The following is a 42,386-nucleotide window of genomic DNA, read 5'->3' as shown; positions in this document are numbered from 1 at the left end:
TGAGTTGTTCTCGTAGGCTCCCTCATAACAACTCGCTTCGGATTTTTCCTTATGAATGGTTCTCGTAAGCTTTCCCTATAACATGTCGATGTGCGTTTTTTACCCTTTTGAATTGATTTCATAAGTAATACACTAGTTCAATATTGCTTACAGTGCAGTCTGCTAAGCCTCTGGAGAATAAAGTTGTAAAGATTTTCTTGCATCAAGTATAATGATTTTAATTGGTCACGGTCGGCCCATATCACATTGGAGGAGCGTAAATTTGAATACGAATAAAAATGAGAATATTAAAATCATCGCACTTGGTGGCGTGGGGGAAATCGGCAAAAACATGTATGTCACCGAAGTGGATGAAGACATATTTGTAGTAGATGCTGGTCTGATGGTCCCTGAGGATGAAATGCTTGGAATTGATATTGTCATTCCCGATTTTACCTATTTAACAGCAAACAATGAAAGAGTTAAAGCAATTTTCCTTACTCATGGACACGAAGATCATATGGGGGCATTGACTTATGTCCTTCGGAAGATGAATGTACCTGTGTTTGGCACCAAACTTACACTTGCACTTGCGAGAGAAAAGATGAAAGAACAGGAGTATTCAGGGGCAGTTGACTTCAGGGAAATTAACTCTGAAACGATACTCGACTTTGGAAAGGTAACGGTATCTTTCTTCAAAACAAATCATAGTATCCCTGATTCGGTCGGTGTAAGCATTAATACATCAGAAGGGTCAATCGTACATACTGGTGATTTTAAATTCGACCAGGCAGCTACTGCTTTATATAAGTCCGAAATTGGTAAAATGGCCACTATCGGGGAGAAAGGTGTATTATGCCTTTTATCAGATAGTACAGATGCTGAAAAGCCTGGTTATACCCCATCGGAAGCAACTGTGGTCGAGGAATTAAAAACTGTTTTCTACAACGCACAGGGAAGGATTATTGCGGCATGCTTTGCCTCTGATATCAACAGGATCCAGCATCTTTTTGACAGTGCCCAGCATGATGGCCGAAAAGTGGCGGTTGTCGGCAAAAGTCTGAAAAGAGTTTATGATATAACGCTTGAACTAGGTTATTTAAGGGTTGCGGATGATTTGATCATCCCCATTACAGAAATAGAAAAATATCCCGATAATGAAATCGTCATCTTAACTACCGGCAGCCAGGGCGAGCCCATTGAGGCTCTGCAAAAAATGGCTAAACAGGGCCATCCTCAGGTAAATATCCAGGAAGGGGATACTGTCTTGATCGCAGCTTCACCATTAAAGGGAAGCGAGGTATTCATATATAAAACCATTGATATGCTTTACCGTGCAGGGGCCTCAGTAGTGTCAGGCAAAAGAAGTGTTCAGGTTTCCAGCCATGGAAGCCAGGAAGAATTAAAATTTATGATCAACCTGATGAACCCGAAATTTTTCATTCCTGTCCACGGTGAATATAATATGCTGAAGGCTCACAAAAAAGTCGCGATGGCCTGTGGTATTGATGAAGCAAATATCTATATTCCTGAGCGTGGAGATGTGATCGAAATAGCTGGCGGCAAAATCCATTCAACAGAACGTGTACCTGCAGGAAACACCCTGATTGATGGAATTGGGGTTGGGGATGTTGGCAATATCGTTCTCCGTGACCGAAGGCTTCTGTCACAGGATGGAGTGTTAATCGTTGTGGTTACACTTAACAAGGCTAACAGAAAAATTGCTGCCGGACCAGAGATCATCTCAAGAGGGTTTGTGTATGTGCGTGAATCAGAAAAACTAATGACCGATTCCTCTACACTTGTTAGGGAAATCGTTGAAAAGAATCTTTCCAAGGAATCATTTGATTGGACAAGTATGAAACAAGATATCCGTGATTCTTTAAACCACTATTTATTCGATAAAACAAAACGAAGACCGATGATCATGCCGATCATTATGGAAGTGAGATAGCAGAAGAGCAAGCACTGGTTTTCACCAGTGCTTTTTATTTTGGTTAGGCTCTGTTAACCTTAACTGTTGATTTCCACTCCAGGAACTCGCTTTCCGCGTGGCGTCATGTGAGCCTGCTCGCCGCTGTGCACCTGCAGGGTCTCACCTTGGCCGCTGCTCCCGCAGGACTTTGAACAGCTTCCTCGAATCTGCCCACGCACGATGGAAATGCGTTAGCATTTTCGGAGGAGTCGAGTGCCCTCCGCTCCAATCAACAGGTGATAAAATCAACATTGTGCTTTAAAAATGCCTTTGGTTATGTAACATGCAGGGAAAATCTGCGAAATGAATGTGTTTAACTTGTGAATTCGAGAGTAAGGATAAACAGTAATAGTTGAATAAATAAAATCTGCGATTGATTCCTGCCATACTATGCCGAATGAAAATGTGGATGATGTTCATACTAACATTATCATGCCTGAAGGGAGCATTTATGGATGGAAAAGGAAATTAATATCGAAAATTCAGATAACCAGGAAAGCCAAGATACCCAGAAGGAAGATAAATCCTCTGGTCTGCTTGAAAAAATCCAGCAGCTCGGTCAAACAAATGTGCCTCAGCTTTCGCAGGATTCAAAAATTCATTGTCTGACGATAGTTGGTCAAATTGAGGGGCATATGCAGCTGCCACCCCATAATAAAACAACAAAGTATGAACACTTGATTCCTCAGATTGTTGCAATCGAGCAAAATCCTAATATTGAAGGTTTGCTAGTTATTTTAAATACAGTTGGCGGTGATGTTGAAGCAGGCTTGGCTATATCTGAGATGCTAGCTTCACTTTCAAAACCGACTGTTTCATTGGTTCTAGGAGGCGGGCATTCAATTGGTGTGCCCATTGCGGTATCATGTAATTATTCCTTTATCGCGGAAACCGCGACAATGACTATTCATCCGATACGCCTGACTGGACTGGTCATTGGCGTTCCGCAGACCTTTGAATATCTGGACAAAATGCAAGAGCGAGTGGTAAACTTTGTTACAAAACATTCCAATATTACTGAGGAAACATTTAAAGATTTAATGTTTGCTAAGGGGAATTTGACAAGGGACATTGGGACAAATGTCATCGGCAATGATGCTGTCCAATCAGGTTTAATCCATGCAGTAGGCGGCATCGGGCAGGCAATGAAGAAACTCAATGAACTAATAGACTTAAACAAACAAAAGAACGAAGTGATTGTGCAATGATCCTTTATACAATGATGCCTCATGAACAGGTATTTCCGCCATCCGCAGAGGAACCGGTAAACCAGGTCATGATAACGTATAATGGCATACCGGTTATGGCAGAATGGACAGAAAACCATGAATATCGAGTGATACGAGTGATGAGCACGGATCCGAACCATTTTATGGAGCCAGGATGCATGCCAGGATCGAAAATTTCACTTTCTTAGTCCAAAGGATTGTCCCAGTTAAACTGGCAAATATGATATAATATGGATACACTCAGCATTAGCAGCCGAATATGGCTGCTTTTCTTCTTATTGAAGTTTGAGAAAAGGTATGAATGATTATGCTGTTAGTGAAGTTATAAATATAAGGTGATAAAATGGCCAAAAAGAAAAGACGGCAATCCAAAAAGAAAAATAATACTTTAAAAACTACCGTTCAATATGAACTTGCCGGATTAGCACTGCTTGCATTGTCCATCATTGCGATGGCTGATCTTGGTGCTGTTGGAAGAGCGACCGTAATGTTTTTCCGCTTTTTTTCAGGGGAATGGTTTATGCTCAACCTGATTGGGCTCGTTGTCTTCAGCATTTATATTATGTGGAAACGAAGTCTTCCATTTATCTTTCATACGAAGTTAATTGGTACATATTTGATTGTAAGTGCAATATTGTTGTTAAGTCATGTCACGTTGTTTGAGCTATTGTCAAATGGCGGAAAATTCGAGAATCCAAGTGTCATAAAAAATACCTTTGATTTATTTGTCATGGAAGCGAAAGGTGAAACAAGCACAACGGATCTTGGCGGCGGGATGATTGGCGCGATCATGTTTGCGCTATTTTATTATTTGTTCGATGCAGCTGGATCCCAGCTTGTTGCTTTTGTGTTAATTATCATTGGTACTATACTTGTTACTGGCAAAACATTCGGCGAGGCAGCAGGGAAAATCCTTGTGCCAATAGGCGGTTTTGTTAAGGACCAATGGAACTCATTTATTGAGGACCTTAAGCAATGGAAAGAGAATCAACAGCAGAAGAGCTCGGCTAGGCGAGAAGCACGCCAAACGGAAAGAACAAGCAGTCAGGTGCCTGTCACAGAAGAACCTGTGCACCGTACTGTTGAATTGGCAGATGAACCATCAGCACCAGAACCAATCATTTCAAGTTTTGCCGAACGTGCATATTCAAGTCCGGAGGCCAACCAGCCGTCTTCTAAACCTGAAAAGCCTAAAAAGGATAATCAGGATGAAGGTGAAGAGCTGCAGCAGCCAATTACTTTTACCGAAGTTGAAAATACTGCATATGAGCTGCCGCCATTAAGTATCTTAAAGCTTCCAAATAAAACAGACCAAAGTGGAGAGTACGAATTAATCCATGCAAATGCAGCTAAGCTTGAAAGGACTTTTCAGAGCTTTGGTGTAAAAGCAAGGGTTACACAGGTACATCTTGGGCCTGCTGTTACTAAGTATGAGGTACATCCAGATGTAGGGGTAAAAGTCAGCAGAATAGTGAGCTTGAATGATGACCTGGCACTTGCACTTGCAGCCAAGGATATCCGGATCGAAGCGCCGATTCCCGGGAAATCGGCTATAGGTATTGAAGTCCCAAATTCTGAAGTAGCAATGGTTTCATTAAGAGAAGTAATCGATTCGAAGCAGCATAATAAGCCAGGATCGAAGCTGCAGATTGGATTAGGCAGAGATATCACGGGCGAAGCGGTACTGGCTGAGTTAAATAAAATGCCCCACTTACTCGTAGCCGGCGCAACGGGCAGCGGTAAAAGTGTTTGTATCAATGGCATTATCACAAGCATTCTCATGAGGGCAAAACCTCACGAGGTTAAGCTGATGATGATTGACCCAAAAATGGTTGAATTGAATGTCTACAATGGTGTTCCACATTTATTGGCTCCTGTCGTTACGGATGCGAAGAAAGCCTCCCAGGCTCTTAAGAAAGTGGTCAACGAAATGGAAAGGCGCTATGAACTCTTCTCGCATACGGGTACTAGAAATATAGAAGGCTATAACGAATATATTAAAAGATACAACAGTGAAGAAGAGGCGAAACAGCCATTGCTTCCTTTTATTGTCGTCATCGTGGATGAGCTTGCTGATTTAATGATGGTAGCATCTTCTGATGTAGAAGATTCAATCACACGTCTGGCGCAAATGGCACGTGCAGCAGGAATCCATTTGATCATCGCTACCCAGCGTCCGTCTGTCGATGTCATAACTGGTGTAATTAAGGCCAATATTCCTTCGAGGATTGCTTTTGCTGTATCTTCCATGACCGATTCCCGCACCATTCTTGATATGGGCGGCGCAGAAAAGCTTTTAGGCAGAGGGGATATGCTGTTCCTGCCTGTTGGGGCTTCCAAGCCTGTAAGGGTGCAAGGAGCGTTCCTGTCAGATGAAGAGGTAGAAGAAGTCGTCAACTATGTAATAGGACAGCAGAAGGCGCAGTATCAGGAAGAAATGATTCCTGAGGATATCCCTGAAAACACATCAGAAGTAGATGATGATTTATATGGTGATGCAGTGGACCTTGTTGTCGAGATGCAAACCGCGTCTGTTTCCATGCTGCAGAGAAGGTTTAGGATTGGGTATTCCAGAGCGGCAAGGCTGATAGATGAAATGGAGTTGCGAGGAGTAGTGGGTCCTTACGAGGGAAGCAAGCCAAGGAATGTGCTGGTTGCAAAGTCAGAGGAAGCATAAGTTGAAAACTAAACACAAGTGGAAAAAGCCGGACAAGCTAGTCCGGCTTTTTATATTTTTGTAGTTCCTTCATATCAGATGAAAATAATAATGTCATACTATTAAAAACGCTTTCAAAATATAATTATACCAAAAATATAGTCTTTTGGTACCGGAAAAAATGGCAAATCTGTATATCTTAGCTTTTTTCGACAAAATGTTGAAACGCTATTTATTTATGTTAAAAAAAGTGTTATAGTATTTTCGATTAGTAGGAATGCTATACATCAGATGTCTGATGTCTTTGAGCAAAAAGGTTGGAGGAAGCCTCATGTCGATCAAGTCAGATAACCGGCACCTGTATTTACAAGTAATTGATCACCTGAAGCAAGATATTCAAAAGGGTGTTTATAAAGAAAGAGAAAAACTCCCCTCTGAATTTGATCTTGCCAAACAGCTTGGAGTTAGCAGGGCAACACTCCGCGAAGCTTTGCGTATTCTTGAAGAAGAAAACGTCATTATCCGCAGGCATGGAGTTGGAACCTTTGTGAATCCCAAACCGCTGTTTTCATCAGGTATCGAACAGCTTAACAGTGTGACGGCGATGATTGAGCAGGCAGGGATGACGCCTGGAACAATCTTCTTAAATTCAACGACTACCGGGCCTACCGAAGAGGATATCCGCCGTTTCTCATGTTCGATGGATGACGAAATCACTCTGATTGAAAGGGTAAGGACTGCCAATGGGGAACCGGTTGTCTATTGTTTAGACAAAATTCCCGAGAAAATCCTGCCAGGCGATTTCTCTCATGAAGATGAATCATTGCTTCATCTGCTCGAGATTAAATCGAACAGGAAAATTACATACGCAGTTGCCCAGATTGAGCCAATTGGCTATCATGAGAAGATTTCTCCCATTCTTGAATGTGATCCTGAAACTGCCCTGCTAGTTTTAAAGCAGATGCATTTCGATGAAAACGACGTGCCGATCCTTTATTCGGTCAACTATTTTAAAGCCGATAAGTTCAGTTTTCATGTCCTTAGAAAAAGAGTTTAATTTTTTTAAGGAAATGAAAACGCTAACTGAATGGTTTTTCAGAACATTCCTGCGAAATCCACAAACATTCTCTGGGGGGTACAAACCTTGAAAAAGCGTAAATTTGGTTTGGTAATGTCATTGCTTTTGGCAGCAGGCACAATGTTAGCTGGTTGCGGCGGCGATGATAAAGGCGGCGACAATGACAAGAAGTCCGATTTAAAAGTTGGTATGGTTACTGATGCAGGTACAATTGATGACAAGTCGTTCAACCAGGGTACTTGGGAAGGAATCCTAAAGGCAGAAGATGAGTTTGGAGTAAACACAAAGTATCTTAAGCCAGCAGGTACTACTGAAGCTGAATACTTAAAAGAGATTGGTAACTTATATGATGCAGAATACAAGTTTATCGTTACACCGGGCTTTAAGTTCGAAACGGCTGTTTTCCAAGCCCAGGATAAATATAAAGATGCTAAATTCGTCATCCTTGACGGAAACCCTCACAACGGAGACTATAACCCTGTAGTTAAAGAAAACACAGTTGCTGTTTTCTTTGCAGAGCATGAGTCAGGTTTCCTTGCGGGTGTTGCAGCTGCTCTTGAATTAAAAGAGGGCGAAGCAGGCTTCATCGGCGGTATGGAAATCCCTGCTGTACAAAAGTTCAACTGGGGCTTCCAGCAAGGTCTTAAATATGCAAACGAAAACCTTGGAACAAACGTAACAATCAAAGCAGAAAACGTAATCTACCAGGGGTCATTTGATAACGCTGCTGCTGGCGGACAAATTGCCGCTCAATATTATGACCGTGGCGTAGATGTAATCTTCACAGCTGCTGGCGGTGTTGGTGTAGGTGCGATCAATGAAGCTAAGAACCGCGCTAAAGCTGGAGAAAAAGTTTGGATCGTTGGTGTAGACGTTGACCAGTACGAAGATGGTAAGTACGAAGGCGACAAGTCAGTTATCTTGACTTCTGCTATGAAGAAACTTGACCAGGTTTCTTACGACATGGTTAAGGCTGAGCTGGATGGAAAATTCCCTGGCGGACAAACTTTGACTTTCGATGCTAAGAACGATGGTATCGGTCTTCCTGAAAAGAACCCTAACTTGAGCGAAGAAACAACAAGCAAAGTTAAGGAAGTTTTCGAAAAGATTAAATCTGGTGATGTTAAGGTCTCTGCTGAACAAGGAGATTTGTTTAAGTAAAATAGAGCGAAAGAGACGGTGTCTTCCGTCTCTTTTGTCTATAAAAGTCTGAACGGTAAATATTTGAAATTAAGGGCCGGAATTTTTTCAATCTTTCAAGTCTTTAAATGTTTTTACCTGAAGTACTGTTCCAGTATAGGGGACTCCCTATTTTAAAAAGGTATAGAGTCTATTACAAAGGTGAGTGCTACTATGAGTTATGTTGTAGAAATGTTAAATATCCGGAAAGAGTTTCCGGGTATCGTAGCCAACGATAATGTCACCCTTACACTTAAAAAAGGGGAAATACATGCACTATTAGGGGAAAACGGTGCAGGGAAATCAACCTTGATGGGTGTTTTATTCGGAATGTATCAGCCTGAAAGAGGCGTCGTGAAAGTGAATGGGAAAGAAGTGCGTATTACGAATCCCAATGTTGCTAACCGCTTAGGGATTGGGATGGTGCACCAGCATTTTAAATTGGTTGAAAATTTTACCGTTACAGAAAATATCATATTGGGCAGCGAGCCACTTAAAGGTATGGTACTTGATATCGATAAAGCAGCTAAGAGAATTGAAGAATTGTCAAAGCATTATGGATTGAATGTAGATCCTCACGCTAAAATTGAAGATATTTCAGTAGGTATGCAACAAAGGGTAGAAATTTTAAAAATGCTTTACCGTGAAGCGGATGTCTTGATATTGGATGAACCAACAGCAGTTCTTACTCCATCGGAAATCGATGAATTGATGAAGATTATGCGCAATCTTATTAAAGAAGGAAAGTCTATCATAATTATCACTCATAAACTGAAAGAAATTAAAGCAGTAGCTGATCGCTGTACGGTTATTCGCCGTGGGAAAGGAATCGGCACTGTCAATGTGGCTGAAGCAAGTGAGGCAAGCCTTGCAGAAATGATGGTAGGCCGTCATGTTTCATTCAAAGTGGATAAGAAAGAAAGTACTCCTGGAGAGGTAGTACTAAAAATAGATTCTCTATCTGTGAAAAACAATCGAAAAGTAATGGGTCTTAAAGATTTTTCACTTGAAGTTAGAGCAGGTGAAATTGTAGGGATCGCAGGTGTTGAAGGCAATGGCCAGACAGAACTTGTTGAGGCGATAACAGGATTAAGGAAGGCTGAGTCGGGCACAGTCCTCGTAAGCGGCCAGGAAATCACAAACCTCCCTATTCGCGAGAGACTTGAAAAAGGAATGAGCCATATCCCTGAAGACAGGCATAAACGCGGGCTTGTACTAGACTATACTTTAGAATCAAACATGGTATTGCAAATATACAATAAACAGCCTTTCTCAAAGTATGGAATCTTAAACCCAACAGCAATGAAAACGTATGCGCAAAACATCCTGACGAATTTTGATGTGCGTTCTGGTGAGGGTGCTGCTTCAATTGCAAGGACTCTATCAGGTGGTAACCAGCAGAAAGCCATTATCGGCAGGGAGCTGGAATTGGATCCTAAGCTTTTGATTGCGGTTCAACCAACACGTGGTCTGGACGTAGGGTCAATTGAATACATCCATAAGAGAATCATTGAACATCGAGATAAAGGAAACGCAGTATTATTGATTTCATTAGAGCTCGATGAAGTATTACAGTTATCGGACCGTATTGCCATTGTTAACAATGGAGAACTCGTAGGTACTGTAATCGCTGCTGAAACGAATGAAAATGAAGTTGGTCTAATGATGGCAGGCGTGGCTAAGGAGAGAATCATATGAGAAATACCATCGTATCATTAATTTCCATTATTTTAGGACTGGTAGCCGGAGGAATCCTGATGCTTTTCATCAGCAGCAACCCGATTGAAGGATACTCCTATTTGCTGCAAGGTGCTCTGAAAAATCTTGAGCGTATCGGGAATACTCTTGCTACTGCTACTCCTTTGATTTTCACTGGACTTTCCGTTGCTTTTGCTTTTCGTACAGGTCTTTTTAATATCGGTGCATCAGGCCAAATGCTGATCGGCGGATTGCTGGCTTCAGCGGTAGGATTAACGTATGATCTGTCTAGACCAGTTCTGCTCCTTGTCATGGTCATTGTTGGTATGATTGGTGGAGCATTATGGGCATTCATACCTGGATTGCTTAAGGCAAAGTTTAACGTTCACGAGGTAGTTTCAACGATCATGATGAACTGGATTGCCTACTGGACAATCTATTATGTCATTCCTGCTTATTTTAAGGGTGAATTCCTAGAAACTGAATCTAAGAAATTAGCAGATACAGCTACTCTGAGAGCTCCATTCTTAACAGAAATGTTTGATGGATCTTACATTAACCTGGGTTTGTTCCTTGCAGTTATTGTTGTCATCATCATTTCGTTTATCATTAATAAAACAACTTTAGGTTTTGAGCTTAAGGCTGTTGGTTTCAACAGGCATGCTGCTGAATATGCGGGAATGAAGGTGAATCGCAATATCATTTTATCAATGCTGATTTCCGGGGCGCTTGCTGGCCTTGGCGGTGTTGCATTATATACTGGTAATGCATCAAGTATCCAAATCGGGATTCTTCCTGCGCAAGGATATGACGGCATTGCAGTAGCTCTTCTTGGTGCTAATAATCCAATTGGTGTATTCTTTGCCGCTGTCTTATTCGGAATTCTTTACTCAGGTACAGGCTTTATGAATGCCATGACTGAAATCCCGCCTGAATTGGCGAATACGATCATCGCGATCATTATTTATTTTGCTGCAACAAGTGTAATGATTGAGCGTTTGATGAACAAATTCATGAAGAATAGATCACATAAAAAAGAAAAAAGTGGTCCTGTAGTCGAGAAGGGAGATTCCTAAGATGTGGTCAATTATAGAACAAATATTTCCTTACGCGATTATCTTTACAATTCCTCTTCTTATTACTGCCTTAGGCGGACTTTTCAGCGAAAGAAGCGGTATTGTTAATATTGCCCTTGAAGGTTTAATGGTCATTGGTGCTTTTTCTGGCGCTCTTTCGATTCATTATATGAGTGAGGTAATTGATAACAACACATTGGTTCTTTGGCTGGGATTGCTTGCTGCCGTTGTGGCAGGGGTGCTCTTTTCTCTGCTTCATGCTTTTGCAAGTATAAATTTAAATGCAAACCAGATAATAAGTGGTACTGCGATCAACTTGATCGCGACTGCGCTCACGATTTTCCTGGCAAGGAATATCACAGGAAGTGGAAACATCCGAATCACGAGCGGCTTTTCACCGTCAAATATTCCTTTCCTTTCTGATATTCCAATTATCGGTGATTTATTTTTCACAAAGACATATCCGACTACATGGTTTGTCTTGCTGATTTTATTCGTAAGTTCATTCGTTTTATATAAGACAAGATTTGGTCTTCGTTTAAGATCATGTGGTGAATTTCCTCAGGCTGCAGAAGCTGCTGGGATCAACGTTAGAAGAGTCCGATACAGTGGCGTACTAATCTCTGGAGCGTTTGCCGGATTGGGCGGCGCATTGATCATCGTTACCTATGCAGGTGAATTCACTGGAACGGTTTCAGGCCTTGGCTTCCTTGCACTAGCGTCACTGATCTTTGGACAGTGGAAACCTTTTGGTGTGTTGGCTGCCACATTCTTCTTTGGCTTTGCAAGTACAATTGCCAACGTATCACAGGTAATTCCGGAATTGGCTGTCATTCCGCCAATCCTATTGAAGATTTTCCCTTATGTGGTCACATTGATCGCTTTAGTCATTTTCTCAAAATCATCACAGGCACCAAAGGCTGTTGGTGAAACATTTGATAGTGGAAAACGTTAATTTCTATTGCGATATATTCAAAGTGGAAAGAGGTACCTGTATCCCAGGTGCCTCTTTTTTTAAGGAGTGGAAAGATTACTTTAATTAAATGGAATCTACCCAAATAAAGAAGTTTTGAACATATTATTTTTAGAAACTATCAATCTACTATGATAAAATAAAGGGAAAAGTTGGTTAAAAATAACAGCAGTAAGAGGTTATATTAAATGAAACTTTCCTTATATATGGATGACCGTGAAACGGAGAAAATCTTTTCATATTTACGCTGGATCTTCCTGGTTGTTGGTCTGCTTGTTTTTTATTTCCCACCGCTTGCAGACAGACTTAATTTTACCAAAGAAACTTTTCCATTACTGCTGCTGGTTGGCTTTGTATACATGGCAGCAGCTCAGATTGCTCTAATAAAAATTGGACCCGAAAACCAGTACCTCAACGTGCTCGCAAAAGCAGGAATCTTATTCGATTATGTTGCACTTATGTGGCTGTTAGTCCTGACTAATGGAGTCATGTCCCCGCTTTTTCCAATCGCCTATTTGCTTGTAATGCATGCGACGATTTACTGGAGGACAAAGGGAGCAATCATCTCATCGGCTGCCTTGACAGTTGGTTATTCTTTCTTATACATGGCCCAGTCCCAACATTAGTTTTTCACGACCTTTGTATTTATCCTTAATTTATTTTTTATATGGGTAGTTGGAGTTTTCGGGTCACTGATTGTAATAAGGGAAAGAATGCACCTTAGGCAAAAGGAAATTTTTCATGAACTGATGTTCACTGATTATTTAACAGGATTGTACAATCATCGTCATTTTCAGGAACAATTAAGACTCCTTACCTCATCGCGACAAAAATTCATGCTTGTAATGGGGGATATTGATCATTTTAAACAGGTTAATGACCAATACGGCCATTTAACCGGTGATGAAATTCTGAAGAGAATAGGTGAGTTGTTCGAGGGCATTGCCGAAAAGCATGATGCACAGGCCTTTCGATATGGAGGAGAAGAATTCGCTTTTCTGTTGCCGGAATTGAGTGAAACACAGCGAATTAGCTTTTTTGATGACATTTATTCTACTCTTGATACAACTAATTTCAGTGACGAATGCATATCTGTCACAATGAGTTTCGGCATCGCATCTTCAAAAGATCAGGAATTACCCGATAAGCTTCTCGGATACGCTGATCAGCTATTGTACAGTGCAAAGGCGGCTGGCAAGAATCAAGTGAAGTTTGAGACAGGATACACATATTTTTATTCAGAAACAAATGTTGAAATCGCAGCCGCAACGCAATAATAAGCTTCCCACAGGGGAGCTTTTTCTGTATTTGACAAGCACGTATCATAGCCTCTTTGGCTATTGCTTGAATTAGACAAAACGTGAAAGGTATAGTTAGAGTATATTTATAGGAATATTAATTATAGGCATCACAACGTATACATAAATAAGATAAATGTTTTGTTTGCTCGAAAAAGTAAAGAAGAGTAGTTTTAAGGCTTTTAATGGTGTTATAAATAAAGGAGGATTTCTATGGCTGTCATTTCAGAATCAATCAAGGATATGAAAGGCTACAAGCTCCATGTAGTAAAAACAGAAAAGTTCAAGACTAATACAATCGTCTGGAAGATGAAATCACCGCTCACAAGCGAAGACGTTACCAAGCGGGCTTTGTTGCCATATGTGCTGCAAAGCAGCTCTAAAGCATATCCAACAACATCAAAGCTTCGATCTTATTTAGATGAGCTCTATGGCGCAAATTTATATGTAGACGTTTCAAAAAAGGGTGAGTATCAGGTGATTAGCTTCTCACTTGAAATTGCCAATGAAAAATTCTTAAGTGACCCTGAACCTTTGCTGAAAAAGGGTATGGAACTAATAGCTGAGATCCTAGTAAATCCACTCGCGGAAAATGGAGCATTTGAAAAAGAAACCGTCGAAAAGGAAAAGCGGACACTAAAGCAGCGTATCCAGGCAGTTTATGATGATAAAATGAGATACTCCAATTTCAGGCTAGTTCAGGAAATGTGCGCAGGGGAGCCATATGCACTCCATGTTAATGGAGAAATAGCTGATATTGCAGAAATTAATGAGCAAAATCTTTATTCTTACTACAAGAAGGCGTTTGCTGAGGATGAGCTTGACCTGTTTATCATCGGTGATGTTAATGAAGACGAGGTACAATCCATTGCTGAAAACCTGCTGAAGTTTGAACAGCGCATACCGAAGATAGTTGAACCAGTACCGTCAGCAAATGTAGAAGAAAAAACAGTAAAAGAAAAAGAAGATGTAAAACAAGGTAAATTAAATATCGGCTATAGAACCAATATCCTCTATGGTGATCACGATTACTATGCCCTGCAGGTGTTCAATGGAATTTTCGGTGGCTTTTCACATTCCAAGCTGTTTTTAAACGTAAGGGAAAAAAATAGCTTGGCATACTATGTAGCAAGCCGCCTTGAGAGCCACAAAGGACTGATGATGGTGATGTCGGGGATCGAGTTCAATAATTTTGAATTGGCAGTGAAAATCATCCGAGAACAAATGCAGGCTATGCAAGCTGGTGATTTCACCGAACAGGAAATAGAGCAGACAAAAGCCGTCATTGAGAACCAGATGCTTGAAACACTGGATACAGCGAGAGGGATGGTAGAAGTTCTTTATCACAATGTCGTTTCAGAACAAAATGTCAACCTGGATGACTGGCTGACAGGAATGGGCAAAACGACGAAGGAAGAAATCGTTGAAGTAGCCAATAAAGTGAAAATGGATACCATCTACTTCTTAACTGGATTGGAGGCGGATAAATAATGGATAAGATTATTTTTGAACAGCTTCAGGAAGAGATGTATTACGAGAAACTGGATAACGGACTGGATGTATATATACTTCCTAAAAAGGGCTTCAATAAAACGTATGCAACATTCACGACTAAATATGGTTCAATCGATAATCATTTCCAGCCGCCAGAAAAAGACGAGTTCGTCAAGGTACCGGATGGTATTGCGCATTTTTTAGAGCATAAATTATTTGAAAAGGAAGATGGGGACGTATTCCAGCAATTCAGTAAGCAAGGTGCATCTGCAAATGCTTTCACTTCTTTTACAAGAACAGCTTATTTGTTTTCAAGTACCTCAAACGTGGAAAAGAACTTGGAGACTCTGATTGATTTTGTTCAAGAGCCCTATTTTACCGAAAAGACCGTTGAAAAGGAAAAGGGAATTATCGGCCAGGAAATCACGATGTATGACGATAACCCTGACTGGAGACTGTATTTCGGGTTGATTCAGAATATGTATAAAAATCACCCTGTCAGCATCGATATTGCAGGCACGATTGAGTCCATCTCCCATATTACGAAGGATATGCTGTATGAATGCTATGAAACCTTCTACCACCCAAGCAATATGCTGCTGTTTGTTGTCGGTCCGGTAAGCCCTGATGAAACCATGAGCATGATCAAGGATAACCAGAGCAGGAAAGAATACAAAAACAAACCTGAAATTAAACGTAAATTTGATGAAGAGCAGACTGAAGTCGCAGAAAAGAAACAGGTTCTTAAGATGAATGTCCAAACATCGAAGTGCCTTGTTGGAATTAAGGCTGCAAATCCGACCCAGTCTGGGAAAGACATGCTTAAATATGAACTATCAACCAATGTATTGCTCGACATTTTATTTGGCAAGAGCTCGGAAAACTATACTGAATTATATGGTTCAGGACTGATTGATGATACCTTCTCCTTTGACTACTCGCAGGAGTACGGATTCGGCTTTGCGATGGTCGGAGGCGACACGAACGAACCTGACCTGCTTGCTGAAAAGCTTGAAGGAATGCTAATGGAAGCAAAAGCGGGTAATCATTTGACAGCAGATAGTCTCGAAAGGACGAAGAAGAAAAAAATTGGTGCATTTCTACGTGCAGTTAACTCGCCTGAGTATATAGCCAATCAGTTTACCCGCTATGCATTTAATGAGATGGATTTGTTCGATGTTGTTCCCGTGCTAGAAAGTCTTACATTGGACGATATTAAGCAAGCTGCGGATAGCTTGATTGCAGAAGAGCGTTTAACCGTATGCCAGGTCATTCCCAAGGAGAAATAAAAGCTTGTTTCAGAAATAATGGAAGAGCATAATAGTTACTATGTATGCGCCGGTGCTTTCCGGCGCATTTTCCATTAGAGAATTTTGAGAGGAACATGAAAATGAAAAAGTTCGCATTAATCACTGGTGCAAGCGGCGGGCTTGGGCAGGCCATTGCGTTAATCCTTGCAGAAGCTGGTTTTTCGCTTTACCTACATTACAATAAAAATGAAAAAGGCATTCAAACAGTTCTTGAGCAGCTTCGAAAATTTGGAGGTGAATATATCCCTATCCAAGCAGATTTAGCTTCTAAAACTGGATATCTTGATGTAGCAAGAAATGTTTTTTCTTTGGATGCTATTGTACATAATGCAGGGAATGCTGTGTATGGATTGCTTGAGGAACTGGATGAAAAAGAAGCGGAGCAGCTGATTCAAATTCACGTTACATCTCCGCTGCTGCTGACAAAATTGTTAATACCTAAATTGGTTCAGAAAAAAAGTGGGAGCATCGTTATGGTGTCTTCTATTTGGGGACAGACAGGAGCGGCTTGTGAAGTAGCCTATTCAATGGTAAAGGGAGCACAGATTTCTTTTGCAAAAGCATTGAGCAAAGAGCTGGCACCCTCCGGTATTAGAGTGAACGCTGTTGCCCCGGGAGTGATATCAACCCCGATACTGAGTGACTTTACAGCAGATGAGATTGATGCTATAGCGGATGAAATTCCAGCCGGAAGACTTGGAGTACCTCGTGAAGTGGCAGAGAGTGTTGAATTCCTGCTATCAGAAAAGTCTTCCTACATAACAGGCCAAGTACTTGCTGTTAATGGAGGCTGGCACACATAAAAAGATTTTGTGACAAATTTTCAAAAGGTCCAGCTTGATGAATAATAAACGTCTTACGTATGCAAAATAACCTTGTACTATTTTAGACAAGGAGGTTGTCAATATGTCCGTACTGGATAATTGGAATCAATGGAAGGATTTCTTGGGAGATCGTCTTAACCAGGCTGACGACCAAGGAATGAACAAAGAAGTCATGGGCGACCTTGCCTACCAAATAGGGGACTATCTTGCTAAGAATGTGGATCCAAAGAATGAGCAAGAAAGAGTTCTTTCAGACCTTTGGTCAGTAGCAAGCCCTGATGAACAGCATGCTATTGCGACAATGATGGTAAAGCTTGTACAAAACAACGGAACCAAGTAATATAAGCTTGGTATTGAGAGAGGGGAGTATGAATTCCTCTCTTTTTTTATTGTTTAGGAAATTCTAAAATAATAAACTTTTGGATAAGTATATGTATTTATCTTAATCCTGCTCCAGCGCCTAGCCCCTCGGGTCATAAGCCGGCAAAGGAGCATTCTCGATGAAGCATGTGCTCCAATGGCTAACGCCACGTCGCAAGGCTGCAAGGAAGTAATGCAAGCAGCAGCCTCGCTGTGGTGGCTGGGGAACTGCCTCCTCGCGGTTCGTCTTATGCCTGTCGGGGCTGACCAAGGCGCTTGCGCTTTTTGTTATTGGCTCTGAGGAAGTTTATTCAAAGTTCTCTAATGACATTCTGCCTTGCTCAGGAGATGCTGTACTTTAAGGGTGTAACGAGATACGGGGCATTAAGTTGGGAATCCATCAAAAGGCAAATAAGCTTTTAAAATTGGCTTGTTTTTCCTTTCATCTTCAACCAAAATCATATATTATAGAAGCTAGATATTTCATGTCAAAATGTGTCGCAAACAAATATCGGAATAGCAGAGGGGGGCAATGATGGATAAAAAAGAATGGTACTTGGAATATGAGATTGTAATCAACCGTCCAGGACTGCTTGGCGATATTTCTTCTTTGCTTGGGATGCTGTCAATTAACATTGTCACAATCAATGGGGTGGATGAAGGTAGACGGGGCTTGTTGATGCTTGCTAAAGACGATGACCAAATTGAGCGATTAGAGTCAATTTTAAATACAATGGATACAATAAGAGTAATCAAGATACGAGAGCCAAAGCTGCGCGACCGAATGGCCGTCAGGCACGGACGATATATCCAGCGGGATGCAGATGATAAAAAAACATTCCGGTTTGTAAGGAGTGAGCTTGGACTCCTCGTTGATTTTATGGCAGAATTGTTTAAGCAGGACGGACATAAGCTGATAGGAATCCGTGGGATGCCGCGAGTCGGCAAAACAGAATCTGTTGTTGCTTCAAGCGTCTGTGCGAATAAAAGATGGCTTTTTGTTTCTTCTACACTTTTGAAACAGACCATTCGCAATCAATTGATTGAAGATGAATACAACGCTGAGAACTTATTTATCATTGACGGGATTGTTTCCACAAGAAGGGCTAATGAACGTCATTGGCAGCTAGTCAGGGAAATCATGCGGCTTCCAGCGGTAAAAGTAGTGGAACATCCAGATATTTTCGTGCAAAATACTGAATACACATTGGATGATTTTGATTATATTATTGAGCTTCGCAATGATCCGAACGAAGAAATTGTTTACGATATGGTGCAGAAAAACCACATGTTTACTGATTCTGATTTTGGAGGATTTGATTTTTAACAGTATTGGAAGGTGTTATCGTGACTGAGTTAGGAAATATTTTAAAAGAAGCACGTGAAGCAAAAGGCCTCAGCCTGGACGAGTTGCAGTCCATCACGAAAATACAAAAGCGCTACCTTATTGGCATCGAAGACGGGAATTATTCCATGATGCCGGGTAAATTTTATGTCCGCGCCTTTATCAAACAGTATGCTGAAGCGGTAGGGATTGACCCAGACCCGTTGTTCGAGCAGTATAAGAACGAGATTCCCAATACATACCACGAAGAGCTTCCTGAGCAGCTTTCCCGAGTCCAGTCGAGGAAAAGCATCTCACCAGACACCTCTAAAATTTTTGATGTACTTCCAAAAATTTTAATTGGGGTATTCATTATCGGTGCCACCGCATTAATTTGGTATCTGATTGTCCAGAATGCTGGTGATGAAGCGAAGGAGCCTGCAACAACTGATAAAGGGAAGCCTGCGCTCGAGGAATCAGAAAAAATTGCTGATGAGGGCGACGGTACTGATGAAGGCGATCAAGCAGGAGATACTGAGGAAGAGCCTGCAGAAGAGGAAAAAGCACCAGAAGAAACGCCTGCACAACAACTTACTGTGGTTTCAAATAGTGGAAGTAATACAACTTACGAAGTAAAGAATACAGATAAGTTTGTAGTTAAGATTGTTTCATTGGGCCAGACATGGGTCGGGGTTTCAAATGGGACAGGCAAGTCTGTTTTCCAGGAAACATTGGTTAAAGGGAAGAATGAGAGTAAGACAGCTGATCTCACCAATGACACTCAGGCAATTATTAATGTCGGCTACGCACCAGCTACAGAAATTTATGTGAATGACCAAAAGCTGGAGTATGCGGTATCCCCGGAAAAAGACATGACACAGAAGATCACAATCAACTTTGTAAAATAAGCCACTTAGCTGAACCTAAAGTATGTTTAAAAGGCCCGTATGGACTTATGTTTATACGGGCTAAAATTATAATGGATAGTAATCTTTTTTACATATTGCATAATAAAGTGGAAGGCAGTCTTCTGTACTTCGCTATTTTCATCTTGGAGGATAAAGAATATGAACTTGCCTAATAAAATTACGATTTCACGGATTTTTCTTATACCGGTATTTCTAATCGTGATGATGGTACCATTTTCGTGGGGGGAAATTTCTCTGCTTGGTACAACAATGCCGGTTACCCATCTAATTGGTGCACTTATTTATATTTTTGCATCAGTTACTGACTGGGTTGACGGTTATATAGCCAGAAAGCACAATCTTGTCACTAATCTTGGGAAATTTTTGGACCCGCTGGCAGATAAGCTCCTTGTATCTTCTGCTCTTATCGTATTAGTTGAGCTTGGATATGCACCAGCTTGGATTGTTATTGTGATCATCAGCAGGGAATTTGCCGTTACTGGCCTTCGCCTTCTCCTTGCAGGAGGCGGTGAGGTTGTAGCAGCTAAAATGCCTGGAAAAATAAAGATGTGGGCCCAAACTGTCGCCATCTCTGCACTGCTGCTGCACAACATCATATTTGAAGCTTTTTCGATTCCATTTGCGGACATTGCATTATGGGTAGCGATGTTCTTTACAATTTGGTCTGGATGGGACTATTTCGCCAAAAATAAGGATATTTTCACGAACTCAAAATAATGGCAGCCACTGGGGGAGTTTGGAGATGAATGCTGAAATTATTGCGGTAGGATCGGAATTGCTTCTGGGACAAATCGTCAATACAAATGCTAGATTTCTGTCACGGCAACTAGCTGATCTTGGCATAAATGTTTTCTATCATACCGTTGTGGGTGATAACCCCGACAGGCTAGAACAAGCCATGAAAGTTGCTCAGGAACGTGCCGAGTTCATCCTGTTCACTGGAGGACTTGGACCTACCAAGGATGATCTTACAAAAGATACGATTGCTGCACAGCTCGGGAAACAGCTTGTAATGGATGAAGAAGCAATGGTTTCAATCGAGCATTATTTTAAAAAGACAAACAGGGCAATGACAGAAAACAATCGAAGGCAAGCACTAGTGATTGAGGGATCCATTATATTGAAGAATGATAATGGAATGGCTCCAGGAATGTTTCTATCAACTGAGAAGCACAAATACATGCTCCTCCCTGGCCCCCCATCCGAGATGGAACCAATGTTCACAAAATATGGACAGGAAGCGATTGCCGGCATGTATGGCAGGCAGGCAAAAATCGAGTCCAGGGTGCTCCGTTTCTTTGGAATTGGCGAGGCGGCACTTGAAGCTAAGATTGAGGACCTAATAGATGCCCAGAGCAATCCGACGATTGCACCTTTAGCAGGGGACAGCGAAGTGACATTACGGCTCACCGCAAGAGATGGTTCTTCAGAAACAGCTCAAACGCTTATTGATAGAGTTGAAGCTGATATTATGGCACGTGTTGGCGAATTTTTTTATGGCTATGACGAAACTTCACTTATGACTGAACTTTCGAAGCTTCTAAAGGAAAAAGATCTGACTTTAACAGCAGCTGAGAGTTTGACAGGAGGCATGTTTCAGCAGGAGGTTACTTCCATTCCAGGTGTGAGCAGCATATACAAAGGTGGGATCGTTTGCTACTCAAATGAGGCTAAGATTAAATTAGTGAACGTTAATCCTGAAACCATTGAAAAATATGGAGCTGTTAGCGGCGAATGTGCTAAGGAACTGGCAGTTAACACAGCTGTACTCCTAAACGCAGACATTGGAATCAGTTTTACAGGCGTTGCAGGTCCAGATGAATTAGAAGGCCACCCTGCAGGAACTGTATTTATCGGAATATCGATAAAGGGCCAGCCAGTATATGCCGAAAAATTTAATCTGGGCGGATCCAGGAAGGCAATCAGAACGCGTGCCGTAAAGTATGGCTGCTTTTTATTGCTTAATAGATTGGCAGGGACACGGAAGCGATGAGCTCCGTGTTTTTTTTTGCAAGAAATAGACAGATTCCTTTTGAAAATGGCTTTTTCATGGGTTTGACTCTATAGAAATTAGTTAAAACATAGAATAAAAATCACTTTTATCAGATTTTTGTTTATGAAAAAAAACGAATAAATGTTCGACTTTTTAATGGACAAACAGTTGTGAAAAAGGTATAGTAATAGTAGGCATTAAATAAGAGATTTGTGGACAGGCAGAATGCCAGTTCGTTTTTATATAAAAGGAGGAAAATTGAGTGAGTGATCGTCAAGCTGCACTAGATATGGCGTTAAAACAAATTGAGAAGCAATTTGGTAAAGGCTCAGTTATGAAATTGGGAGAGAAGACAGACACTAAGATTTCAACTTCTCCAAGTGGCTCGCTTGCATTGGATGTTGCTCTAGGAATAGGCGGATATCCACGCGGACGTGTTATCGAAATATACGGACCAGAAAGTTCAGGTAAAACAACAGTTGCGCTTCATGCGATTGCAGAAGTACAGGCTAACGGCGGACAAGCTGCGTTTATTGATGCAGAACATGCTCTTGATCCTGTATATGCTCAAAAGCTTGGTGTTAATATCGATGAACTTCTTCTTTCACAGCCAGATACTGGTGAACAGGCTTTAGAAATTGCTGAAGCACTTGTTCGAAGCGGAGCAATTGATATTATCGTTATTGACTCTGTTGCTGCACTTGTACCAAAGGCTGAAATTGAAGGGGAGATGGGTGATTCTCACGTAGGTCTTCAAGCTCGTTTGATGTCTCAGGCTTTGCGTAAGCTGTCTGGTGCTATCAATAAATCTAAGACTCTTGCCATTTTCATTAACCAGATTCGTGAAAAAGTCGGTGTAATGTTCGGTAACCCTGAAACAACGCCTGGTGGACGCGCATTAAAGTTCTATTCAAGTGTACGTCTAGAAGTACGCCGTGCTGAAACATTGAAGCAGGGAAATGAAATGGTAGGTAACAAAACAAAGATTAAGGTTGTTAAGAACAAGGTTGCTCCTCCGTTCCGTACGGCTGAAGTTGATATCATGTACGGTGAAGGAATCTCTAAAGAGGGCGAGATCATCGATATTGGCTCAGAACTCGATATCGTCCAAAAGAGCGGTTCATGGTATTCTTATAATGAAGAACGTCTTGGACAGGGAAGGGAAAACGCAAAGATTTTCCTTAAAGAGAACCCATCCATCCGCCTTGAAATCCAGAAAAAGATCCGGGATCACTACGGACTTGATGGAGAATTTACCGTAACTGAAAGTGATGAAGACCAGGAAGAACTTGAACTGGATTAGAACTCTAGCTTGAAAATTAACACAAGGTCTCCTGTAACCAGGAGGCCTTGTTTGGTTAATTTTTAAATAAAAATTAGAAAAAAAAGAATAATGAATAAAAAGGTTTCAAATCCTTGGGGGACAAACCCTTGACAATAAAATTTAGCAGCTTTACAATTAAAAATGTATATTTTACATTTTCATGGTATTAAAAACGTTTAAAAGCATTAGAGCTGTATGTTGATGCTTGAAACAATGTACATGCCGACACTTTAAAAAACGTAACACAAGTTCATAGCAAGAGGAGGTGAAAATGATGGATCCTATTATTTTGATCATCTCCATTTTGCTTGGCCTATTCGTCGGTGCAGTTGTTGGCTATTTTTATCGTAAATCCGTTGCGGAAGCAAAAGTTGCAGGTGCCAGAAACGCTGCTGAGCAGATTATTGAAGATGCGAAGCGCGAAGCAGAGGCTATGAAAAAAGAAGCCCTGCTAGAGGCTAAGGATGAAAATCACAAGCTGCGCACTGAAGCAGAGCGTGAAATTCGTGAGCGAAGAAATGAACTGCAAAAACAAGAAAATCGTTTATTGCAAAAAGAGGAGAATCTTGACCGTAAAGATGAGACGTTGAATAAACGGGAAAATCTTTTAGAGAAAAAAGATGACGCTCTTTCCAAAAGACAACAGCATATTGAAGAGATGGAAAGCAAAGTGGACGAGATGGTACGAAATCAGCAGGCTGAACTTGAACGCATCTCGGGCTTAACGCGTGATGAGGCTAAATCCATCATTTTGGAACGAACTGAGCAAGAACTTGCTCACGACATTGCACTAATGATTAAGGAAAACGAAAACAGGGCGAAAGAGGAATCCGATAAAAAAGCGAAAGAAGTTCTTTCACTTGCCATCCAAAGATGCGCAGCTGACCATGTTGCTGAAACAACTGTGTCAGTCGTAAACCTTCCGAATGATGAAATGAAGGGACGCATTATCGGCCGTGAGGGACGGAATATCCGTACCCTGGAAACGTTAACGGGAATTGACCTCATAATTGATGACACTCCGGAAGCAGTAATCCTTTCCGGTTTTGATCCAATCAGACGTGAAACAGCCCGTTTAGCTCTTGACAAGTTAGTTCAGGACGGACGTATTCATCCGGCTCGAATTGAGGAAATGGTTGAAAAGGCACGCCGTGAAGTGGATGAGCACATCCGTGAGGTTGGGGAACAAACAACCTTCGAGGTGGGCGTTCACGGACTGCATCCAGACTTAATCAAAATTCTTGGCCGTTTGAAGTATCGAACCAGCTACGGACAGAATGTTCTAAAGCATTCAATGGAAGTAGCACAATTGTCCGGCTTGCTTGCTGCTGAGTTAGGTGAAGATGAGACATTAGCTCGCCGTGCAGGACTCCTGCATGACATTGGAAAGGCGATCGACCATGAAGTAGAAGGAAGCCACGTAGAAATCGGTGTGGAACTTGCTACTAAGTATAAGGAGCATCCTGTTGTCATCAATAGTATTGCTTCTCACCATGGCGATACTGAGCCAACTTCGGTCATTGCAGTACTCGTTGCTGCTGCTGATGCATTGTCAGCTGCAAGGCCTGGTGCCCGCAGCGAAGCGCTTGAAAACTACATTAGACGCCTTGAAAGATTGGAAGAGATTTCTGAATCATATGAGGGAGTCGAAAAGTCGTTTGCAATTCAAGCAGGCAGAGAAATCAGGATTATGGTTAGACCTGATCAAATTGATGATTTGCAGGCTCACCGCCTGGCTCGTGATATCCGTAAGAAAATCGAGGAAGAGCTCGATTATCCAGGTCATATCAAGGTCACAGTCATCCGTGAGACTCGGGCAGTTGAATACGCAAAATAAAGCGGTGCTATTGCACCGCTTTTTTTAATGGATGATGATGTTAGGTTAATATACGCGCACCTATAGATTTTCTTATAGATATGTGAGTATGATACAATTTGATTTATACAGCTAAATTTGAGACAGGAAAGGGAATTTTGATGCGGATTTTATTTGTGGGAGACGTAGTAGGTTCTCCAGGACGAGATATGGTAACCGAATACCTGCCAAAGTTGAAAGAAAAATATCGGCCGACAGTGACGATCATCAATGGTGAAAATGCGGCCAGCGGAAAAGGGATAACTGAAAAGATTTATCGTCAATTTCTTGAACAGGGAGCCCAGGCTGTAACGCTTGGAAACCATGCCTGGGATAACCGTGAAATTTTTGAATTTATTGATAATGCGAAATATCTCGTCAGACCTGCCAATTTCCCTGAAGAAGTACCAGGAAAGGGCATTGTATACTTAAAGATAAATCAGGAAGAGCTTGCGATTATCAATTTACAGGGCAGAACCTTTTTAACTCCGATTGATTGTCCATTTAAAAAGGCAGATGAATTGATTGCAGAAGCAAGGAAAAGAACGCCTCTGATTTTTGTGGATTTCCACGCAGAGGCAACAAGTGAGAAGCAAGCAATGGGCTGGTACCTTGACGGTAAAGTATCAGCGGTCGTAGGAACGCATACTCATGTCCAGACAGCGGACCAAAGGATTCTGCCTAATGGTACAGCGTTTTTATCTGATGTGGGCATGACGGGTCCATATGACGGCATATTAGGCGTTGAGAAAGAAGCCGTCCTCAGAAGGTTTTTGACGAGCCTGCCGACGAGGTTTGAGGTCGCGAAGGACGGTCGGTCTCAACTATCTGCTGTTTTGATTGACCTTGACAAGAAAACAGGCAAGGCAGTGAAGATTCAAACTATCCTTGTCAATGATGACCATCCATTCTATACGTAATCAAAAGATCCTATTTTCAAGGCTTTCTCCGCAGTTTTTTTATTGCGGGTCATATGTAGGCTTCCTCCTGAATATAGTAGCAGTGGAACAAACAAACCTGGATGTCCACTTATGGCATTCAGGATCGGGACAATATAAGGAGGAGCCAGGAATGGAAATATTAAAAGTTTCAGCAAAATCTAATCCTAATTCTGTAGCTGGTGCGCTTGCTGGAGTACTGCGTGAAAGAGGCGGCGCAGAAATCCAGGCGATTGGAGCGGGTGCATTAAATCAGGCCGTAAAGGCAGTAGCGATCGCAAGAGGGTTCGTAGCACCTAGCGGCGTCGATCTAATTTGCATCCCGGCATTTACTGATATCCTGATTGACGGCGAAGAGCGTACTGCAATCAAACTGATCGTAGAACCTAGGTAACTCTGGTGCAAGTCCGCCATAAAGATAGAATGTGGGTTTTAAAGAATCTATATGGTTCAGATCATCTGCCTGTTTGCTTTTGCAAGCAGGTTTTTTTCGTTTTATGCCGTATTATCAATAAGAATAGGAGGAGTCCATATGAAAATATTTGATGCTCACTGTGATGTTTTATATAAGTTATTTATGAATCCAGACCTCGAATTCGGCAGCTCTAAGGAGTTGCAGGTAAATCTGGAGCAGTTGATCACCTCAAAGACCAAAGTTCAGCTCTTTGCCATCTATGTCCCGGAGTCGGTCCATCCTGATTTGAAATTTCAGGCGACACTTAGGATGGTGGACTTATTTTACGAGAAGGTTCTCTCGCCCTATCCGCAGATGAAGCTGGTAAAAAGTAAAGAGGATATACGTGAGCTGGGAGAAAATGAAATAGGGGCGATGCTGACGCTTGAGGGATGCGACGCAATTGGACAGGATTTGTTGAAATTGCGAACACTGCTGAGGCTGGGAGTCAGAGCAGTGGGGTTAACCTGGAATTATGGGAATTATGTTGCTGACGGTGCGCTGGAAGAACGAGGAGCAGGCCTTTCAAGGTTCGGCAAGCAGGTGATAAAGGTGTTGAACGAAACAAATACAGCTTGCGATGTATCCCATCTATCAGAGCGGGGATTCTGGGATGTAATCGAAACCAGCAGGCATATGTTTGCTTCACATTCCAATTGTCATTCTCTTTGTCCCCATCCGCGAAACCTGCGGAGTGACCAGATAAAGGCATTGATAGAACGGGACTCAGTAATGGGCATTACATTTGTGCCGGAATTTTTATCAGGGACTAAGCTGGCCGTATTAGATGATGTACTTCGTCACCTGGAATACGTATGCTCAATAGGAGGAGAGAACCATGTAGGATTTGGCTCTGACTTTGACGGTACTGAATTTTCGGTGAAAAAGCTAGCTGGAAACAATCAATACGAAAACTTATGGAATGAATTGCAAAAATACTATTCTGATATACAAGTAAAGAAGTTTTTATTTTCAAATATGGCAGAGAGACTGCCATGGGGAAATGGCAAAATCCAATAGCAGCAAGGGTTTTGATTGCTTTTAAGCTAAAAGCGGCAGGCAATAAACTTATAATATTTTAATAAATAAAAAAATATTCATATTTTCGTCAATATTTCCTTATAAAGGGTTGCTTTTTTTTTCACATAGGTCTAGAATTGTAAGCGTTTAGTACCATCCTTTTGCTAGATTTCAGATGCGATTTTGTTTGAAAACCGTTAATTCTAGTGAATGACTAGGAAAAGTGCTACACTTAATAACGAAGCGTTTTTACATATTTTTTTACGTATCTAAAGGGGTGTAAGAGATGATCAATCAACTTTCATGGAAAGTTGGCGGACAGCAGGGAGAAGGAATTGAATCTACCGGGGAAATTTTCTCTATTGCATTGAACCGTCTAGGCTACTACTTGTATGGGTACCGTCACTTTTCATCACGTATCAAAGGCGGACATACAAATAATAAGATTCGAGTAAGCACTACAGAGGTTCGATCTATTTCTGACGATTTAGATATTCTTGTAGCTTTCGATCAGGAAACAATCGATGTAAACTACAAAGAATTGCATGAGAATGGCGTAATTATTGCTGATGCTAAGTTTGACCCAAAGAAGCCAGAGGATATTAAAGCTGCGATGTATGCGGTTCCATTTACGGAAATGGCTACTGAACTGGGAACATCTCTTATGAAAAACATGGTTGCCATCGGTGCGACTAGTGCTATTTTAGACTTAGATATCCAAGTTTTTGAAGAAGTCGTCCAGGAAATCTTCGGACGCAAAGGACAACAAGTTGTCGATAAAAATATGGAAGCCATCAAAGCTGGCTACGAATATACGAAACAACAATTAGGCGATTCCGAAACTATGCAGCTTGAAAAAGCGGATGGTCAAAAACGCCTATTTATGATTGGGAACGATGCAATCGCACTTGGTGCTGTGGCAGCAGGCTGCCGTTTCATGGCTGCATACCCAATCACACCTGCATCAGAAATCATGGAATATTTGATCAAGAAACTTCCTGCTCTAGGCGGAACAGTTATCCAGACAGAAGATGAAATTGCGGCTGTTACGATGACAATTGGCGCAAACTATGGCGGTGTACGTGCGCTTACAGCTTCTGCAGGTCCTGGTCTTTCATTGAAGATGGAAGCAATCGGTCTTTCAGGTATCACTGAAACACCGCTTGTCATTGTTGACACTCAGCGTGGTGGCCCATCAACAGGTCTTCCTACTAAACAGGAACAATCAGATCTTATGGCAATGATTTATGGAACTCACGGTGAGATTCCTAAGATTGTTATGGCTCCAAGTACTGTACAGGAAGCTTTCTACGATGCAGCTGAAGCTTTTAACCTTGCAGAAGAATACCAGTGCCCGGTTATTGTGCTGACTGACCTTCAGTTATCATTAGGAAAGCAGACTGTTGAACCGCTTGAATTTGATAAAGTTGAAATCCGCCGTGGTAAATTAGCTACTGAGGCACTTCCTGAAATTGATGACAAGGGTTACTTTAAGCGTTATGAAGTGACTGAAGATGGTGTATCACCACGTGTCGTTCCAGGAATGAAGAACGGCATCCACCATGTAACTGGTGTGGAGCATGACGAAACTGGAAAACCTTCAGAATCTGCTGCGAACCGTATTGCCCAGATGGATAAGCGCTTCCGCAAGATTAGCAATCTGAAGTTCAATACGCCAATCCATACAAACGCTCCTCATGAGGAAGCGGATCTATTGATCGTAGGTTTCAACTCTACACGTGGTGCGATTGAAGAAGCAATGGGAAGACTTGAGAAGGATGGTTTGAAAGTAAACCACGCACATGTGCGCCTAATCCATCCGTTCCCAGCTGATGAAATGATGCAGCTTGTTAAATCTGCAAAGAAGGTTGCAGTTATTGAAAATAATGCAACAGGACAGCTGGCAAACATTATGAAGATGAACGTGGGAAGTCATGAGAAGATCACCAAGATCCTCAAGTATGACGGAAATCCATTCTTGCCGCAGGAAGTCCACACAAAATGCAAGGAGTTGTTCTAGGATGGCGACTTTTAAAGAATTTCGCAATAATGTAAAACCAAACTGGTGCCCAGGCTGTGGCGACTTCTCTGTTCAGGCGGCAATTCAGCGTGCTGCTGCAAATGTTGGATTAGAGCCAGAAGGCTTGGCAGTTATTTCAGGAATCGGATGTTCTGGCCGTATCTCCGGATATATCAACTCTTACGGATTCCACGGAATCCATGGCCGTGCCCTTCCTATCGCACAGGGTGTGAAAATGGCGAACCGTGATTTAACAGTTATCGCTTCAGGTGGAGACGGTGACGGATTTGCGATTGGTATGGGACATACAGTCCATGCGATCCGCCGCAACATCAATATTACTTATATCGTCATGGATAATCAGATTTACGGTTTGACAAAGGGACAAACTTCCCCTCGTTCAGCTGCTGGATTCAAGACAAAATCAACTCCAATGGGCTCAATCGAACAAGCGATTTCTCCAATGGAATTGGCATTGACTGCTGGCGCTACATTCGTGGCACAAAGCTTCTCAACTGACCTTAAGGATTTAACTGCTCTTATCGAAGCAGGAATCAAGCACGAAGGTTTCTCTTTAATCAACGTGTTCAGCCCATGTGTAACTTACAATAAAGTAAACACATATGACTGGTTCAAAGAAAACCTGACAAAGCTTAGCGATATCGAAGGATATGACCCAACAAACCGTGAAGCTGCAATGCAAACTTTGATGCAGCATGATGGACTTGTAACTGGGTTAATCTATCAAAACACCGAGCGCAAATCATACCAGGAACTAGTAAGCGGCTACTCTGAAACTCCGCTTGCACATGCAGATCTTAAGCTTGATCAGGCTCACTTTGATAAGCTAGTTGCAGAATTCATGTAATAAAATAGTCTCTTGATCCTAAAAGGTGCTGGGACTGGACAATATTAGACCCCAATCATTGTTGATTGGGGTTTTTATTATCGTCGATTAGTGACAACCATCACACCTAAAGATGTATTGTTGAGGTAATATTGGGTATTGGACAGGCTTTTTCTCAAGGAATACTGTATTTCCAGCGCCTACTATTGTTTTCATTGATTGAAGAGTTTATACTATTATAATGTGTATATTTAATATTTTCAGGGTTTCAAATTTCATTTGCCCTGATTTAAAAATGCGGTAGCTTTCTGGATTTAGACTCCAGCGCCTGACCGTTTTCATTCGGCATGAGCTGCTATTAAGACCCTTATGCATAGCAGCGGACTAATGCAATTCGTAGCGGCTCAAATCGCTCACGCTTTTCTAACGAAAGGGGATCTACAATGAACGAAAATCAACGCTTGGAAAGCCAACAAGTACAATCTGCTAATCCTTCGGACAAAAAATCCGATAAGGATTACAGCAAGTACTTTGAAACTGTTTATACAGCTCCTTCCTTGAAGGATGCGAAGAAACGCGGCAAGGAAGAAGTGGCGTATCATAAGGACTTTGCCATTCCCGAGCAGTTCCATGGAATGGGCCAGGGGCGTAAGTTCTATATCCGCACGTATGGCTGTCAGATGAATGAACATGACACAGAAGTTATGGCTGGAATCTTCTTAAACCTGGGTTATGAACCGACAGACACGGTGGAAGATGCAAATGTCATTCTTTTAAATACTTGTGCGATCAGAGAAAATGCCGAAAATAAGGTTTTTGGAGAACTTGGACATCTTAAACATTTGAAAAAAGAAAAGCCTGATCTCCTGTTGGGTGTTTGTGGCTGTATGTCACAGGAAGAATCAGTCGTAAACAAGATTTTAAAAACATATAACCAGGTTGATATGATTTTTGGGACACATAATATCCACCGTTTGCCAAACATCCTTCATGAAGCATATATGTCAAAGGAAATGGTTATTGAGGTTTGGTCTAAAGAAGGGGATGTAATCGAAAACCTTCCTAAAGTGCGCAGGGGCAATATTAAGGCATGGGTTAACATTATGTATGGCTGTGATAAGTTCTGCACTTACTGCATCGTTCCTTATACTCGCGGGAAGGAGCGCAGCCGCCGTCCAGAAGATATCATCCAGGAAGTACGCCAGCTTGCTGCACAGGGCTATCAGGAAATTACCCTGCTTGGGCAGAACGTAAACGCGTACGGCAAAGACCTTACTGATATGAAGTATGGTCTAGGTGACCTGATGGATGAAATCCGTAAAATTGATATTCCTAGAATCCGTTTTACTACAAGCCATCCGCGCGACTTTGATGATCATTTAATCGAAGTGCTCGCTAAAGGCGGTAATTTGATGGATCACATCCATCTGCCGGTACAATCTGGTTCCACTGATGTATTGAAGATTATGGCACGTAAATATACACGTGAACAATATCTTGAGCTAGTCAGTAAAATTAAGGCCGCAATCCCTAATGCTACTATGACTACAGATATCATTGTAGGCTATCCAAACGAAACCGAGGAGCAATTTGAAGAAACAATGTCCCTTGTTCGTGAAGTTGGCTTTGAAGCTGCATATACCTTCATTTATTCTCCAAGGGAAGGCACACCTGCTGCTAAGATGCAGGACAATGTCCCGATGGAAGTAAAGAAAGAGCGTTTGCAGCGTTTGAATGCACTGGTTAATGAGCAATCTGCGCAGTCCATGAAAAAATATCAGGATCACATTGTTGAGGTACTGGTAGAAGGCGAAAGCAAGAATAACCCTGATGTCCTTGCGGGCTACACAAGCAAGATGAAGCTTGTAAATTTTGTCGGTCCCAAAACCGCGATTGGCAAAATGGTGAAAGTAAAGATTACAAATGCAAAAACGTGGTCATTAAACGGGGAAATGATCGAAGAATTTGAACCAGTTGAGGTGAAGTAGGATGGCTAAATATAATAAAGATGACATTATCCAGCGTTCAAGAGAAATAGCATTAATGATTGCTGAGACGGAGGAAGTTGATTTTTTCAAGCGTGCAGAAGCGCAAATTCACGAAAATGAAAAAGTAAAAACCATTATTTCTTCTATTAAAGGTTTGCAAAAACAGGCTGTTAACTTCCAGCACTACGGAAAGTCAGAAGCGCTTCAAAAGACTGAAGAAAAAATTGCTTCATTAGAGCAGCAGCTTGACGAAATTCCAGTGGTACAGGAATTCAAGCAATCTCAAATGGAAGTAAATGATCTGCTTCAGTTAATCGCTACAACGATCTCAAATACCGTTACGGATGAGGTGGTCGCTTCAACTGGCGGAGATGTTCTTCGCGGAGAAACAGGCGCATCGATCAAAAATGGCGAAAGCTGTGGCAGCAGCTGCAGCCATTAAACAATAAAAATTTTATTGGAACATGGTATCTATACAAGATAGATACCATGTTTTTTTATGTTCTTGCCTCCACTTTTTCATCAATCGGGAACATTCATCGTGATTGGGCATACAATGAACTATGCCTAAGTTTTTACTAGCTGTTCTAAAATTAATCGCACACTAGTCTAATATCACGCATAGGATGAATTGAAAAAGATTGAGGAGGTTTCGCTCGCAATGGGAGAACACAGAGAGATTATTACGAAAGCCGTCGTAGCGAAGGGACGCAAGTTTACACAGTCCAATCATACGATCACCCCAGCGCATCATCCGAGCAGCATTCTAGGCGCTTGGGTCATAAACCATAAGTATAAAGCAAAAAAGGTCGGCAAAACAGTTGAGGTAAGCGGGTCTTATGACATCAATATCTGGCATTCCTTTGATGATAATACAAGAACAGAAGTAGTAACAGAGAAAGTAACGTACTGTGATGTCATCAAGCTTAAATACCGCGACCCAGATTGCATGGATGACCACGATGTGCTTGTCGAGGTGCTTCAACAGCCTAACTGCATTGAAGCAGTCATCTCGCCAAATGGCAACAAGATCATCGTACATGTAGAGAGGGAGTTCCTGGTTGAAGTCATCGGAGAAACCAAGGTATGCGTTCTTGTCCATCCAGGTGGCTGCGACTGTGACGATGATGAATGGGGCCACGGTGTCGATGACGACGAGTTTGAAGACCTAAACCCAGATTTCCTTTTAGGAACTGAAGAAGAATAACATCGAACTAGGAAGCTCGCACTTCCTAGTTTTTTTTTTAAGGGCAAGTAATTGTTAAATTTTTGCAAGCACATATGTTGAAAGCACCTAGTTTTAGTGCAGCTACTGCTTTAATCCTTGATCGTGGCGGTATTTGAATTTTTTGAAAGAAGAAATAGTCATTTATGACAGAAAAGCGTGAGTTGTTATCTTTATTAGAATACATATTATCACATCTAAGCACTTGCATTCTTTGAATTTAGGGAAATTGCGGAATTGTTATTACTCTCAATAAAAGGAATGTTGTGATTGAAGCCGAATAGTATATGTAGCCGCGATGTAGGGTTGTAAGGCGGACCTGCAAATTACTGTTCCAGGCTTTCGCTATGATGGCGAAGAACGGTATTGTCCCTAATAACTATGAATACGGTTTTCACTGATCAATACTTTAAATTAGGCGAAAATAGTATAATAAAATTTTTTTGATTAATACCTTATTTTTATGCACCAGAATGATTGAGTACCTAAAAATTTTAACTGTTGTCGCTATTATTCATGGAAGAAAAAGGTAGCCAAACGGGGGAATCAAGATGGCAGATAAAAAACCGATTAATGATGCTATGGATCATCTAAATAAAATAGAAGGTTATCCGACGAAGGTAGAACTGAAAAAACTGCCAAAACCACTAAGGTATTTTGGCTACTTTATGATTGGTTTCTTTTCGATATCGATTTTATTCATTATGATCATGAATTTATTGTCATGAATTCTGTCGCTTTATTTATTAGGAAAGAAGGAAAATAGCATGAACATTTTCGGAATTAAAGAGGATGAAATCAATTACGTCTTCAGGCCGGGAGTCTATGGTTTGATCTTCAATGAACATATGGATAAAATCGCCGTAATCCAAACGAGTGATGGCAACTAATTTCTACCTGGCGGAGGCTTGGAAAACGAAGAATCACAAGAAGAATGCCTCCGGAGAGAAGGTATCGAGGAAATGGGCATGACGCTGGAAATAGGATTGTATATAGGGAGCGCCCAACGTTACTTTTTTTCAGCGAATGATATGAACTATTATCTAAGTGAGGTTTTTTTTTACATATGTAACATCCTAGGCAAGGCAGGAGAGCCAACAGATGCGGGGCATTTCCTAAGGTGGATGGAACCAGCAAAGGCCATAAAATGTTTGTTTCATGATCACCAAAGCTGGGTTGTAGGCCAGACTTTAAAAATGATGAATTAAAAGAATGAAATTATTAAGTGTTTCTATCGTTTTTAAGCTAAACAGATTCGTAGCAGCTAGGATCAAAAATTATTATAAGGACTGCTCATTGGGAAAATTAAATAAACCAAAATACCTCTTTCAATGAGTCACTGCTTAATGTTAAGGTAAGCATAATACCCCTCAATCGAAATAAATTTGTTTAACTCAAGGAAATTATGGGAAAATATTTTCTAGAATAGTCAATGATAATGAGGGCGATTATGAATAACAACTTTGAATATCTAATTTTTCGTGAGGAACTTAGACGGCTGCATAATGAATATCAAAGATGTAATGATGTCAGGATAAGGAAAGCAATATCAAAAGATATCGAACTATTGGAGAATGCGATCAAAACGATCTAGAAAAGTAAATATAGCAGGAGATTTATCTATGAATAAACTTTTAAATGACCCAGACTTCCTTCATTTCTGCGAAACTGCCTTGCCAATAGAAGTGGTGGAGAAACTAACAAATAACAATATTCGCGGGCTTGAAAATATAGCCCTAAGATCAATATCGACACGTAAAAAGCTGCCGGCCAATGTTGTGAATGTTTTATTGGTATACTTCTTTAGCACTTTCGCTAATCAGGTATACAATCGGAATGATTTAGCTAGAGTATACGATTATTGGGCATCAAATGATGTAAGGACGATGCAGCAGGCAGTAGAAATGACGAACGAGAATATAGAACAAGTATTAAACACTTTAAAATAATTGATTAATGTAAACAGGCTGAATCTTAGCCTGTTTTTTTTTGCTGGGATAACTTGTTTTTCATAAAAATAAGCATGGTTGATCATTTTCAGATAGTATTAACAGCTGCTGGTGACTCTGAGAGCGTGATAGACTTGCTTAAAAAGATTGCTCAATGGATGAAAAATAACAGGATTAATCAATGGCAATATCTATTTTAAATGGTCCTGCTCCAGGTCCTTTTTTTATGAAAACATTCACTCAATGTTAATAAAATCTTCAATATTAAAGAGAAGTACCGGGTTAAAATGGAAGGGTAAAGAGAGCAGGGGAAATCGTAAGCGTGTGACTTTGCAGGGGGTGCCCTGCCCGAATAAAAGGGTTGTCGCCTTAACAAAGAACGTGGGAGAGGACGAAAATGAATGTAATGATCATCGACGACCATGAAATTGTGCGAGATGGATTAAGCGTGCTTTTGGAGCAGTCGTTTTGCATCGATGAGAGAATTTATGCCTGTGATGGCTATGAGGCATTAAAGGCTGCTGAACAGTTTCGAGCTGACCTTGTGTTGCTTGAAGTTTCGATGTTAAGACGATTTGATGGCCTGACAACATTAGAAAGACTGAGAAAAATACTGCCGGTGGCCAAAATTGTCATTCTTTCAATGCATGATGATATCGGATACCAGAAAAAAGCATATGAGGCAGGAGCAGATGGATATTTAATCAAGCAGCATAAGCGGGATGAACTTGTTCAATCACTCGATCGGATTTTAGCTAATCAGAAGGTATTTGATAAGCTTGAATTGGACGACGAAGGTGGAGTTGATCATTTTCACCAAATCGATTTGCCGATCACAAAGCGGGAACAGGAAGTTTTCATCTTGACAGTTATGGGCTTTTCACAAAAAGATATTGCTGAGAGGCTCAGAATTTCAGTTAAAACAGTCGAAAACCATCGCCAGAAAATCGGTGAAAAGCTGAAAACACAAAAACGTTATGAATGGGTCGAACTGGCACGTAAATATAATGTCTTCCAAAACTAACAAGCAGGACTGAAAAAGTCCTGCTTTTACGCATTTCTACGGTAAAGCGCTGGGGGTCAGACCCCCAGCACGGTAAAACGTTAAAGCGCTGGGGGTCTGACCCCCGATGCGGTGAAGCTTTGGTGCGGTGATGTGGGTTTGGTAATTCTTTTTAGGGGGATTCTATCGAAAAATAACTATTGTCGAGTTATAATAGATATTTAGAGTATAAGATCGAATTAAAGTGAATGTTGGAGGATAATATGGCTACATATACCCCTATGATAAAGCAATACCTGCAAGTAAAGGCAGACTACCAAGATGCCTTTTTATTTTTTCGCCTGGGCGATTTTTATGAAATGTTCTTTGATGATGCACTGAAGGCATCTCAAGAGCTTGAAATTACTCTTACAAGCAGAGAGGGCGGCGGTGAGGAACGGATTCCGATGTGCGGAGTGCCTTACCATTCGGCCCCTAACTATATTGAACAGCTGATTGCTAAAGGATATAAAGTAGCGATTTGCGAACAAACCGAAGATCCGAAATTGGCTAAAGGTGTCGTTAAGCGGGAAGTCGTCCAGCTGATCACGCCTGGAACGATGATGGAAGGCCGTGGACTTACGGATAAAGAGAACAATTTTATCGCTTCTGTTTCCGTTTTCCCTGGAGATACGTATGGATTTGCCTGCAGTGATCTGACAACTGGAGAAAGCAGGGCTACACTGCTATCAGGAAATATCGAGGAACTGATCAACGAGCTGTCGATGTCCGGTGCAAAGGAAGTAGTCATTGAAAGCGCGCTTTCTTCAGAAATTCAAAAGAAGCTGAAGGAACGTTCGATTATGGCTATATCGATAGAGGATAACACTGATCTGAATGAAAGCTTCACGGAGCTTTTTACTGAGCTTAACAATGACCAATTAAAAACAACTGGATCAAGATTATTCAACTATTTGTTCAGAACACAAAAACGCAGCCTGGTTCATTTGCAAAAAGTATCCGTCTACAAAGTCCAGCAATATATGAAAATTGATTATTTTTCAAAGCGAAACCTTGAACTGACTGAAACAATCCGTTCAACTGCAAAAAAGGGCACGCTTTTGTGGCTGCTCGATGAGACAATGACGGCTATGGGCGGAAGGATGCTCAAGCAATGGATCAACAGGCCGCTCATTGATCAAGCGGAGATTCGCCGCAGGCAGGAAATGGTCCAGCTATTTGTGGGACATTACTTTGAACGGCAAGAATTAAGAGAAAAACTGAAAGAAGTATATGACCTTGAAAGGCTGGCAGGAAGAGTTGCGTTCGGCAATTTGAATCCAAGGGATCTGATGCAATTAAAAAGGTCATTACTGCAGGTGCCTACTTTAAAGCATATTTTGGAGAGCCTTCCGCATGAAGAAGCAGCTCGCATGGCTGACCGCCTTGACCCTTGTGAAGAGGCTGCGGACCTGCTTGAGCAGGCGATCGTTGATAATCCTCCTATTTCTGTTAAGGAAGGAAACATCATCCGGGATGGGTATGATGAACAGCTCGACCAATACCGTGATGCAAGCAGAAACGGAAAAACTTGGATTGCGATGCTTGAGCGCCAGGAGCGTGAGAAAACAGGCATAAAATCTCTGAAGGTCGGCTACAACCGTATTTTTGGTTACTATATTGAGGTGACACGCGCGAACCTTCATTTGCTTCAGGAAGGCCAGTATGAACGCAAACAGACGCTTTCAAATGCCGAGCGATTTATCACACCTGAATTGAAAGAAAAGGAAGAATTGATCCTTGCAGCAGAGGAAAAAAGCATTGAGCTTGAATACCAGTTATTTGTCGGCATTCGCGAAACAATCAAAGAATACATCCCTAGATTGCAGGGACTTGCGAAAGCACTCAGTGAATTGGATGTCCTGCTTGGATTTGCCGAGCTAAGTGAACAGCGGAGATATGTAAGGCCAGCATTTTCTGAAGACAGGAAAATTGTCCTTAATGATGGCCGCCATCCAGTTGTCGAAAAGGTTATGGATGCGCAGGAATATGTGCCGAATGACTGCTTTATGAATGGAGAACGGGAAGTACTCCTTATAACAGGGCCTAATATGTCTGGTAAAAGTACGTATATGCGCCAAATTGCACTTACGGCAATCATGGCACAAATAGGCTGCTTCGTACCCGCATCTGATGCAGAAATGCCAATCTTTGACCAGGTATTCACGAGGATTGGTGCGGCAGATGACTTGGTATCAGGACAGAGTACGTTCATGGTCGAGATGCTTGAAGCGAAGAACGCGATTACGAACGCTACTGAAAACAGTTTGATCTTATTTGATGAAATCGGCCGAGGAACATCCACCTATGACGGAATGGCACTTGCCCAGGCGATGATTGAATATATTCACGATAAAATTGGCGCTAAAACGCTATTTTCAACGCATTATCATGAACTGACAACGCTTGAAAATGAACTGGTGAAATTGAAGAACGTCCATGTCAGCGCGGTTGAACAAAATGGGAAGGTCGTGTTCCTTCATAAGATCAAAGAAGGGGCGGCAGATAAGAGCTATGGTATACATGTTGCCCAGCTTGCTGAACTGCCGGCAGAGCTTATCGAGCGTGCCGCAGAAATTCTATCAATCCTTGAGCAGACAGATGCTCAGATTTCCAACGAACTTCATGGACAAAGAAGTGCTGATCCTGTACCAAACGCTGTTAATACTGAGGGGCTGCAAGCTCAACACAGGCTTCAGGTCGCTGAAACAGCTGCCGCTGCACAACTATCATTCTTTGATGAGGATCCGTCACCTAAGAAAGAAAGTTCAATTAGCAAAAAGGAAAAGCAAGTACTTGATAAATTAAGCGGGATTGAAATACTTGATATGACGCCGCTTCAAGCAATCAATGTACTTTACGAATTGCAGAAAAAGCTGCGCAATTAATGAATTAAAGCGAATGCTGGAGGTGGAAAAATGGGGAAAATCATTCAACTCGATGATGCTTTATCAAATAAAATCGCAGCCGGAGAGGTAGTTGAGCGTCCAGCTTCTGTCGTGAAGGAGTTGCTTGAGAACTCGATCGATGCCGGCAGTACTATAATCGAAGTCGATCTTGAAGAAGCTGGGCTTGCGAGGATCAGGATTACCGATAATGGTGATGGCATTGAAGAAGACGATGTTCTTACCGCCTTCCAGCGCCATGCGACCAGCAAAATCAAGAATGAGAACGACTTGTTCCGGATCAGGACGCTTGGTTTCAGAGGAGAGGCTCTGCCGAGTATTGCATCTGTTTCTAGATTGGAAATGAAGACCTCAACAGGTGTCGAAGGAAACAAGATTACGATCGAAGGCGGCAAAGTGGAGTCGCTTGATAAGGCGGATGGCCGCAAAGGAACCGATATCACGATCACTGACTTATTTTTTAACACACCGGCTCGCTTGAAATATATGAAGACGATCCACACGGAACTAGGGAATGTCACGGATGTCGTAAACCGGCTTGCACTTGCTAATCCAGATATTAGCTTCCGGCTCGTCCATAATGGTCGCCAGTTATTGAAGACCGCAGGAAATGGCGATGTCCGTCAGGTTCTGGCTGCAATTTATGGAATCAATATGGTAAAAGCGATGGTGCCAATATCTGGCGAGTCACTGGATTATAAAATTAGCGGATATATCTCCATGCCTGAAATAACAAGGGCATCAAGGAATTATATTTCAACAATGATCAATGGCCGTTTCATTAAAAACTATGCACTGGTAAAAGCCATTCAGGAAGGGTATCACACATTGCTTCCGATAGGAAGATTTCCTGTGGTCCTGTTGAACATTGATATGGATCCACTTTTAATTGATGTAAATGTTCATCCTTCTAAAATGGAAGTGCGATTGAGCAAAGAGCAGGAACTAAATGAACTCGTGTCCAGCGTGATTAAAAATGCATTTAAAACGAAGGAATTGATACCTGCGGGGCTCATTTTACAAAAAATAAAGCCAAAGTCGGAACAGACTTTCATGGATCTTGATCATTTGCCTGAAAAAAGCACACCTAGTATCCATTCAAACGGTATTATCGGCAGTGGGCATCCCATCGAAGCAAAAGCATCTGAATTAAGCCAGCGCTATTCTGCTTCTGAACAGAAGGATTTAACTAAAACTGAAGCTCCAGACTGGCGGAATGCTTTTACAGCTGCAGAAACATTAATAAGGCCGGAAACAAATAAAAGTGAACAGAGCATTCAAGGAAATGTAAAGGAGCAAGAGGCACGTGTAGGGGAAACAGAAATAAACGATCCACGCGTTGCAGTGCCGGGTAAAGAGGTCCAATTGGATGAGCCTAGCATTACTACGGCAGAAGGCAATCCCTCCCGAGTCCCGCCTCTCTATCCTATTGGCCAGATGCATGGCACTTACATTCTTGCGCAGAATGAGCGTGGCCTTTATCTTATTGACCAGCATGCTGCCCAGGAGCGGATTAAGTATGAATACTTCAGGGATAAGGTAGGCGAAGTAGCTACAGAGCTGCAGGAAATGCTAGTGCCAATCACACTTGAATATTCTGCTGATGAATGCATTAAAATCAATGAACATCAGCAAGAACTTGAAAAGGTTGGAGTCTTCCTTGAGCCATTTGGCTACAATAGCTTTATCGTCCGCTCCCATCCGCAATGGTTGCCGCAAGGGGAGGAACAAGAGCTGATTGAGGACATGATCGAACAGCTGCTGGCGATGAAAAAAGTGGATATCAAGAAGCTGCGCGAAGAAGCAGCGATCATGATGAGCTGCAAGGCATCCATCAAGGCGAACCATCATTTGCGAAACGATGAAATCCAGGCATTGCTCGATGAATTGCGCCGCTCTTCTGATCCTTTCACATGTCCGCATGGAAGGCCAATCATTGTTCATTATTCCACTTATGAAATGGAGAAAATGTTCAAGCGTGTAATGTAAAAATAAACTTCAAAAGACAGTGCTTTCAACCTTGGAAGCACTGCTTTTTATTTTTGTGTAAATTAAAAAATGGATAGTAGAATACTGATTTTAACAGTATATTTAAAGTAGATGAGAAGAGTGGAGGTGCTCCATTGTTTGTTTTTTCGCTACTATTTGCCATCATGCCGATAGTCATTCTTGTTTTCATCGTAGCATTTGCAATGAAAAACAAAGAAAAAGGGGGAGAGCTCATGGTCAGGCATTTATATATTTACCTCGTTCTATTCGCTACTTTAATGATGGTCATTGGCGGAGGTGTTTCAATTTTTATGGCAACCGCCGATCTTGTAAGTCCATCTGGCTATTACCAGAGCTATACAGAATATAAACAAATGAATCAAAATGGGAAAATTGAAGGGTCAAAAACTGAATTGAGTGAAGACGAACTTCGCAGCAACTATGATGTTTATATAAATGAAGAAAAGACTCGCCAAAAGGATCGTGCCATTAACCAGATTATAAAAAGTCTTGGATTTATCATAATCCCTCTTCCGGTATTTTTGTATTTTAATAAGCTACGGAAACAGCATGCAGAATAGATTTTGGTGGGCACTGTAGCTTTAGAGATGTACGGTGCCTTGCTATATTTTCTGCCAAACAGGATTCTTCCAGCTATAAGACGAATTAATAATAATCTTAAGAATGATGTAAAAGGAGAGACATGTAATTGCTAAAACGTCCATTAATCGAAGAATATCCCGAATACACAAGAAGCTATATAAATTTAGTTCCAGAAGGAGAGATAACAGATATTCTTGCTTCACAATCGGATGAAACTTATACACTACTTTCAAATCTTACAGAAGCTGAAGCCAATTACCGGTATGCTGAAGGAAAATGGTCACTAAGTGAAGTCGTTGGCCATATAACGGATACCGAACGGATAATGGCGTACAGATTGCTGCGTATTTCCAGAGGAGATCAGACCGTGCTCCCCGGTTACAGTGAAAATGACTATGTAAAAGAGGCGGCCTTTCATTTGCGGTCCCTCACAGAGCTACTTGAGGATTATAAGTTAGTCAGAAGGTCTACAATCAGCTTAATGAAGGGGATACCTCAATATGCATGGGAGCGTAAAGGTTCGGCTAATGGATATGAAATTACTGCGAGAGCACTTCCTTTCATGATTGCAGGACATGAGCTTCATCATATGAAAATCAATAAGGAAAAATATTTAAAAAATTTGCTCTGTTAAAGGTCAATGTTGTTTTTAAGCCTGTTGATTGGAGTGGAAGGCGCGAAGACTCCTGCGGGAGCAGCGGGACAGGTGAGACCCCGCAGGAGCGAAGCGACGAGGAGGCTCACCGCACGCCCCGCGGAAAGCGAAGCGCCTGGAACGGAAATCAACAGCCTTGTTTAACAGAGACATCCATGCTAATGAAAATTCGCACCATGGTGAATGAAATGATGCA

At 41.6% G+C, this 42,386-nt stretch carries 40 protein-coding genes and 1 pseudogene; 39 read left to right on the top strand and 2 right to left on the bottom strand.

Annotation, left to right across the window (positions count from 1 at the left end):
* Positions 1 to 262: 262 nt before the first annotated feature.
* On the top strand, positions 263 to 1,933 hold the full coding sequence (locus V7654_RS00205; protein WP_335427541.1) for a ribonuclease J: 1,671 nt from the start codon (positions 263 to 265) through the stop codon (positions 1,931 to 1,933).
* Positions 1,934 to 1,992: 59 nt separating this feature from the next.
* Here the strand turns inward: V7654_RS00205 and V7654_RS00200 are convergent, their stop codons facing one another.
* Positions 1,993 to 2,133, bottom strand: a complete 141-nt coding sequence (locus V7654_RS00200; protein WP_335427538.1) for a hypothetical protein — start codon at positions 2,131 to 2,133, stop codon at positions 1,993 to 1,995.
* A 276-nt stretch (positions 2,134 to 2,409) separates the two neighbouring features.
* Between V7654_RS00200 and V7654_RS00195 the strand changes: the two genes are divergently transcribed.
* The 38 genes and pseudogenes from V7654_RS00195 (at position 2,410) to V7654_RS00010 (ending at position 42,169) form a co-directional block, all read left to right on the top strand.
* A complete protein-coding gene (locus V7654_RS00195) occupies positions 2,410 to 3,162 on the top strand; it encodes a ClpP family protease (protein WP_335427536.1) in 753 nt (250 codons plus the stop codon).
* The gene (locus V7654_RS00190) at positions 3,159 to 3,371 is read left to right on the top strand and encodes a YlzJ-like family protein (RefSeq protein ID WP_335427534.1); all 213 of its coding nucleotides are present in this window, start codon (positions 3,159 to 3,161) and stop codon (positions 3,369 to 3,371) included. The genes V7654_RS00195 and V7654_RS00190 overlap by 4 nt, the downstream gene beginning before the upstream one ends.
* Positions 3,372 to 3,526: 155 nt before the next feature.
* Positions 3,527 to 5,860, top strand: a complete 2,334-nt coding sequence (locus tag V7654_RS00185; RefSeq protein WP_335427531.1) for an FtsK/SpoIIIE family DNA translocase — start codon at positions 3,527 to 3,529, stop codon at positions 5,858 to 5,860.
* 310 nt (positions 5,861 to 6,170) lie between these two features.
* On the top strand, positions 6,171 to 6,896 hold the full coding sequence (locus V7654_RS00180) for a GntR family transcriptional regulator (RefSeq protein ID WP_335427529.1): 726 nt from the start codon (positions 6,171 to 6,173) through the stop codon (positions 6,894 to 6,896).
* Between the two features lie 87 nt (positions 6,897 to 6,983).
* Positions 6,984 to 8,078 carry a BMP family lipoprotein gene (locus tag V7654_RS00175; protein WP_335427528.1) on the top strand — a complete coding sequence of 365 codons (1,095 nt, stop codon included), beginning with the start codon at positions 6,984 to 6,986 and terminating at the stop codon, positions 8,076 to 8,078.
* A gap of 192 nt (positions 8,079 to 8,270) precedes the next feature.
* Positions 8,271 to 9,794 (top strand): ABC transporter ATP-binding protein, encoded by a 1,524-nt coding sequence (locus tag V7654_RS00170; RefSeq protein ID WP_335427525.1) that lies wholly within the window; start codon positions 8,271 to 8,273, stop codon positions 9,792 to 9,794.
* The gene (locus V7654_RS00165; protein WP_335427523.1) at positions 9,791 to 10,870 is read left to right on the top strand and encodes an ABC transporter permease; all 1,080 of its coding nucleotides are present in this window, start codon (positions 9,791 to 9,793) and stop codon (positions 10,868 to 10,870) included. Before V7654_RS00170 ends, V7654_RS00165 begins: the two co-directional genes overlap by 4 nt.
* 1 nt (position 10,871) lies before the next feature.
* The gene (locus V7654_RS00160; protein WP_335427521.1) at positions 10,872 to 11,825 is read left to right on the top strand and encodes an ABC transporter permease; all 954 of its coding nucleotides are present in this window, start codon (positions 10,872 to 10,874) and stop codon (positions 11,823 to 11,825) included.
* 206 nt (positions 11,826 to 12,031) lie between these two features.
* Positions 12,032 to 12,469, top strand: a complete 438-nt coding sequence (locus tag V7654_RS00155; protein WP_335427519.1) for a hypothetical protein — start codon at positions 12,032 to 12,034, stop codon at positions 12,467 to 12,469.
* A gap of 87 nt (positions 12,470 to 12,556) precedes the next feature.
* On the top strand, positions 12,557 to 13,120 hold the full coding sequence (locus V7654_RS00150) for a GGDEF domain-containing protein (RefSeq protein ID WP_335427517.1): 564 nt from the start codon (positions 12,557 to 12,559) through the stop codon (positions 13,118 to 13,120).
* 234 nt (positions 13,121 to 13,354) lie between these two features.
* Complete coding sequence (gene yfmF, locus V7654_RS00145) at positions 13,355 to 14,632, top strand: EF-P 5-aminopentanol modification-associated protein YfmF (RefSeq protein ID WP_335427516.1); 1,278 nt, start codon at positions 13,355 to 13,357, stop codon at positions 14,630 to 14,632.
* Positions 14,632 to 15,924: an EF-P 5-aminopentanol modification-associated protein YfmH gene (gene yfmH / locus V7654_RS00140; protein ID WP_335427514.1), complete on the top strand. Its 1,293-nt coding sequence runs from the start codon at positions 14,632 to 14,634 to the stop codon at positions 15,922 to 15,924. The genes yfmF and yfmH overlap by 1 nt, the downstream gene beginning before the upstream one ends.
* Positions 15,925 to 16,025: 101 nt before the next feature.
* Positions 16,026 to 16,748 (top strand): elongation factor P 5-aminopentanone reductase, encoded by a 723-nt coding sequence (gene ymfI / locus V7654_RS00135; RefSeq protein WP_335427512.1) that lies wholly within the window; start codon positions 16,026 to 16,028, stop codon positions 16,746 to 16,748.
* 103 nt (positions 16,749 to 16,851) lie between these two features.
* A complete protein-coding gene (locus V7654_RS00130) occupies positions 16,852 to 17,109 on the top strand; it encodes a DUF3243 domain-containing protein (protein ID WP_335374917.1) in 258 nt (85 codons plus the stop codon).
* A gap of 555 nt (positions 17,110 to 17,664) precedes the next feature.
* A complete protein-coding gene (locus V7654_RS00125; protein ID WP_335427511.1) occupies positions 17,665 to 18,456 on the top strand; it encodes a DUF3388 domain-containing protein in 792 nt (263 codons plus the stop codon).
* A 20-nt stretch (positions 18,457 to 18,476) separates the two neighbouring features.
* Positions 18,477 to 19,361: a helix-turn-helix domain-containing protein gene (locus tag V7654_RS00120; RefSeq protein ID WP_335427509.1), complete on the top strand. Its 885-nt coding sequence runs from the start codon at positions 18,477 to 18,479 to the stop codon at positions 19,359 to 19,361.
* 159 nt (positions 19,362 to 19,520) lie between these two features.
* On the top strand, positions 19,521 to 20,099 hold the full coding sequence (gene pgsA / locus V7654_RS00115) for a CDP-diacylglycerol--glycerol-3-phosphate 3-phosphatidyltransferase (protein WP_335427508.1): 579 nt from the start codon (positions 19,521 to 19,523) through the stop codon (positions 20,097 to 20,099).
* Between the two features lie 25 nt (positions 20,100 to 20,124).
* Positions 20,125 to 21,375, top strand: a complete 1,251-nt coding sequence (locus V7654_RS00110) for a competence/damage-inducible protein A (protein ID WP_335427507.1) — start codon at positions 20,125 to 20,127, stop codon at positions 21,373 to 21,375.
* Positions 21,376 to 21,637: 262 nt separating this feature from the next.
* The gene (gene recA, locus V7654_RS00105; RefSeq protein WP_335427506.1) at positions 21,638 to 22,678 is read left to right on the top strand and encodes a recombinase RecA; all 1,041 of its coding nucleotides are present in this window, start codon (positions 21,638 to 21,640) and stop codon (positions 22,676 to 22,678) included.
* Between the two features lie 295 nt (positions 22,679 to 22,973).
* Positions 22,974 to 24,536, top strand: coding sequence for a ribonuclease Y (gene rny, locus V7654_RS00100; RefSeq protein WP_335427504.1), 1,563 nt, complete (start codon positions 22,974 to 22,976; stop codon positions 24,534 to 24,536).
* Positions 24,537 to 24,676: 140 nt separating this feature from the next.
* Positions 24,677 to 25,474 carry a TIGR00282 family metallophosphoesterase gene (locus V7654_RS00095; RefSeq protein WP_335427501.1) on the top strand — a complete coding sequence of 266 codons (798 nt, stop codon included), beginning with the start codon at positions 24,677 to 24,679 and terminating at the stop codon, positions 25,472 to 25,474.
* Positions 25,475 to 25,625: 151 nt separating this feature from the next.
* The gene (spoVS, locus tag V7654_RS00090) at positions 25,626 to 25,886 is read left to right on the top strand and encodes a stage V sporulation protein SpoVS (RefSeq protein ID WP_010193268.1); all 261 of its coding nucleotides are present in this window, start codon (positions 25,626 to 25,628) and stop codon (positions 25,884 to 25,886) included.
* A 138-nt stretch (positions 25,887 to 26,024) separates the two neighbouring features.
* Positions 26,025 to 26,966, top strand: coding sequence for a dipeptidase (locus V7654_RS00085; protein ID WP_335427499.1), 942 nt, complete (start codon positions 26,025 to 26,027; stop codon positions 26,964 to 26,966).
* Positions 26,967 to 27,252: 286 nt separating this feature from the next.
* Complete coding sequence (locus tag V7654_RS00080; protein WP_335427498.1) at positions 27,253 to 28,986, top strand: 2-oxoacid:acceptor oxidoreductase subunit alpha; 1,734 nt, start codon at positions 27,253 to 27,255, stop codon at positions 28,984 to 28,986.
* Between the two features lies 1 nt (position 28,987).
* On the top strand, positions 28,988 to 29,854 hold the full coding sequence (locus V7654_RS00075) for a 2-oxoacid:ferredoxin oxidoreductase subunit beta (RefSeq protein WP_335427497.1): 867 nt from the start codon (positions 28,988 to 28,990) through the stop codon (positions 29,852 to 29,854).
* A gap of 422 nt (positions 29,855 to 30,276) precedes the next feature.
* A complete protein-coding gene (gene miaB / locus V7654_RS00070) occupies positions 30,277 to 31,821 on the top strand; it encodes a tRNA (N6-isopentenyl adenosine(37)-C2)-methylthiotransferase MiaB (RefSeq protein ID WP_335427496.1) in 1,545 nt (514 codons plus the stop codon).
* Between the two features lies 1 nt (position 31,822).
* On the top strand, positions 31,823 to 32,263 hold the full coding sequence (locus V7654_RS00065; RefSeq protein WP_335427495.1) for a RicAFT regulatory complex protein RicA family protein: 441 nt from the start codon (positions 31,823 to 31,825) through the stop codon (positions 32,261 to 32,263).
* A gap of 219 nt (positions 32,264 to 32,482) precedes the next feature.
* Complete coding sequence (locus tag V7654_RS00060) at positions 32,483 to 33,028, top strand: outer spore coat protein CotE (RefSeq protein ID WP_335427494.1); 546 nt, start codon at positions 32,483 to 32,485, stop codon at positions 33,026 to 33,028.
* A 569-nt stretch (positions 33,029 to 33,597) separates the two neighbouring features.
* On the top strand, positions 33,598 to 33,774 hold the full coding sequence (locus V7654_RS00055) for an amino acid transporter (RefSeq protein ID WP_335427493.1): 177 nt from the start codon (positions 33,598 to 33,600) through the stop codon (positions 33,772 to 33,774).
* A gap of 39 nt (positions 33,775 to 33,813) precedes the next feature.
* Positions 33,814 to 33,936 (top strand): hypothetical protein, encoded by a 123-nt coding sequence (locus tag V7654_RS00050; RefSeq protein WP_335427491.1) that lies wholly within the window; start codon positions 33,814 to 33,816, stop codon positions 33,934 to 33,936.
* 15 nt (positions 33,937 to 33,951) lie between these two features.
* A pseudogene (locus tag V7654_RS00045) lies at positions 33,952 to 34,254 on the top strand (NUDIX domain-containing protein); the annotation flags it as partial.
* Positions 34,255 to 34,496: 242 nt separating this feature from the next.
* The gene (locus tag V7654_RS00040; protein WP_335427490.1) at positions 34,497 to 34,640 is read left to right on the top strand and encodes a hypothetical protein; all 144 of its coding nucleotides are present in this window, start codon (positions 34,497 to 34,499) and stop codon (positions 34,638 to 34,640) included.
* A 28-nt stretch (positions 34,641 to 34,668) separates the two neighbouring features.
* Entirely contained in the window at positions 34,669 to 34,995 is a 327-nt protein-coding gene (locus tag V7654_RS00035) for a hypothetical protein (RefSeq protein WP_335427489.1), read from the top strand.
* A 397-nt stretch (positions 34,996 to 35,392) separates the two neighbouring features.
* The gene (locus tag V7654_RS00030) at positions 35,393 to 36,019 is read left to right on the top strand and encodes a response regulator transcription factor (protein ID WP_335427488.1); all 627 of its coding nucleotides are present in this window, start codon (positions 35,393 to 35,395) and stop codon (positions 36,017 to 36,019) included.
* Positions 36,020 to 36,261: 242 nt separating this feature from the next.
* Positions 36,262 to 38,925: a DNA mismatch repair protein MutS gene (mutS, locus tag V7654_RS00025; RefSeq protein WP_335427487.1), complete on the top strand. Its 2,664-nt coding sequence runs from the start codon at positions 36,262 to 36,264 to the stop codon at positions 38,923 to 38,925.
* A 30-nt stretch (positions 38,926 to 38,955) separates the two neighbouring features.
* Positions 38,956 to 40,932, top strand: coding sequence for a DNA mismatch repair endonuclease MutL (mutL, locus tag V7654_RS00020; RefSeq protein WP_335427485.1), 1,977 nt, complete (start codon positions 38,956 to 38,958; stop codon positions 40,930 to 40,932).
* A gap of 134 nt (positions 40,933 to 41,066) precedes the next feature.
* Positions 41,067 to 41,513, top strand: a complete 447-nt coding sequence (locus V7654_RS00015; RefSeq protein ID WP_335427484.1) for a hypothetical protein — start codon at positions 41,067 to 41,069, stop codon at positions 41,511 to 41,513.
* A gap of 128 nt (positions 41,514 to 41,641) precedes the next feature.
* The gene (locus V7654_RS00010) at positions 41,642 to 42,169 is read left to right on the top strand and encodes a DinB family protein (RefSeq protein ID WP_335427483.1); all 528 of its coding nucleotides are present in this window, start codon (positions 41,642 to 41,644) and stop codon (positions 42,167 to 42,169) included.
* Positions 42,170 to 42,184: 15 nt separating this feature from the next.
* Here V7654_RS00010 and V7654_RS00005 read toward each other — a convergent pair.
* Positions 42,185 to 42,386, bottom strand: a 202-nt coding sequence (locus V7654_RS00005) for a hypothetical protein (RefSeq protein ID WP_335427481.1), incomplete at its 5' end; no start/stop codon positions are given.

The organism is Bacillus sp. JJ1609 (genome assembly GCF_036967045.1).
Classification (GTDB): Bacteria; Bacillota; Bacilli; order Bacillales; family Cytobacillaceae; genus Mesobacillus.
This window is presented reverse-complemented; position numbering and strand designations above follow the sequence as displayed.

Coding starts and splice junctions, on each gene's coding strand:
- rny (WP_335427504.1), top strand. CDS start 22,974: ATGGATCCTATTATTTTGATCATCTCCATTTTGCTTGGCCTATTCGTC.
- V7654_RS00030 (WP_335427488.1), top strand. CDS start 35,393: ATGAATGTAATGATCATCGACGACCATGAAATTGTGCGAGATGGATTA.
- V7654_RS00185 (WP_335427531.1), top strand. CDS start 3,527: ATGGCCAAAAAGAAAAGACGGCAATCCAAAAAGAAAAATAATACTTTA.
- V7654_RS00190 (WP_335427534.1), top strand. CDS start 3,159: ATGATCCTTTATACAATGATGCCTCATGAACAGGTATTTCCGCCATCC.
- mutL (WP_335427485.1), top strand. CDS start 38,956: ATGGGGAAAATCATTCAACTCGATGATGCTTTATCAAATAAAATCGCA.
- V7654_RS00050 (WP_335427491.1), top strand. CDS start 33,814: ATGAACATTTTCGGAATTAAAGAGGATGAAATCAATTACGTCTTCAGG.
- V7654_RS00180 (WP_335427529.1), top strand. CDS start 6,171: ATGTCGATCAAGTCAGATAACCGGCACCTGTATTTACAAGTAATTGAT.
- V7654_RS00170 (WP_335427525.1), top strand. CDS start 8,271: ATGAGTTATGTTGTAGAAATGTTAAATATCCGGAAAGAGTTTCCGGGT.
- V7654_RS00060 (WP_335427494.1), top strand. CDS start 32,483: ATGGGAGAACACAGAGAGATTATTACGAAAGCCGTCGTAGCGAAGGGA.
- V7654_RS00035 (WP_335427489.1), top strand. CDS start 34,669: ATGAATAAACTTTTAAATGACCCAGACTTCCTTCATTTCTGCGAAACT.
- spoVS (WP_010193268.1), top strand. CDS start 25,626: ATGGAAATATTAAAAGTTTCAGCAAAATCTAATCCTAATTCTGTAGCT.
- V7654_RS00080 (WP_335427498.1), top strand. CDS start 27,253: ATGATCAATCAACTTTCATGGAAAGTTGGCGGACAGCAGGGAGAAGGA.
- V7654_RS00110 (WP_335427507.1), top strand. CDS start 20,125: ATGAATGCTGAAATTATTGCGGTAGGATCGGAATTGCTTCTGGGACAA.
- V7654_RS00085 (WP_335427499.1), top strand. CDS start 26,025: ATGAAAATATTTGATGCTCACTGTGATGTTTTATATAAGTTATTTATG.
- mutS (WP_335427487.1), top strand. CDS start 36,262: ATGGCTACATATACCCCTATGATAAAGCAATACCTGCAAGTAAAGGCA.
- V7654_RS00055 (WP_335427493.1), top strand. CDS start 33,598: ATGGCAGATAAAAAACCGATTAATGATGCTATGGATCATCTAAATAAA.
- V7654_RS00075 (WP_335427497.1), top strand. CDS start 28,988: ATGGCGACTTTTAAAGAATTTCGCAATAATGTAAAACCAAACTGGTGC.
- V7654_RS00160 (WP_335427521.1), top strand. CDS start 10,872: ATGTGGTCAATTATAGAACAAATATTTCCTTACGCGATTATCTTTACA.
- V7654_RS00095 (WP_335427501.1), top strand. CDS start 24,677: ATGCGGATTTTATTTGTGGGAGACGTAGTAGGTTCTCCAGGACGAGAT.
- V7654_RS00040 (WP_335427490.1), top strand. CDS start 34,497: ATGAATAACAACTTTGAATATCTAATTTTTCGTGAGGAACTTAGACGG.
- V7654_RS00130 (WP_335374917.1), top strand. CDS start 16,852: ATGTCCGTACTGGATAATTGGAATCAATGGAAGGATTTCTTGGGAGAT.
- V7654_RS00195 (WP_335427536.1), top strand. CDS start 2,410: ATGGAAAAGGAAATTAATATCGAAAATTCAGATAACCAGGAAAGCCAA.
- V7654_RS00165 (WP_335427523.1), top strand. CDS start 9,791: ATGAGAAATACCATCGTATCATTAATTTCCATTATTTTAGGACTGGTA.
- ymfI (WP_335427512.1), top strand. CDS start 16,026: ATGAAAAAGTTCGCATTAATCACTGGTGCAAGCGGCGGGCTTGGGCAG.
- V7654_RS00065 (WP_335427495.1), top strand. CDS start 31,823: ATGGCTAAATATAATAAAGATGACATTATCCAGCGTTCAAGAGAAATA.
- V7654_RS00150 (WP_335427517.1), top strand. CDS start 12,557: ATGCACCTTAGGCAAAAGGAAATTTTTCATGAACTGATGTTCACTGAT.
- yfmF (WP_335427516.1), top strand. CDS start 13,355: ATGGCTGTCATTTCAGAATCAATCAAGGATATGAAAGGCTACAAGCTC.
- pgsA (WP_335427508.1), top strand. CDS start 19,521: ATGAACTTGCCTAATAAAATTACGATTTCACGGATTTTTCTTATACCG.
- miaB (WP_335427496.1), top strand. CDS start 30,277: ATGAACGAAAATCAACGCTTGGAAAGCCAACAAGTACAATCTGCTAAT.
- V7654_RS00155 (WP_335427519.1), top strand. CDS start 12,032: ATGAAACTTTCCTTATATATGGATGACCGTGAAACGGAGAAAATCTTT.
- yfmH (WP_335427514.1), top strand. CDS start 14,632: ATGGATAAGATTATTTTTGAACAGCTTCAGGAAGAGATGTATTACGAG.
- V7654_RS00125 (WP_335427511.1), top strand. CDS start 17,665: ATGGATAAAAAAGAATGGTACTTGGAATATGAGATTGTAATCAACCGT.